General features: G+C 54.9%; 43 protein-coding genes and 3 pseudogenes (2 of these 46 running past the window's edge). 15 read left to right on the top strand and 31 right to left on the bottom strand.

Annotation, left to right across the window (positions count from 1 at the left end; translation table 11 throughout):
- On the bottom strand, positions 1-700 hold the 5' end (the start) of the coding sequence (locus tag NAL19_RS10960) for a type III effector HrpK domain-containing protein (protein WP_263057341.1). It extends 1,061 nt beyond the left edge of the window; only the first 700 of its 1,761 coding nucleotides appear in the window; it begins with the start codon at positions 698-700; the stop codon falls past the left edge of the window.
- A 766-nt stretch (positions 701-1,466) separates the two neighbouring features.
- Here NAL19_RS10960 and NAL19_RS10965 point away from each other — a divergent pair.
- The 5 genes and pseudogenes from NAL19_RS10965 to NAL19_RS21690 form a co-directional block, all read left to right on the top strand.
- Positions 1,467-2,285, top strand: coding sequence for an oligogalacturonate-specific porin KdgM family protein (locus tag NAL19_RS10965; protein ID WP_181844915.1), 819 nt, complete (start codon positions 1,467-1,469; stop codon positions 2,283-2,285).
- A 131-nt stretch (positions 2,286-2,416) separates the two neighbouring features.
- Positions 2,417-3,169 carry an oligogalacturonate-specific porin KdgM family protein gene (locus NAL19_RS10970; RefSeq protein WP_225084757.1) on the top strand — a complete coding sequence of 251 codons (753 nt, stop codon included), beginning with the start codon at positions 2,417-2,419 and terminating at the stop codon, positions 3,167-3,169.
- A 105-nt stretch (positions 3,170-3,274) separates the two neighbouring features.
- Complete coding sequence (locus NAL19_RS10975) at positions 3,275-4,981, top strand: pectate lyase (protein WP_263057342.1); 1,707 nt, start codon at positions 3,275-3,277, stop codon at positions 4,979-4,981.
- Between the two features lie 305 nt (positions 4,982-5,286).
- Positions 5,287-5,415, top strand: a complete 129-nt coding sequence (locus NAL19_RS10980) for a type I toxin-antitoxin system SymE family toxin (RefSeq protein ID WP_263057343.1) — start codon at positions 5,287-5,289, stop codon at positions 5,413-5,415.
- Between the two features lie 285 nt (positions 5,416-5,700).
- Positions 5,701-5,757, top strand: a pseudogene (locus tag NAL19_RS21690) (hypothetical protein); the annotation flags it as partial.
- A 41-nt stretch (positions 5,758-5,798) separates the two neighbouring features.
- Here the strand turns inward: NAL19_RS21690 and NAL19_RS10985 are convergent.
- From NAL19_RS10985 to NAL19_RS11000, 4 genes are all read right to left on the bottom strand, one after another.
- Entirely contained in the window at positions 5,799-6,095 is a 297-nt protein-coding gene (locus NAL19_RS10985; protein WP_263057344.1) for a contact-dependent growth inhibition system immunity protein, read from the bottom strand.
- 80 nt (positions 6,096-6,175) lie between these two features.
- Complete coding sequence (locus tag NAL19_RS10990; protein ID WP_263057345.1) at positions 6,176-7,216, bottom strand: IS630 family transposase; 1,041 nt, start codon at positions 7,214-7,216, stop codon at positions 6,176-6,178.
- A 101-nt stretch (positions 7,217-7,317) separates the two neighbouring features.
- Positions 7,318-7,800: an RNase A-like domain-containing protein gene (locus tag NAL19_RS10995; RefSeq protein WP_263057346.1), complete on the bottom strand. Its 483-nt coding sequence runs from the start codon at positions 7,798-7,800 to the stop codon at positions 7,318-7,320.
- A 49-nt stretch (positions 7,801-7,849) separates the two neighbouring features.
- Entirely contained in the window at positions 7,850-9,547 is a 1,698-nt protein-coding gene (locus NAL19_RS11000; protein ID WP_317630275.1) for a hemagglutinin repeat-containing protein, read from the bottom strand.
- Between NAL19_RS11000 and NAL19_RS11005 the strand changes: the two genes are divergently transcribed.
- Positions 9,530-9,778, top strand: a complete 249-nt coding sequence (locus NAL19_RS11005; protein WP_263057347.1) for a type I toxin-antitoxin system SymE family toxin — start codon at positions 9,530-9,532, stop codon at positions 9,776-9,778. The genes NAL19_RS11000 and NAL19_RS11005 overlap by 18 nt on opposite strands.
- A gap of 45 nt (positions 9,779-9,823) precedes the next feature.
- On the opposite strand, the gene NAL19_RS11010 is transcribed toward NAL19_RS11005, so the two are convergent.
- Complete coding sequence (locus NAL19_RS11010) at positions 9,824-10,213, bottom strand: contact-dependent growth inhibition system immunity protein (RefSeq protein WP_263057348.1); 390 nt, start codon at positions 10,211-10,213, stop codon at positions 9,824-9,826.
- Positions 10,210-12,150: a VENN motif pre-toxin domain-containing protein gene (locus NAL19_RS21695; RefSeq protein WP_317630276.1), complete on the bottom strand. Its 1,941-nt coding sequence runs from the start codon at positions 12,148-12,150 to the stop codon at positions 10,210-10,212. The genes NAL19_RS11010 and NAL19_RS21695 overlap by 4 nt, the downstream gene beginning before the upstream one ends.
- Between NAL19_RS21695 and NAL19_RS11025 the strand changes: the two genes are divergently transcribed.
- Entirely contained in the window at positions 12,123-12,341 is a 219-nt protein-coding gene (locus NAL19_RS11025; protein ID WP_263057349.1) for a type I toxin-antitoxin system SymE family toxin, read from the top strand. The genes NAL19_RS21695 and NAL19_RS11025 overlap by 28 nt on opposite strands.
- Positions 12,342-12,389: 48 nt before the next feature.
- Here the strand turns inward: NAL19_RS11025 and NAL19_RS11030 are convergent, their stop codons facing one another.
- A complete protein-coding gene (locus NAL19_RS11030; protein WP_211023517.1) occupies positions 12,390-12,641 on the bottom strand; it encodes a hypothetical protein in 252 nt (83 codons plus the stop codon).
- A gap of 763 nt (positions 12,642-13,404) precedes the next feature.
- Positions 13,405-14,658, bottom strand: a pseudogene (locus NAL19_RS21835) (VENN motif pre-toxin domain-containing protein); the annotation flags it as partial.
- A gap of 77 nt (positions 14,659-14,735) precedes the next feature.
- Here NAL19_RS21835 and NAL19_RS21705 point away from each other — a divergent pair.
- A complete protein-coding gene (locus NAL19_RS21705; protein ID WP_317630278.1) occupies positions 14,736-14,873 on the top strand; it encodes a SymE family type I addiction module toxin in 138 nt (45 codons plus the stop codon).
- Positions 14,874-14,921: 48 nt separating this feature from the next.
- On the opposite strand, the gene NAL19_RS11045 is transcribed toward NAL19_RS21705, so the two are convergent.
- Complete coding sequence (locus NAL19_RS11045; RefSeq protein ID WP_224558275.1) at positions 14,922-15,323, bottom strand: DUF6911 family protein; 402 nt, start codon at positions 15,321-15,323, stop codon at positions 14,922-14,924.
- Entirely contained in the window at positions 15,323-17,050 is a 1,728-nt protein-coding gene (locus tag NAL19_RS11050) for a VENN motif pre-toxin domain-containing protein (RefSeq protein WP_263057351.1), read from the bottom strand. Before NAL19_RS11050 ends, NAL19_RS11045 begins: the two co-directional genes overlap by 1 nt.
- A gap of 44 nt (positions 17,051-17,094) precedes the next feature.
- Here NAL19_RS11050 and NAL19_RS11055 point away from each other — a divergent pair, with 44 nt between their 5' ends.
- The gene (locus NAL19_RS11055; RefSeq protein WP_263057352.1) at positions 17,095-17,226 is read left to right on the top strand and encodes a type I toxin-antitoxin system SymE family toxin; all 132 of its coding nucleotides are present in this window, start codon (positions 17,095-17,097) and stop codon (positions 17,224-17,226) included.
- A 45-nt stretch (positions 17,227-17,271) separates the two neighbouring features.
- On the opposite strand, the gene NAL19_RS11060 is transcribed toward NAL19_RS11055, so the two are convergent.
- From NAL19_RS11060 to xerC (NAL19_RS11090), 7 genes are all read right to left on the bottom strand, one after another.
- On the bottom strand, positions 17,272-17,826 hold the full coding sequence (locus NAL19_RS11060) for a hypothetical protein (RefSeq protein WP_263057353.1): 555 nt from the start codon (positions 17,824-17,826) through the stop codon (positions 17,272-17,274).
- Positions 17,813-19,423, bottom strand: coding sequence for a VENN motif pre-toxin domain-containing protein (locus tag NAL19_RS11065; RefSeq protein ID WP_263057354.1), 1,611 nt, complete (start codon positions 19,421-19,423; stop codon positions 17,813-17,815). Before NAL19_RS11065 ends, NAL19_RS11060 begins: the two co-directional genes overlap by 14 nt.
- Before the next feature lie 137 nt (positions 19,424-19,560).
- Positions 19,561-20,022, bottom strand: coding sequence for a hypothetical protein (locus NAL19_RS11070; protein ID WP_263057355.1), 462 nt, complete (start codon positions 20,020-20,022; stop codon positions 19,561-19,563).
- Positions 20,009-20,563, bottom strand: a complete 555-nt coding sequence (locus NAL19_RS11075; protein WP_263057356.1) for a polymorphic toxin type 25 domain-containing protein — start codon at positions 20,561-20,563, stop codon at positions 20,009-20,011. Before NAL19_RS11075 ends, NAL19_RS11070 begins: the two co-directional genes overlap by 14 nt.
- A 924-nt stretch (positions 20,564-21,487) precedes the next feature.
- On the bottom strand, positions 21,488-21,799 hold the full coding sequence (locus tag NAL19_RS11080) for a type II toxin-antitoxin system RelE/ParE family toxin (RefSeq protein ID WP_225084763.1): 312 nt from the start codon (positions 21,797-21,799) through the stop codon (positions 21,488-21,490).
- Positions 21,796-22,059 (bottom strand): type II toxin-antitoxin system ParD family antitoxin, encoded by a 264-nt coding sequence (locus NAL19_RS11085; protein ID WP_225084764.1) that lies wholly within the window; start codon positions 22,057-22,059, stop codon positions 21,796-21,798. Before NAL19_RS11085 ends, NAL19_RS11080 begins: the two co-directional genes overlap by 4 nt.
- A 34-nt stretch (positions 22,060-22,093) precedes the next feature.
- Positions 22,094-25,144, bottom strand: coding sequence for a site-specific tyrosine recombinase XerC (gene xerC / locus NAL19_RS11090; RefSeq protein ID WP_263057357.1), 3,051 nt, complete (start codon positions 25,142-25,144; stop codon positions 22,094-22,096).
- Between the two features lie 135 nt (positions 25,145-25,279).
- Here xerC (NAL19_RS11090) and NAL19_RS11095 point away from each other — a divergent pair, with 135 nt between their 5' ends.
- Positions 25,280-25,624, top strand: a complete 345-nt coding sequence (locus tag NAL19_RS11095; protein WP_225084767.1) for a helix-turn-helix domain-containing protein — start codon at positions 25,280-25,282, stop codon at positions 25,622-25,624.
- 79 nt (positions 25,625-25,703) lie between these two features.
- The gene (locus NAL19_RS11100; protein ID WP_263057358.1) at positions 25,704-25,928 is read left to right on the top strand and encodes a type I toxin-antitoxin system SymE family toxin; all 225 of its coding nucleotides are present in this window, start codon (positions 25,704-25,706) and stop codon (positions 25,926-25,928) included.
- A 57-nt stretch (positions 25,929-25,985) separates the two neighbouring features.
- Here NAL19_RS11100 and NAL19_RS11105 read toward each other — a convergent pair whose 3' ends face one another.
- The 5 genes from NAL19_RS11105 to NAL19_RS21710 all read right to left on the bottom strand — a co-directional run bounded on the left by NAL19_RS11105 (position 25,986) and on the right by NAL19_RS21710 (position 30,632).
- Positions 25,986-26,360 carry a DUF6896 domain-containing protein gene (locus NAL19_RS11105; protein WP_263057359.1) on the bottom strand — a complete coding sequence of 125 codons (375 nt, stop codon included), beginning with the start codon at positions 26,358-26,360 and terminating at the stop codon, positions 25,986-25,988.
- A 1-nt stretch (position 26,361) separates the two neighbouring features.
- Complete coding sequence (locus NAL19_RS11110; RefSeq protein WP_263057360.1) at positions 26,362-26,955, bottom strand: ParB N-terminal domain-containing protein; 594 nt, start codon at positions 26,953-26,955, stop codon at positions 26,362-26,364.
- Positions 26,918-27,754, bottom strand: a complete 837-nt coding sequence (locus tag NAL19_RS11115; protein ID WP_263057361.1) for a VENN motif pre-toxin domain-containing protein — start codon at positions 27,752-27,754, stop codon at positions 26,918-26,920. Before NAL19_RS11115 ends, NAL19_RS11110 begins: the two co-directional genes overlap by 38 nt.
- A 282-nt stretch (positions 27,755-28,036) precedes the next feature.
- Complete coding sequence (locus NAL19_RS11120; protein ID WP_263057362.1) at positions 28,037-28,294, bottom strand: hypothetical protein; 258 nt, start codon at positions 28,292-28,294, stop codon at positions 28,037-28,039.
- Between the two features lies 1 nt (position 28,295).
- On the bottom strand, positions 28,296-30,632 hold the full coding sequence (locus tag NAL19_RS21710) for a VENN motif pre-toxin domain-containing protein (protein WP_317630279.1): 2,337 nt from the start codon (positions 30,630-30,632) through the stop codon (positions 28,296-28,298).
- Between NAL19_RS21710 and NAL19_RS11130 the strand changes: the two genes are divergently transcribed.
- Positions 30,615-30,851, top strand: coding sequence for a SymE family type I addiction module toxin (locus NAL19_RS11130; RefSeq protein WP_225087997.1), 237 nt, complete (start codon positions 30,615-30,617; stop codon positions 30,849-30,851). The two genes, NAL19_RS21710 and NAL19_RS11130, sit on opposite strands and share 18 nt — an antisense overlap.
- Before the next feature lie 42 nt (positions 30,852-30,893).
- On the opposite strand, the gene NAL19_RS11135 is transcribed toward NAL19_RS11130, so the two are convergent.
- Positions 30,894-31,184: a barstar family protein gene (locus NAL19_RS11135; protein WP_225087996.1), complete on the bottom strand. Its 291-nt coding sequence runs from the start codon at positions 31,182-31,184 to the stop codon at positions 30,894-30,896.
- Between the two features lie 2 nt (positions 31,185-31,186).
- A complete protein-coding gene (locus NAL19_RS11140; protein WP_263057363.1) occupies positions 31,187-32,791 on the bottom strand; it encodes a VENN motif pre-toxin domain-containing protein in 1,605 nt (534 codons plus the stop codon).
- Positions 32,792-32,798: 7 nt separating this feature from the next.
- On the opposite strand from NAL19_RS11140, the pseudogene NAL19_RS11145 reads away from it, so the two are divergent.
- Positions 32,799-32,858: pseudogene (locus tag NAL19_RS11145) on the top strand (hypothetical protein); the annotation flags it as partial.
- A 96-nt stretch (positions 32,859-32,954) separates the two neighbouring features.
- On the opposite strand, the gene NAL19_RS11150 reads toward NAL19_RS11145, so the two are convergent.
- The 4 genes from NAL19_RS11150 to NAL19_RS11165 form a co-directional block, all read right to left on the bottom strand.
- Positions 32,955-33,302 carry a hypothetical protein gene (locus NAL19_RS11150; RefSeq protein WP_225087994.1) on the bottom strand — a complete coding sequence of 116 codons (348 nt, stop codon included), beginning with the start codon at positions 33,300-33,302 and terminating at the stop codon, positions 32,955-32,957.
- Between the two features lie 3 nt (positions 33,303-33,305).
- Positions 33,306-34,157, bottom strand: coding sequence for a hypothetical protein (locus tag NAL19_RS11155; protein WP_263057364.1), 852 nt, complete (start codon positions 34,155-34,157; stop codon positions 33,306-33,308).
- Between the two features lie 920 nt (positions 34,158-35,077).
- Positions 35,078-36,187 (bottom strand): site-specific tyrosine recombinase XerC, encoded by a 1,110-nt coding sequence (gene xerC, locus NAL19_RS11160; RefSeq protein ID WP_263057365.1) that lies wholly within the window; start codon positions 36,185-36,187, stop codon positions 35,078-35,080.
- Entirely contained in the window at positions 36,174-39,425 is a 3,252-nt protein-coding gene (locus NAL19_RS11165; RefSeq protein ID WP_263057366.1) for a CHC2 zinc finger domain-containing protein, read from the bottom strand. The genes xerC (NAL19_RS11160) and NAL19_RS11165 overlap by 14 nt, the downstream gene beginning before the upstream one ends.
- Before the next feature lie 136 nt (positions 39,426-39,561).
- Here NAL19_RS11165 and NAL19_RS11170 point away from each other — a divergent pair, with 136 nt between their 5' ends.
- On the top strand, positions 39,562-39,918 hold the full coding sequence (locus tag NAL19_RS11170) for a helix-turn-helix domain-containing protein (RefSeq protein WP_306797792.1): 357 nt from the start codon (positions 39,562-39,564) through the stop codon (positions 39,916-39,918).
- A gap of 82 nt (positions 39,919-40,000) precedes the next feature.
- Positions 40,001-40,237: a type I toxin-antitoxin system SymE family toxin gene (locus NAL19_RS11175; protein ID WP_263057367.1), complete on the top strand. Its 237-nt coding sequence runs from the start codon at positions 40,001-40,003 to the stop codon at positions 40,235-40,237.
- Positions 40,238-40,285: 48 nt separating this feature from the next.
- Here the strand turns inward: NAL19_RS11175 and NAL19_RS11180 are convergent, their stop codons facing one another.
- Together NAL19_RS11180 and NAL19_RS21715 are read right to left on the bottom strand one after the other, a co-directional pair.
- Complete coding sequence (locus tag NAL19_RS11180; protein ID WP_263057368.1) at positions 40,286-40,597, bottom strand: hypothetical protein; 312 nt, start codon at positions 40,595-40,597, stop codon at positions 40,286-40,288.
- Positions 40,594-57,671, bottom strand: partial view of a hemagglutinin repeat-containing protein gene (locus NAL19_RS21715; protein WP_317630280.1) — the 3' portion only. It continues 184 nt past the right edge of the window; only the last 17,078 of its 17,262 coding nucleotides appear in the window; the start codon falls outside the window, past its right edge; its stop codon occupies positions 40,594-40,596. Before NAL19_RS21715 ends, NAL19_RS11180 begins: the two co-directional genes overlap by 4 nt.

A 57,671-nucleotide genomic window follows, 5' to 3' on the forward strand; every position in this document is an offset into this window, starting at 1 on the left:
TTTTGGCATCGGCGGCGTTCAGCAGCGGTTCGTTGGCCAGCAAAAGCGCGGAAGATTGTACTAACCGCAGCGACTGCGCATCGGCCGTTGGATTTTTATCCCTATATTCCTTCATCGCACGACTCGCCTCGCTGGCGCGTTGCTCCATGTTTTTAATAAAGGATTTCGTATCCCGATTCGAGATATGTCCGTCGGCTCTGCCGCCGTCTTTTGCCGTATCCATCGCCGTGTAGATGGCGGGATTTTCACGCAGATAAACGAGCGCCTTTTCTGCGTTTCCCCCCCCCTCCTGTAACATTTTCGCCGCCGCTAGCGGGCGATTCAGTTCCTTTGCGGCCTTTTCACGTTCATTCTCCGGCAGATCGCCCAACAGCGCCGACCATTTCTCCAATGCCTTGGCATTACTGTGCACCGAGCTATCTATCGCCTGAAGATCGACGGGCGGTTTGGGCTCTGCAATCAGTGAACTGTCAGCAATGCGCATGGTTGGTAATGCGCGCGCTGGTGCCATTGATCTCAAGTCAGAAGAGACTGGCGACATGCTCGGCGACGCCTCGCCAAAATCGATTGAACGCGAACCCGGCCGCGCAGTGGGCAATGCGGCCGATTGTCCCCCTTGCCGACTCGCCTCGGTATTGTGCTGCGCGGGCAAAGGCGAGGCATTTCCCCAATGGCTTCCATTCTCAATACGATTGATCATTGATGTCTCCATTCTGCTGCCGTCAGGCTTAACAAACGAATGTCCCGCGTCATTCGAATACAGAAAGGCCTGCACGCTTGCCGATCGCAGTATGACGGAGATAGTTAGAATATGAGTGGAATGAAAACGGGATGGGTTCCCTGAAAATATTCAAGATAGTTAATTATTATTGACCATTTATTCATTTTTACGGAAATCGCTTTCAGCCGAATATTGTCCAATCGATGGCGGAAATACGGCAGATAACAGGTTAACTGTTGCTCAATTACATATTACTATCATCATTAACGATCAAGAGATACATCCCTCAATCTGACAACAACGATCGTCGTTACTCCCCTTCCTTATCCTTACAATAACCAGACCAAATGATTACAAAAAATTTCAAACAGCAACCAAATGTGTGATCCACATAAATGAAACAGTGTTTCCTTTTCACCATAATGCCACACAGCCTAATTATCAAGTCTGCTGATAATTAGGCCAACCAGTAAGCGGTATAAATTATCGACATTCACACATCAGCCTAAGCCATTTCGCTGATTAAAATACTCGTAAGCAACACCGTATATAAGGAAGCGTAAATGAATTGATAGAAACCTGATTGACCAGGGTATTCGCCCTGTCTGACATTATTAATGGCGTCATCATCATTTATGGTGATTCTATTTTTACGCCCAAAAAATGGTATCCACTGTCTGGTTTTAAAGATAGAGACTGCACGCGCCAGTAATATTATTTATTCATTAAGAAAGAGAAAGACAGAATGAAAATATACACACGTAACCTACTCATCGTTTGTGCCGGATTCGCTCCTTTCCTTACCCAAGCGGAAACCGACGGCAAAACTACCTTCCAGTACGAACATAACTGGAAAACAGAAGACCGCCGCCACGCAGACTCCATCAAGCTCATTCACAAGAAAACCAACGGTTGGTCGTACGAAGTCAAATTCAGTACGTCAGCAGGCGGGAACAGCAACTACGACGTTGCCTATGATGATATGCAGGGCGGCTCTGGCGGCATGGTGATCGGTAAGGACTTCAAACTAAGCAAGGCCGCGACCTTAACCCCCAGTTTTGAGTTCTCCATCGGTAATGCCAGCATGATGTATCAGCCTGGGTTGAAATATAACTACCGTATCAACAGCGACTGGTCTACTTATGGCCGCTACCGTTATGAATATAAGAAACCGACACGTAGTTCGCGTTATTCGACCATTTCAACGTCAGATAAATATGGTCACGCTGGGGAATCTTATTTGTCAAAATCCGACACCGGACGCCACCGCTTGGATGCAGGGGTAACCTATTCTGGTTTTGATAATATTAATCTGACTTACGTCTTTAACTACTATATCGGCGATAACACCACAAAATCGTACAAATATAGCAAGGGCGAATTCACAGAAAGAGAATACGCCGTCTATGACAATGGTAAAACGGACTATGAGCATCAGTTCAAAGTTCAATATAAGTTAAACAAACAGCTAACTCCTTACATTGAGTATGATGATATTAGCCAATCCAGCACATCATCAAGCCGCCAGGGGAAAATCAAAGTTGGTTTCAACTACGTTTTCTAAGAAATACCGAATTTTATAAAGGAAACACACCGTATTTCGTGTCGCGTTGATGAAAAAATAAATTCATGAATGAATTTTGTCTATCAGCGCACAGTTTTCACAATTAACGACCAATATTAATGGTGCCCATAATGAAAAAACGCTACCTTGTGGCCGGTATTCTCTTTGCCCAAATTTATGCTATTTCCGCTTCTGCCTCTGATACCAAACTCAGCTATGAACATAGCTGGGGAACCATGAATCGCTACCACGGCGATGAAATCGGCATGCGGCATTTTATGGATAATGGCCTGTACGTTGGCGTTGAGCTGAATTTTTATAATAAGAATAAAGATCTGACCATCGATGATGTCGTCTCGAATTCTTATGCTTTTTATACCGGCTATGCCTACAGTTTGACGCCTGAATTAACCCTGACGCCGAATCTGGAAGCACGCTTCTACTCCGGCGGCACCAGCGGTGAAGGCATCGTAGGCGATATCGGCGCTAGCCAGAGTTCCGGCGCACGCTATACGCCGGGTTTGAAACTGACCTGGGCTGTCACTGACAAGACGGATCTTCATGCGCAATATCGCTATGACCTCAGAAAAATCACCCGCAGCAAACGCACCAGCACGGATGATGACACCCACCGTCACCGCTATGAAGCAGGCGTGGCCTACAAAGGTTTCGATAACTTCACGCTGGCGTACACCGCTTACTACTATCACGCCGATTACGTGCTGCAAAACAACAAAAAGCATGACTATCAGCAGGATTTTGATGTGTCTTACACCATCAACGACAACTGGACAGCACACATTGGCGTTGAAGATGTCGCCAGCGGGCGCGACGTGAAATCGCGTGAAGGAAAAGGGAAAGTCGGCTTCACCTATACGTTCTAACCACGACTTAGCGTTCTAACAATAACTGACTGCTATGCCATGTTTCTCGGGGATCCTGTTCATCAAGCAGGATCCCTTTATTACAAGCTATACAGGTAGATAAAAATGAAAAGATTTGCGCTGTCGCTCCTTGCTGGTTTGGTTGCTTTACAGGCCAGCGCCGCCACACCAGACCGCCTCACTATCGTCAATCAGTATGTTGACAACGTACTGACCAAAGCCGGTGACCATTACCACGGTCAATCGCCCACGCCGCTGCTCGCCGATGGTATCGATCCGCGTACTGGCAAGCAGATGGAGTGGATCTTCCCTGATGGCCGCCACGCCGTGCTATCCAACTTCTCCGCGCAGCAAAACCTGATGCGCGTGCTGGTTGGGTTGAGTAACCTGAGCGGCAACCCCAGCTATAAGCAGCGTGCCGAAGCGATTGTGAAATATCACTTCCAGCACTATCAGGATGAGAGTGGCCTGCTGATTTGGGGCGGCCACCGTTTCGTTGATTTAAAAACGCTGCAACCAGAAGGCCCCAGCGAAAAAGAGATGGTGCATGAGCTGAAAAATGCCTATCCCTACTACGATTTAATGTTCAGCGTCGATAAAGAGGCCACCGCGCGCTTTATTCGCGGCTTCTGGAATGCGCACGTTTATGACTGGAAGATCATGGAAACCAGTCGCCACGGTAAATACGGACAAAAAATGGGCGCACTCTGGCAAAGCCCGTTCGAGCAACAGCCGCCCTTCTTCGCCACCAAAGGCCTCAGCTTCCTGAATGCGGGTAACGACCTGATCTATTCCGCCTCATTACTGTACAAATACAATAAAGAAGACGGTGCGTTGGTTTGGGCGAAACGTCTGGCACAGCAGTACGTTTTACCGCGCGATAAAGCAACCGGGCTCGGCGTGTATCAGTTTACGCAGGCGCTGAAGCGTGATGAAACCACCGACGATGCCGATACGCATTCTAAATACGGCGATCGCGCCCAGCGTCAGTTTGGCCCGGAATTCGGCCCTACCGCGTTGGAAGGCAATATGATGCTGAAAGGACGCACCAGTACGATCTATTCCGAAAATGCACTCATGCAGCTCCAACTGGGTAAAGATTTAGGGGCGGAAGGCAAAGAACTGCTAACGTGGACAACCGACGGCCTGAAAGCCTTTGCCAAATATGCCTATAACGAGTCGGACAACACGTTCCGTCCGATGCTCGCTAACGGCAAAGATCTCTCCAACTATGTTCTGCCACGTGACGGTTACTACGGCAAAAAAGGCACTGTGATCAAGCCTTATCCTGCGGATAATTCATTCCTGCTCTCGTATGCTCGCGCCTATACCGTATTACCGGACGCCGAGCTGTGGCGTGTCGCACGCGGCATCGCCCGTGCACAAGGGCTGGGTGAGTTAGGTTCAGCACCGGGTAAAGACGTCAAAGTGGATCTCGCCACCAGGAATAGTGACCCTTATGCGCTGTTCGCGCTGCTGGATCTGTATCAGGCGAGCAAAGTGAAAGACTATCTGTCGCTGGCGGAAAAAGTGGGCGACAACATTATCAGCACACGTTATAAGAACGGCTTCTTCATGGCCGAGCCCAACAGACAATACGCTGATGTCGATACCATCGAGCCTTATGCCCTGTTAGCGCTGGAAGCTGCGGTGCGCAATCAGCCACAGTCCGTTGCCCCGTTCCTGAATGGCGCTGGCTTCACCGAGGGTGGCTACCGTATGGAAGATGGTTCAACGCGCATATCGACTCGCGATAACGAGATCTTCCTGCTGAACGTTGGCGAAACCTTGAAACCCAACAACAAGAAATAAACGTTAAGCCTCAACACGCCAATGGTGGCTCGCTGCCATTGGCAATCCTCTCTTGCTTATTCTGCTCAACCCCTCACCGAACAAGCCCCCCATTATCGGGTGTGATACTTAATCGTATGGCGCTTAATCATGTGGAACTTAGCAGGATGTCATGCCGGCCACGACGATCGTGACCGGCATAAGCACGCCTTCCTTTTTTCAGCGAGGGAAATCCTGCACCGTTTGCAACTACTGATCCTACCCACGCAATGTGGACACAGCCCTAAGCGAGCTTCTGGTTTTCAAACTATTCTGAGCTGAGCGCATTGTTCGCGTGCTCAACATCACGGCTCAGTGGTAAGTGGCAGGAAGAACTCGGCTTTAACACCGGACAGCCGGTGATTGTCACTGCTGAACACGGGCGACTGGTCATTGAGACTGAGCTAAGGTTCTGACCGGTAAAAATATCCTCCGGCATTACCAACCTAGCTGGGGGTTTTCTGGGCACAAAACAAAAATCCCGGCGCAAGGGCCGGGATCTTCTAACTTTATTCAGCTCGCCTTCCGTGCGCACGATATCCATCATCTGCGCACCGATTTCACCAATCAGCTGCGCCTGTTTCAGGCGTTTCTGCTCTTTCTCTTTGTTAAAGATCGGGCTGAGCGCGTTGTTCGCATGCTCAACGTCACGGCTCAGCGGTAAATGACTCGAAGAACTCGGTTTTAACACCGGACAGCCCGTTATCGTCACCATTGAGCGCGGTAAACTGGTCATTGAGACTGAGCTACGGTTCTGACCGGTAAAAAAATCCCGGCCTTTTTAGGGGCCGGGATCGTTTCAGTCTATTTTTTTACATATATGCTCGAACCAATCTTTAGCCGTTCGCCACTCATTAGGATAGTAATAAGAACAATCAATTTTATTTAATATAATATCTTCTAACTCACTATCATCTAAAGAAAGAGCTAACAAATTGTTAATTTCTTCCCTTAAACAAAGATGCTCATCTTCATTTTCTGTAGATATATATGCATCCAATGCCCCATCAGCACTACCGAATAGCACTTCAAAGTCTTGATTAAGATAACATCTCAAAAAATATGAGAGAGATGGATATTTATCTATTATATTCATGGTGTTGGATATCCCGTTACTATTCTATAGCCTGTAGGCATTGATGGATCTCTTGCTATTATAATCCTAAATGACTTCGCCTAATACCGCTCCACTTTAGCCAGACCATGCTGATTGCCGGGGAACGGTGAAGCGGCATTCATAAATAATTTTACCTGTTCCAGTAACTGCCACATATACCGGCACTGATGGTTACGCGTTATCGTTTCGTGTAACGACAACCACAGCAACTCGATTGGATTTAGCCACGGCGAATACGTGGGCAGGAACAACAACCGGAACTTCGTATTTTTTCCCAGCCACTTTTTCACCTTGTGGCTTTTATGAATGATGTAATTATCAACGACCAGCGTAATGGTTTTCGCTCGCCGATATGTCCGCCGTAATGTCTCTAACAGCTTGATAAATAAATCAGAACACTTTTTACTGCCGCCAACGTAATGGACTCGTCCCGTATCCGAATGCAGTGCCCCTGCCAGATAATACTTTTGGTTCTGTCCCGGCGTAGTAATACGTTTCTGTTGCCCTTTGAGCATCCAGTCCGCGCCGATTTTCGGGTTCAGGTCGATATCCACTTCATCCTGATAAAATACCGGATGGTTCGTCTGCTTCTGGGAGACGGCCTGTTCGATGGCGAGTCGCTTTTCCTCATAATGCGGGTCTTTGATTTTCAGTGTTGGCGCGGCTCTGCGCCAGACAATACCCGCTCGTCTCAGATAGCGATGTAACGTGGAAGGATGAAGCGTCACGTTAAAAAGCTGGTTAATGATAAGTGCCAACAACTCGGTACTCCAGCGGGAGCGCAGCCAGCCAAAATCCTGAGGAGAGCGTTTAATAAGAAGCGGTAGCATATGCAGGATATCAGCGACTGGCCAGCGCGGTGCTCGTCCGGCTTTGAGGCTCTTTAGACCTTCAACACCATGTAAAGTAAACCAATTTATCCATCTTCCAACCGATGAGCGGGCCGCACAAAGCAGTCTGGCAACGTCGGTGACAGTCATTCCCCGATGCAGCATCAGTATGGCGATGAGTCGTCTGGAGTAATTTTTATCATGTGTCTGTTGGGCTTCTTTACGCATTAGTCGTCGTTCTTCATCAGGGATTGCTGCTATGATCGGCATCGCTCAGTCCGGTTGGTGATTTGTTTTGATTTGATTTGGCGATTGATCAGATCGCATAACTCGGACTGAGTTCCCTTCAAGTGATCTACTATTTGGCAAAGTTATTTAGCATTTGTTACTTGAGTTGCTGATGGCACTCCTCGTGAAACACTAATTCCTACAGGTGACAATGACTGGTAATCAATTTCTAAATACCCTTTTTGACTACCAGACAGATAATCTTTAATTTTAGATTGGTTACTATCAATAGCTCTACTTGTGACAGCTTCGGCTGTAGCCCTGTCACTAAATGAAGATGCCGTTTTTACATTCCCGGTAGACACTCGATTTAATAACTCCGCTTCAGTTTTCCCAACATGCCTATCGATTAGATGACCACCTGCTGCTTCATGAGCAGCTAAGCCTCCACCCGGTACAATAGGGCTATTTTGCCCAGTAGTAACTGACTCTTTAGATGTTGCTTTGGAAATCCCTCCAGCAATCCCAGCCGCACTTGTCGCTCCTGCTTGAGCAATCGTATTAATTGCAAGTTGTGACGCCTCATCCGAACCGCCCACTGCCTGCGCGTTATGTATCGCTTGCAAACGTCCGGCTTCCAGAGCCGGTGTCACAACGTGCAGATAAGCCCATTCTTCAATGGTCTTCTCCGCTCAGGCTGCCATTAGCCCGAAGTTTCTCCCCCAACTCCTCAATTCGCTGACCATAGCCTGCCTGCAACTCCGCCATTTCTTTAGCTTTAGCAACACACACATCAACGCTGGAACAGTTTTCGACACTCTTGATTTGTTCGTCGGAGATTTTCTTGAACTTCTCCGTCACCCCATCTTTACAGGCACTGTCACTGCCACAGGATGACATTTCACTTAGCCGTTGACGGTTCTCCTCTGTACTGAGGAAGTTATTCTCCACCGCATTGCGCCCGGACTGTGCGCCGCTGGCGGCGGAGGCCGTGCTGTTGCCTGCCAGCCCGGCGGCCAGCGTGGAAAGCGCGCTGACCGACTGCTTTTCCGCTTCCGTCAGGTCGCTCGCCGTCTTGCCCGGGTATTGCTCCGCCATGATGGCACGGGCAGCCAGTTCACCGCTGTAGGCACCGATGGCCCCCGCGGCTGCATCCTGACCCGACAACTGGGCGACCACCGCCCCCACCACCGCGTGCGCCATCGCGTTCGCCGCGATATCCGACGCCGTGATTTTGCTTTCATCCTTCGGTAGCGTGACGTCCTTCACCAACTGCGCCAGATACGGTGACGCCCCGCTGGCAATCGCTTTCTGGATGTCCCCACCCGCCAGTGCCTGAATCGCCGCCGTGGCTGCCTGTGCCGCACGCTGGAAGTCACTGCCCGTGCCGTATTTCTGCATCTCGGCCTTGTAGGTCGGCGATTCCGTCAGCGCCTTTTTATAGACTTCCCATTCCTGCGCCGAATCACCGTCCTGCGGGCGTTTGACGGTGGCATCGCCTTTAGCCTCCGCGGCTTTCTGCGCTTTCAGCTCGCCTTCCGTGCGCACGATATCCATCACCTGCGCGCCGATTTCACCTATCAGCTGCGCCTGTTTCAGGCGTTTCTGCTCTTTCTCTTTGTTAAAGATCGGGCTGAGCGCATTGTTCGCGTGCTCAACGTCACGGCTCAGCGTGCTGATATCCTGCACCTGTTTCGCCGTATCCCGCAACAACAACGTGCCGTCGCTCACCGCCGCATAGGTGGTGCTGGCGGCATTGCCGCTGTTACCCAGCGACATCAGCGCCGACGGCACGTTCATCGCCAGCGTCGACAGCATACTGCCGTTCAGGGACGGGCTGGCACTGAACCCGGCGCCGCTGTGCTCCACCTTGAATTCGGCTTTGTTATCTAACCCGCTCCAGCCCAGCGTCCCCGTGTCCAGCCGGTTTTTCTCGGCGCTGGCAGTAGAGCCAATGACCGCAGCGTCAAGCTGGGTATGTTCACCGGTCTTTATACCAAAGCCGTCTTTACCCGCAAAGAGCCCGGTCTGCTGCTGCACGCTGTCATAATTGCTGTGCATCCTGTCTTTGCTGAGGCTGATATAGCCGCTGCCGCCTCCGCCGCCCCAGGTAAAGCTGCCGCCCGCCGACCCGCTAACCTGTTTAGAATCATAACGCTCGCTGTCCTGCTGACTTTGCAGCAGCAGGTTACGTCCGGCATCAACATCAATGCGCTCGCCGTTTACCTGCGCGCCAGTCAGCCGCGTATCGCGCTCGCTTTTCAGCGTGACGTGGTTACCCGCATCCACCGTGGTTTCTGACCAGCTATTGCCCGAACCGGTTTCCCGCCCTTTCGCCGCATTGAGGTAGTTACTATGGCTAAGCAGCATCATAAGTCAGAACCCGCCACACCCCAAGCATTACGACACCTGAAGGTCGGCTATGTCAGCCGTCGTCACGCCGACCGCAACGATATGACGCGCTATTACAGCCGCAGCCCCAGCCCCAGCCCCAGCCTGCACCTTACCGGCAACTGGCTGGAAGCCGCAGGATTTGGCACGGATACGGCGGTAACAGTGAGTGTTGAGCAGGGTCAGTTGCTGATACGCATTGTGACTGAATGACAGACAAAAAATCCGGCCTGTTTGTGAGGCCGGGATTAGCGTTATTTAAGATCTGGATAGTTTTTCTATTTTTTCTATGTCCATAACTATCTGACCATCAAGATTATTTTTATCCAATTGATTTAAGAAGGAACTAATTCTTTGAAAACAAGGTAATGCAACTTTTATCTCATCACTATTTAAAGAGGATATAGACGATATTAATTGTCCATCATAATCATCTCCAGCCAGAGGGTCTTGCTTTAAAATAATTTCAGCTTTTGGCAAAACATCGGCTAAAAACAGATCTTGCCTTATTGCTCGGGCCACATCGCCAACACCTAATTCATCAAGAGAAACATCTATAACGCTACTAAACCATTCATCTAAAGATGAATTTTCATTCGGCTCATAATCGCTATTACTAATCAGTAATAACTCTCTAAATGTTGTCATATTCCGTGTCCCTTTATCGCTGATTCAAGTTTGTTAATAGCATCAGTTGCTCTTCCGTAAGCTGCCTGCGCCTCAGGATTATTGACATTTTTTAGTGTATTCGCATGATTTCGAAGACCATTAAGAGTGTCGTTCATTTCCTTCATATGATTCCAATACTTACCACTACCATCAGGCTTGATTACTGGATTACTATCCATATCTTTCAATGTACCGGTGATATCATGGTCTTTAATCGAGTTATTAATCAGGTTATCGATCTTCTTAACAGCACTTTCCTGCTTCTGATTGAGTTTTTGAGCAGGTTTGCCATCCTGTTGTTTAGGATCATTTTCTGGCGGAGGCGGAGTACCCGATCCCGTACCGCCAAGTTCAGCTTTCTGCTCGTTAGTCAGATCCTTACCGAGATTCGGATTGGAAGCATTGTCAGAACCGTACTTATCCTGAAGCGAGTTCAGATACTTCACGGTAATCTCATCATTACCCATCATGTTCAGTCTGATGAGATGATCCAGCTCTTCCGACGAGAGATTGTCCGCGATTTCCTTCGCTACAACACCGGTAATACCTGCTTTCACGCCGAGCTCAAGTAACTTTTCAGCAACCTTGGTTCGGCATGGTGCCGCTATCGCACATCCTTCAACCAGTGCTTTGCCGAAGAAGTTATTCTCCACCGCATTACGCCCAGACTGTGCGCCGCTGGCGGCAGACGCCGTGCTGTTGCTCGCCAGACCGGATATCAGCCCGGAGGCCAGCGTGGAAAGCGCGCTGACCGACTGCTTTTCTTCTTCCGTCAGGTCGTTTGCCGTCTTGCCCGGGTATTGCTCCGCCATAATCGCACGGGCAGCCAGTTCACCGCTGGAGGCACCGATGGCCCCCGCGGCTGCATCCTGACCCGACAACTGGGCAACTACAGCCCCCACCACTGCGTGCGCCATCGCGTTGGCCGCGATATCCGACGCCGTGATTTTGCTTTCATCCTTCGGTAGCGTGACGTCCTTCACCAGCTGTGCCAGATACGGTGACGCCCCGCTGGCAATCGCTTTCTGGATGTCCCCGCCCGCCAGTGCCTGAATCGCCGCCGTGGCCGCCTGTGCCGCGCGCTGGAAATCACTGCCCGTGCCGTATTTCTGCATCTCGGCTTTGTAGGTCGGTGACTCCGTCAGCGCCTTTTTGTAGACTTCCCATTCCTGCGCCGAATCACCGTCCTGCGGACGTTTGACGGTGGCGTCGCCCTTGGCTTCCGCGGCTTTCTGCGCTTTCAGCTCGCCTTCCGTGCGCACGATATCCATCATCTGCGCGCCGATTTCACCAATCAGTTGCGCCTGTTTCAGGCGTTTCTGCTCTTTCTCTTTGTTAAAGATCGGGCTGAGCGCGTTGTTCGCGTGCTCAACGTCACGGCTCAGCGTGCTGATATCCTGCACCTGCTTCGCCGTGTCCCGCAACAACAATGTGCCGTCGCTCACTGCCGCATAGGTGGTGCTGGACGCATTGCCGCGGCTCCCCAGCGACATCAGCGCCGACGGCACGTTCATCGCCAGCGTCGAGAGCATACTGCCGTTCAGGGACGGGCTGGCGCTGAACCCGGCGCCGCTGTGCTCCACCTTGAATTCGGCTTTGTTATCTAACCCGCTCCAGCCCAGCGTCCCCGTGTCCAGCCGATTTTTCTCGGCGCTGGCAGTAGAGCCAATGACCGCAGCGTCAAGCTGGGTATGTTCACCGGTCTGTATACCAAAGCCGTCTTTACCCGCAAAGAGCCCGGTCTGCTGCTGCACGCTGTCATAATTGCTGTGCATCCTGTCTTTGCTGAGGCTGATATAGCCGCTGCCACCTCCGCCGCCCCAGGTAAAGCTGCCGCCCGCCGACCCGCTAACCTGTCTGGAATCATAACGCTCGCTGTCCTGCTGACTTGATCTTACCCGCCACACCCCAAGCATTACGACACCTGAAGGTCGGCTATGTCAGCCGTCGCCACGCAGACCGCAATGACATGACGCGCTATTACAGCCGCAGCCCCAGCCTGCATCTTACCGGCCACTGGCTGGAAGCCGCGGGATTTGGGACCGATACACCTGTAGTCATCACCGTTGAGTACGGACAACTGCTAATCCGCATTGTGGCTGAATGACAGATAACAAAAGTCCCGGCCTTTTTAGGGGCCGGGACTTTCTATTTATTAAAGTTTTTTATATCTTTCAGGGAGATAATCTTTATGCTCAATTGACTTAAGTAAATCAACTAAACTATCTTTGAACCAAGATAATTCTTCCTTACTCTCGCACTCAGTATTTTGTGAAATATCGTTATCAGAACAGACTCTTATAATAAGTTCCAAACAATCCGCATATAATGTAACCTCTCCTTCAGAAAGGCGCACATCAAATAACGTCACAGCATTTCCAACATATTCTTTCTTTAATAATTCCATATTATTACCACCTTACGTAATCTGAAAATCTATCTTTAAATTCTTGAAGTTTATCATTATTTAACTTCTCCCAGCGTCCATCTCGCAAGCGATTATTAGTGTTCTGTTTTGGGTTTTGCATAGAAGTAACGACTTCCCCATTTGGTTCAATAATATGAACTCGCCCTTTGGGCCCTAAAACGACCCAACGTCCGTCATCCTGAACTAAAATATCGGATGGTCGCGAGTTCTGGACATCATTTATCACTGACCCCACAGGCCGCCCCTCTTTATTTCTGATAGTAGCGTGTTCACCTTGTGTAATTTTATTGCCACTTTCATAATGATTCGGTAAATCGGGAGCCCCCTCAGTATTGCCCGTATTATTTGGCACCTGCTCTACAGACTGATCCCCGCCCGTATGGTTTGATCCGGCATCAACCTGACCGTTATTATTTCCGGTATGATTTGGCCCGGTATTAACCTGACCATCATAGTTCCCAGTATGATTCAGCCCTAAATCTATCTCGCCGTCATTATTTCCTGTATGCGACGGCGCATACTTATCCTGAAGCGAGTTCAGATACTTCACGGTGATCTCATCATTACCCATCATGTTCAGTCTGATGAGATGATCCAGCTCTTCCGACGAGAGATTGTCCGCGATTTCCTTCGCTACAACACCGGTAATGCCCGCTTTCACGCCGAGTTCAAGTAACTTTTCAGCAACCTTGGTTCGGCATGGTGCCGCTATCGCACACCCTTCAACCAGCGCTTTGCCGAAGAAGTTATTCTCCACCGCATTACGCCCGGACTGTGCGCCACTGGCGGCGGAGGCCGTGCTGTTGCTTGCCAGACCAGACAAGAGCCCGGAGGCCAGCGTGGAAAGCGCGCTGACGGATTGCTTTTCTTCTTCCGTCAGGTCATTTGCCGTCTTGCCCGGGTATTGCTCCGCCATGATGGCACGGGCAGCCAGTTCACCGCTGGAGGCACCGATGGCCCCCGCGGCTGCATCCTGACCCGACAGCTGGGCGACCACCGCCCCCACCACCGCATGCGCCATCGCATTGGCTGCGATATCCGATGCCGTGATTTTGCTTTCATCCTTCGGTAGCGTGACGTCTTTCACCAGTTGCGCCAGATACGGTGATGCCCCGCTGGCTATCGCTTTCTGGATGTCCCCGCCCGCCAGTGCCTGAATCGCCGCCGTGGCCGCCTGTGCCGCACGCTGGAAGTCGCTGCCCGTGCCGTATTTCTGCATCTCGGCCTTGTAGGTCGGCGATTCCGTCAGCGCCTTTTTATAGACTTCCCATTCCTGCGCCGAATCACCGTCCTGCGGACGTTTGACGGTGGCATCGCCTTTAGCCTCCGCGGCTTTCTGTGCTTTCAGCTCGCCTTCCGTGCGCACGATATCCATCACCTGCGCGCCGATTTCACCAATCAGCTGCGCCTGTTTCAGGCGTTTCTGCTCTTTCTCTTTGTTAAAGATCGGGCTGAGCGCGTTGTTCGCATGTTCAACGTCACGGCTCAGCGTGGTGATATCCTGCACCTGTTTCGCCGTGTCCCGCAATAACAACGTGCCGTCGCTCACCGCCGCATAGGTGGTGCTGGACGCATTGCCGCTGTGACCCAGCGACATCAGCGCTGACGGCACATTCATCGCCAGCGTCGAGAGCAGGCTGCCGCTCATCGAGGGACTGGCACTGAGGCCAATGCCGCTGTGCTCCACCTTGAATTCGGCTTTGTTGCTGAGCCCGCTCCAGCCCAGCGTCCCCGTGTCCAGCCGATTTTTCTCGGCGCTGGCGGTGGAGCCAATGACCGCGGCGTCAAGCTGGGTGTGCTCACCGGTTTTTATACCAAATCCGTCTTTACCCGCAAAGAGCCCGGTTTGCTGCTGCACGCTGTCATAATTGCTGTGCATCTTGTCTTTGCTGAGGCTGATATAGCCGCTACCGCCCCCGCCGCCCCAGGTAAAGCTGCCGCCCGCCGAGCCGCTCACCTGTCTGGAATCATAACGCTCGCTGTCCTGCTGACTTGATCTTACCCGCCACCCCCCAAGCATTACGACACCTGAAGGTCGGCTATGTCAGCCGTAGCCATGCAGATCGCAACGATATGACGCGCTATTACAGCCGCAGCCCCAGCCTGCACCTTACCGGCAACTGGCTCGAAGCTGCGGGATTTGGGACCGATACCCCGGTGATTGTCACCGTTGAACAGGGGCAACTGCTGATACGTATTGTGACTGAATGACAGGCAACAAAAATCCCGGCCTTTTTGAGAGGCCGGGATTTTAAAAAGTTAACCTAATAATTCCCTACTAACATCACCAGTTTCATAAAACTCTTTAAACGCTTCTATAACCTGAGAAAATTCTTTAACTGTTGATACTTCTGAATATGATTCGCCAAGTATTGATATAAAACCCCTAGACTCAGATTGATTATAAAACGTTCTGACATCTACATCATCATCCATACTTGTTTCAAGTAATATCATGTAAATTCCACTATCAGAATATAATGTCATTTTATAAGGGCTATGGTTATCCTCTTGATCATTATCAAGAACCAATATTCCGTTGTGGTTTTTCAACACACCTAGATAATTCATTATTTGAACTACTGATGGCTGTACTATTAAAGGTAGTTGCACACGCCTACCATAGTCTAAATAATATCCGCCCAGCTCAAAATTTATCATTACCTATTGATTTCCTTTATTGATTTCATGCCAGATTCCCATACATAAGTTTTAGGTAACCCTGTTTTATCATCAACGGCATTTATCGTGACCGATTTTGCCCCAGAAGCTTGAGCTGCGGCGGCTATATCGCCTCTGCAATAACTACAAACGTCTTTGCCCGCTACATTAATAGTCAGATTAGCATTTTGAGTTTTACCTGCATTATAAGCTTGTTGTATAACACCTATTTCAGCATGAGCATTAGCCATACTACTGTTTGGTAGAGGTAAGTTGTTTGTTTTTCCCTTATCTATCAAGCTTTGTTCTTTCGAAGCTATTCTGTCTGCTATCAGTGTAGGTTCATTTTTATTTGCCTGCTCTGCCGGTCTTGCCGTTTGATTTGTATCTTTAAATTTTTGACCATTTGCTTCCAGTTCTGCTGTCACTGTAGGCTTTATTCCTACATTTTCTTTCACTGTGGAATTTTTGTCAGTTAAAGAACCTTCAACCGCTTTTCCGGAACCAATACCGGCAATACCACCAATGATATACATCGTGCCAAGCTGATAACCCACAGCCGATTTCGCGGCTTCTTCGGTCATACCAGTGCGCATATACGCAGCCACCATACCGTTAAAAAGCTCCTGCGTCTGTATCGCTTCTGCACTGGTGCCACTCAGCAACTGCTGTATCTGCTGATAACCTTTTTGTGCTTCCTTCGGATTCTGGTAACTCAGATTCTGATAGGTATCCTGTTTCTCCAACGCATCCTGACGCGCTGCGGTACAGGCATCTGCGCTACCCCCCATACAGGCATCAATCAGTGCTTTACTGGTTTCCGCATCCTTACGGTTCAGCGCATCACGCTCTTTCTGTTCCTCCGGTGTGAGACTCTGTTTGTGGTTCAGCTCTGTCTGGCGGCTCTTCTCCGTGCTGCTCAGATAGTTATTCTCAACCGCATTACGCCCGGACTGTGCGCCGCTGGCGGCGGTGGCCGTGCTGTTGCTCGCCAGACCGGATATCAGCCCGGAGGCCAGCGTGGAAAGCGCGCTGACCGACTGCTTTTCCTCTTCCGTCAGGTCATTTGCCGTCTTGCCCGGGTATTGCTCCGCCATAATCGCACGGGCAGCCAGTTCACCGCTGGAGGCACCGATGGCCCCCGCCGCCGCATCCTGACCCGACAGTTGGGCGACCACCGCCCCCACCACCGCGTGCGCCATTGCGTTCGCCGCGATATCCGACGCCGTGATTTTGCTTTCATCCTTCAGTAGCGTGACATCCTTCACCAGCTGTGCCAGATACGGTGATGCACCGCTGGCAATCGCTTTCTGGATATCCCCGCCCGCCAGGGCCTGAATCGCCGCCGTGGCCGCCTGTGCCGCACGCTGGAAGTCGCTGCCCGTGCCGTATTTCTGCATCTCGGCTTTGTAGGTCGGCGATTCCGTCAGCGCCTTTTTATAGACTTCCCATTCCTGCGCCGAATCACCGTCCTGCGGACGTTTGACGGTGGCATCACCTTTAGCTTCCGCGGCTTTCTGCGCCTTCAGCTCGCCTTCCGTGCGCACGATATCCATCACCTGCGCGCCAATTTCACCAATCAGCTGCGCCTGTTTCAGGCGTTTTTGCTCTTTCTCTTTGTTAAAGATCGGGCTGAGCGCGTTGTTCGCATGTTCAACGTCACGGCTCAGCGTGGTGATATCCTGCACCTGTTTCGCCGTGTCCCGCAACAACAACGTGCCGCCCATCAAAGGTCTGCTACGTCAGCCGTCGCCATGCAGACCGCCATGATATGACACGCTATTACAGCCGCAGCCTGCACCTTACTGGCCACTGGCTGGAAGCGGCGGGATTTGGCACGGATACGCCAGTGATTGTAACCGTTGAACACGGCCAGTTGCTGATCCGTATTGTGACTGAATGACAGATAACAAAAATCCCGGCCTGTTTGAGAGGTCGGGATTTTTATCTATAAATCATTCTCAGAGAGGACATCAATTGCACCACAAGCTTTAAATAACCATTTTAAAGCACCGGACATAAAATCCGAATCTAATGTAGTTACTTCAATTAAAAAATGACTATTATTTATAGGCTCATCGAATAAAATAGCATCCCACCAAAACCACTCACGCTCTTCAGGTGCAAGCCAAGATAACCATGATGATAGTGTCCATTTATCATCATGAGATGCTTCAGCAAGTTTTTCTTCATAAGATAAAGCATCCCATCTTTGAGTTAGTTTTTCCCTTTCTGCCTCAGTTAATTCTGGTAAACATTCATCAACAAATTGAGAGGGAAGCATATTTGACCATTCATTAAGAGAAGGCCAACGTTGCGTCGAATGATTATTTACGATAGTCAGTACTTCTTTTGCCAAATTCAATACCGAAGAAGCATCATTGCATGACACAATAAATCTGGCGATTCCTGCGCCAGAGGCTTTCCCGATTGGCTGGGGAGGTTCGTTTAACCTCTCACGTTCCAGCAAAATTTGCTGCAATACTTCATCACTTATTTGCATTTTTTCCTGTCCCCTGAATGATTTTATCTTGTAACTCTTTCAGCTTTTCAGGTCTTATTCCATATTGATCCTTTGCCTTCGTTGGATCAGCAATAACGGGTTTACCTTTATTTTCTGGCAATCGAGCAACACTTTCTTTTACGGCTGTTTTTCTTAAATCATCCAGAACAGAGTTTGGTACTTCGAACGTTTTGATCGATGTATTATCCATATTCTGAATACTACGCTTTTCGAAAAACTCCAGCGCTCTAGCCTTATCACCGAAGTTTAAATATAACGTAGTACTGCCAGTGATAGTAACCTGCCCGTTTTCTCCTATTAAAAGACGGGTATTGGGAGTACCTTCAACTCGATAAACAGTTACAGTACTCGGACCTTTCATCCCATAAAACGCACCACCAATCGCCGCAGCAGTATGTATTCCCGCCATACTGGTGTATAAAATATCGGCTGTTTCCTTACTCACTCCCCAGTTTTCAGCGATACGGCTGACGTTTGCCTCGCGCTCCGCTTTTGCATCCGCACTAGCGTACTGCCACATCAGGCCATCAACCTGACCTTTTCCTTCCTTATAGATGCTGGCCATCGTGCCGATGTACTGCCCATCAAGCTGTTCATCGTAGCTTTTCGCCATCGCAGCCAGTTCCTGCCGCATCCCCTGACACGCCGCTGATGAAAGGTTCTTACATGCAGCATCAATAGCTGCATCAAACGCACCATCTTTAGCATCCAAGTTAGCGACCAGTTGCTCAGCTTGGGCTTTCTTTTCCCCTTCCAGATAAGGCAGAGACCATTTCGTATCCTGCCGCTGTTTCTCATCTTTTGAGGAGAGCGCGTTATTCTCCACCGCATTACGCCCGGACTGTGCGCCGCTGGCGGCGGTGGCCGTGCTGTTGCTCGCCAGACCGGATATCAGCCCGGAGGCCAGCGTGGAAAGCGCGCTGACCGACTGCTTTTCCTCTTCCGTCAGGTCGTTTGCCGTCTTGCCCGGGTATTGCTCCGCCATGATGGCGCGGGCGGCCAGTTCACCGCTGGAGGCACCGATGGCCCCCGCCGCCGCATCCTGACCCGACAGTTGCGCGACCACCGCCCCCACCACCGCGTGCGCCATCGCGTTCGCCGCGATATCCGACGCCGTGATTTTGCTTTCATCCTTCGGTAGCGTGACGTCCTTCACCAACTGCGCCAGATACGGTGACGCCCCGCTGGCAATCGCTTTCTGGATGTCCCCACCCGCCAGTGCCTGAATCGCCGCCGTGGCTGCCTGTGCCGCACGCTGGAAGTCACTGCCCGTGCCGTATTTCTGCATCTCGGCCTTGTAGGTCGGCGATTCCGTCAGCGCCTTTTTATAGACTTCCCATTCCTGCGCCGAATCACCGTCCTGCGGGCGTTTGACGGTGGCATCGCCTTTAGCCTCCGCGGCTTTCTGCGCCTTCAGCTCGCCTTCCGTGCGCACGATATCCATCACCTGCGCGCCAATTTCACCAATCAGCTGCGCCTGTTTCAGGCGTTTCTGCTCTTTCTCTTTGTTAAAGATCGGGCTAAGCGCGTTGTTCGCGTGCTCAACGTCACGGCTCAGCGTGCTGATATCCTGCACCAAGGGCCACCGGATTTGGGACGGATACCCCAGTCATCATCACAGTTGAACAAGGGCAACTGCTGATACGCATTGTGGCTGAATAACAGACAAAAAACCGGCCTTTTTAGGGGGCGGGATTTTCTAAGTCACGAAGTTTAATTACTAATGAATACAATCAACCATGTTATATATGCGAACCTTGATAGCCAAAGAAAAATCGCCCCAAAGGATAGATCTAATTTTGTTAAAAAAATTTTAATAAAAAAAAACGATTTTTCATCATCAATTAATCCTTGGTAAAAATACTTCCCATATAGTGCAAAGAAAAAGAATGACCCCCCTCCGGCCAAGTTAGACATTAACAGTAAACTATTAAACTCTCTTCGATATTCAGCTATTGCTGCTGCTATATAACCAAGGACAAGAAAAATTAATGCACAGTTTGATAAAGCGTTGTGTTTGAAAAACATAAAATTAAAATAAAGTAAAGAATCCTTACCTACCTTAGGCCCACCAAGGTTTCTATACACAAAAATAAAAAAACACACTCCCCATAATGATAAAAAAAACAACATCATAAATGATGACGAATTAAGAATAATATCATTTGAAATCATGGTGGTATATTTCCTTAGTAGAATCACCGTTCAGATCTATTTTTTCAATATGAGATCCAGTTGAAGATCCTGTAAAACCAATACTTGGCCCAATAGAGAAAGAAAAACCAATACCATCTTTCCCAGCAGACAATCCTACGGAACCAGGACCAAAACCGAGACTCGTTGAATAATCACGGCTTAAGTCACCAAGCATTCCTGGCGCGTATGGACCAAAATCAATACCCACCGAAGCCCAGGCCTTAACACCAAACCCATTCGTATATCCTGTAGAAACAGATAAATAATCATTATTAATCTCAGCCTCACCTTTCAAAGCAGGTCCCAAGCCACCTGAAACCTCAACCTTTACATTAGGTTTAACCTTATTTTCAGTACCCCATGATGACCCTTCACCAATAGCAATACGATTCAATCCTTCTTGAATCTGCTCCGGTGTCAGATTGTTATCAACGGCGTACTGTGTCCAGGACGTCACTGATTGTCCGTAATCCTGCAACCCTTTCGGCATACTGTCTGGACTGAATAAGTTATTCTCCACAACAACTTTATCCGGCGTACACTCCGGCGACGAACTCCACTTTTCCCTGTGCAGTCAGCCAGTTACAGCCGGTTTTTCCTGAAGCGTTTCGATACCCGAACGCCGAAGCCCCGATACGCACTTTTTCATCCCGGCACGCTACCGCCCCGCCGTGACCTTACCACCTGCAACCGCCACATCATAGCAGCGGCGCAAGCCGCTGCCATTACCCGTTTTGTTGTTGAACCGGGGTTATCGCGGCGCGAGACGTTCCGCAGCTTGCCTGTGGGACGGCGAAGCGTCTGCCGGGTGCGGGCGGGCCTAGCCCGCAAGTCAACGCCTTAGCGGGGAGGCCCCCGGCGGGGGCCGCACGGGGCGGAGATGGCGAGCACGGGAACGAGCAAGGAGCCGGCGACTGCGAGCCGGGCGCAGCCAGTGCAGCGGGGTTGGGGCGGGGGCGAGGTGAAGCCGTTAAGCGGAGGCCGTCAGGCCGACAACCCCTGTTCTGTTGATGTTGACGTTGACGTTTGCTGAAGGTGGGCACCGATGCCAGCGCCGCCAGGGATGGCGGCCACACCGTAGAAGCCAGGGAAGGAACGCGATGCTGACAGCAGAGGGCGCAGCCCTGTGCGCCACACCGCGCCCAGGAGCCGAACCCCGGCGGCCAGCCGCACGCCGATGTGGAAGCAGACTGCAGCGCGCCCATTACCCGACCGGCGCCGACATAATGTTCGTTACGCGTTGGCCGCGTTCAGCGGCTTTCGCGTAATGCCACATTATGTTGAATGACGACTGGCCAGCAACGTTAATGACAGAGAGTGATAAAGATAAGCGCTGGCCGGACGGCATTTACCGCCGGAGCGCCTTATCTGAACAAGGCAAGCGGTGCGCCACGGATGGCGCGGCGTTTGCCCTGCACCATCCTCCGGCCTTGAAGAGAACGTGCTAACTTTTGTGACTGTTTGGTACATCGGAGAACAGATTGTCGATATCACGCGCACCGTGCAAGACACGCTCTATCCTGACCTCCGTATCCGTCGTTCCATACAGGATAAGATAACGACCATAGACACAACTTCGGATGGATTGCCCCAGCTCTGGACGCTCACGGTAGAGCCAGGGATTGTCGCCGATTACACAACACTGCCGGTACAAGTCTTCGGTAAAGCTCAGCGCCCGTACCGGGTTATCTTGCGCGATATAGTCACCTATCGCTTCGATATCCTGCTCTGCCAGCGGCGATACCGTCAGTTTCATTCCGCTTCCTCACCTTCAGCCATGTTCCGGTATTTCTGCGACAGACGCCCGAACACCGCTTCAGCATCCTTGCCCTTTCCGCTGTTTACGCCCAACTCGACCGCCGTCCGTAGCGCATCAAGCTTTACCTGCTGCTCTCGCTCCTCCAGTGCCCGCAACCCTGCACGGATGACCTCGCTGACATTGTTGTAACGACCACTTTCGATTTGTTCACGGATAAATTGCTCGAAGTAAGGACTTAACGCGATACTGGTTGCCATTATTGCCTCCGACTACACAGGATAGTATCTATTATTATCTGTTAGTATTTTCTTCCTCTCCCGTTCCGTCAACCCCTTCTTTCTGATGCTCCTCCTCTTCTGCCGTCAGGTCGGCCAGCAGCCCGGTTTCTTCCTCAGCTTCACGCTCCGCCGGGTGCGTACTCGCATGGACTGCGGATAACGCCTTGATGGAGACTTGCGTATAGAGTTGCGTGCTCTCCACACTCGCGTGACCCGGCATCGCCTGTATCCACCGGATATCCGCCCCGTTCTCCAGCATCTGCGTTGCCATCGCATGGCGGAACAGGTGACAGCTTCCCCACGGCGCTATCCCGGATGTCCTGACGTAGTGGCCGACCGTGTGGGTAATGCCGTTCGCCGTCAGTCCCGCGATTCCATCCAGCGCCACGAACAGCGCCGTGATGTCCTGACTGACCAGCAGTTGCGGCCTCACCTGTTGCTGGTAATAACGTAGCCAGCGCAGTGCCCGTCCGCCGATGGGAACGATGCGGTCTTTCCTTCCCTTGCCCTGTCTCACCGTCACCGTTTTACGGCTCCCGTCCACGCTGTAGACATCCAGCTTTGCCACCTCACCCCGCCTCAGCCCCGTTGACCACAGCAGCTCCATCAGCGCCCGGTCACGGATGCCCTGAAGCGTCGTCAGGTCGGGTAAGGCCAGTACCTGCTCCACGTCCTCCACGCTCAGTATCGTGCGCGGCAGTCGCTTCTCCAGCTTCGGCAGCGCCAGGTCGGCCGCCGGATTCGCCAGTATCAGATGCTGTTTCGTCAGCCAACTGAACCACACCTGCAACGGCTGTAACGCCGTGCGTTGTGTTCGGGTGCTCAGTGGCTCCCCATTATTTTTGCGGTACTGGTACAGATGGCGCTGGTAGCGTTCAAGGATGGGGCGGGTTACGTCACGGGCGTAATGCACACCCCGCTCTGCCGCCCACAGGATGAACCGGTACTGGTGATGCGTCTGCACCTTCATGGCCGTGGTGGTCAGCATCAGCATCACCGGTCCCTGTACCTTGTATTCCCGTGTGACCAGTTCCCCGCTCAGCTCGTTCTTGCCGGTACTGGCGATTTTCAGCTCCCCGTCCGACTGCAACAGCTTCAGCGCATACGCCGCCTGCCGCACCCCTTCTTCTTCCGCTATCGCCAGTATCTTGTGCTGTAGCGAGGTCTCGCCAAGGTAGTACAGGCTCTGCCCGGTCATCGCCGAGTACTGGATGCGCTCTTCTTCCGGCATCAGCCCCAGCACCGCGTCCATCAGCGACGATTTCCCCGCCGCCGAACTGCTCTGTATCAGCACGGCCAGCGGTTTATCCAGCTTGCGCGACGTCGCCGCCAGATACCCGGTCAGCAGATTGGTTGATTCCCCCACCACGCCACAGGCCGCCAGGTCATTGACGATACGCTCGGTGAGATGGGGAGATTTGAGTAACGCAAGCGCTGCCGCTTCGTCTTCCGCGCTGACCGTCACCGCCGCTGTAACATCCGACTGCGCCGTAGATTGTCGCGCTTCATCCTGCTTTTGCTCCAGCATCAGCAGCACCCGACCGCATTCGCGCTTGATGACCGAGGCCTCACAGCCCAACTCCGCCGCCGCCGCGCTGATATAGCCCTGACGATGACGTGAACTGTACATGTCCAGACTGTCCACATGGAACGCACCGGTTGCGTCATCCCGCACTTGTACGTTGACTTTCATCACCTCGGCAACGCTGTTCTTCTGCCAGCCGCGCACCCGCCACACCCGTGGTCCGGCGCGTAACAGCAGCTCACCGGTATCCGTTTGTTCGCACGGGATAAGTGCCTGAACCGGTGGTGTTGTTGGTTCATTCGGCTGGGCGGCTAAAGAAGGAGGGGTTTCACTCACGTCAGATACCGGCGTTTCATGGGAGAACACCGCGCCGGGGACACCCCCTTTACCCATCCATTGTGCCTGCTCCAGCGCCAGCCCTAACGCCGCTTCAGGATTACCACTTTTCAGCGCATAGGCATTCGCATCCAGCCCCGACGGGAACCGCACCCGCCACGCCCCGATACCGCTTTCCAGCAGGTCAGCGGCCACGGCTTCCGCACCCCGGTCGCCTGCCTCGTCCCGGTCATAGGCTATCAGCACCCGCTTTACCCCGTGGTACTGCAACGCCGCCAGATGCTCAGCAGTAAAGCCGTTCGCCCCGTAAGCCGTGGTCACGTGGCGGAACCCCGCGCACCAGAAGGTCATCGCATCGATTAACGCTTCACACAGGATGATGTCCGGTGAGGCTTTCAGCGCTTCCTCGTTCCATACCCCGGCCAGCGGTGACGGCAGATACAGGTGCTTCGCCGCCCCTTTCTTCACCGCATAGTCCGCCGTGGTCCGGCGACCATACAACTGCAACACCCGCCCGCGCTGCGCCACGTTCGCCGACTCGCTCCAGCCCACGACCGGCATCACCACGCAGCCCCGGAAGTGGTCCTGTTTTGTGGCAGACCGCAGCACCCCCAGCCCGGCCAGCCGCTCACGCAGCCGTTTTCCTTCACCGCTTGAGGTGGATGGCAACAGCCCCGCGCTGCCGCCGATGCCGTGATGCCCCGCGAACCCTAAGCGGAAGTGGCTTACCAGTTCAGGATGGTTCAGCCCGCGACTGACCAGCCACTGCTGCGCCTCCGGACTGTTCAACAAGTTATGGTGATAGAAGTCGATAACCTGATGCAGCAGCGCCTGACCGTCATCATCCAGGTCAGACAGCGGCGTCCGCGCCACTGGCGGCGAAGCCAGTACAGGGACGGCGGCTAAAGAAGACGGGGTTCCGGCCAGCTCCCGCAGCCGCACCAGAGTCTGCGGGTAGGTCAGCCGCTCGGTGTGTTGCAGCCAGTCCAGCACCGACCCCGACGCGCCGCAGCCGAAGCAGTGATACAGGTTCTTTGATGGCGTGATAACGCAGGATGGCGTTTTCTCCCGGTGGAACGGACACAGACACACATAGCTGTCGTCACCCTGCTTTTTCAGCACATGTCCCTGACTTTGCGCCACGCTCAGCAATGACACCTCATGCTTGAGTCGCGCCAGTTCTGCCGGTGTCATTCGTCCCATTCCTGCCGCTCCTGTCAAAAACCTGTCAATATGCCTTTATGGTTTATTTATAAATGCATATATGGTATATCACAAGCACCACTTACGATACAGGGGGTTAAGATGCTGGCATTGTTTCCTTGGCGAGTAATATCTATGGACTTTGGTAAACGTCTTGCTGCCCTGCGTAAAGACCGTAAGCTGACACAAGCGGCTCTGGCTGAGAAGGTGGGCTGTCACGTGACGATGATACGCCGCTATGAGTCTGACGAAGTTCAGCCCACGCTGGAGATTATCCGTAAGCTGTCCTGTGCGCTGTCTGTCAGTGCAGATACGCTTGTTTTTGATAAGGCAGAACGCAACCCCGACGATGAGCTGCGCTTGCAGTTTGAGGCGGTGAGTCAGTTCTCACCTGAAGAGAAGGAAGTGGCCAGAGTGCTGCTGGAGTCATTGATCCTCAAGCACGATGCCAACCGTTTTACACGTAAGACACCGAGTTAACCGTAATTTTAGCGCGACCCGCCAGTGCGGGAACACTGTCAGGTCGCTCACCATAACCCACTAAGTGAGGTAGTTAATCATGGCTGAACGCGATTCTAAGCCAGAACCCCGCGCAACTGAAGTAAAAGAGCCACAACGGCATTACACCGTCGGTTACGCCCCCAACGGCGGTAAAAAACCACCCAGCCCGCAGCTTAAGCTCAGCGGCAAGTGGCTCGAAGACCTCGGCTTTAACACCGGACAGCCCGTTATCGTCACCGTTGAGCGCGGTAAACTGGTCATTGAGACCGAGCTAAGGTTCTGACCGGTAAAGGTAAAAATCCCGGCCTGTTTGAGAAGCCGGGATGCTTTGACTACTTAATCATATTAACTCATATTGCTTCTCTGATATTTTTTGTAAGATCCCAGACTCAACCATTCCATCTAATAACCCCTTTATTTCATGATCATCATGTGATGGAAAATATTGAGATAAGCGCCATACATCTATCAACTTGGGGTTTTTGATATTATTAATATCGACTACTGTCTCTTTTTGGATGTTTCTTATTAAAAACTTAATACCTTTACCATGTTTAATAAAATTCCATTCACTGTCATTAACAAAAACAGTCCCTTTCTTAGGGAAGTCCAGCAAGAAGTCAAAGTCCTTTAAGCTCGGATAAGCAATAAAGAAGGCCTTCATTAACATCTCTTGAAGACTGATAAAACTGATAATTTCCCGTTCATTCATCATATCAATACCTTACCCTTGCCTCAGCGGCTTCCCGCAAAAGCTGATCACCTTGTTCTTTTGTAACCTCATGTATTCTAATTGGTATATCTTTAATTCCGGCTTTTGCTGCTGCTTCAGCTCTATGATGACCATCAATAATAATTGCTTTACCATTTACGATAGCAACATCGACAGGTTCATTGGCATCAAAGCCATTTGCTTTCATATCTTTCACAAGCCGTTTTACTTGTGAACCCGACATTTCATTTTTATTTTGCCTGCTAATTAGAATACTTGGATCTACGTTCTTAGTAGTTACTTGAGAAGTACCATTTCCATTATTATTTCCAGCCTTACCTGCTCCGCCAATGATACCAGCCGCACTTGTCGCCCCCGCTTGAGCAATGGTGTTAATTGCAAGCTGTGACGCCTCATCCGAACCGCCCACTGCCTGCGCGTTATGTATCGCCTGTAAACGTCCAGCTTCCAGAGCAGGCGTCACAACGTGCAGATAAGCCCATTCCTCAAGGTCTGCACCGCTCAAGCTACCATCAGCCCGAAGTTTCTCCCCCAACTCCTCAATTCGCTGACCATAGCCTGCCTGCAACTCCGCCATTTCTTTGGCTTTTGCAACACACATCAACACTGGAACAGTTTTCGACACTCTTGATTTGTTCGTCGGAGATTTTCTTGAACTTCTCCGTCACCTCATCTTTACAGGCACTGTCACTGCCACAGGATGACATTTCACTTAGCCGTTGACGGTTCTCCTCTGTACTGAGGAAGTTATTCTCCACCGCATTACGCCCGGACTGTGCGCCGCTGGCGGCGGTGGCCGTGCTGTTGCTCGCCAGACCGGATATCAGCCCGGAGGCCAGCGTGGAAAGCGCGCTGACCGACTGCTTTTCCTCTTCCGTCAGGTCGTTTGCCGTCTTGCCCGGGTATTGCTCCGCCATGATGGCGCGGGCGGCCAGTTCACCGCTGGAGGCACCGATGGCCCCCGCCGCCGCATCCTGACCCGACAGTTGCGCGACCACCGCCCCCACCACCGCGTGCGCCATCGCATTCGCCGCGATATCCGACGCCGTGATTTTGCTTTCATCCTTCGGTAGCGTGACGTCTTTCACCAACTGTGCCAGATACGGCGCGGCTCCGCTGGCTATCGCTTTCTGGATGTCCCCGCCCGCCAGCGCCTGAATTGCCGCCGTGGCCGCCTGTGCCGCGCGCTGGAAGTCGCTGCCCGTGCCGTATTTCTGCATCTCGGCCTTGTAGGTCGGCGATTCCGTCAGCGCCTTTTTATAGACTTCCCATTCCTGCGCCGAATCACCGTCCTGCGGGCGTTTGACGGTGGCATCGCCTTTAGCCTCCGCGGCTTTCTGCGCCTTCAGCTCGCCTTCCGTGCGCACGATATCCATCACCTGCGCGCCAATTTCACCAATCAGCTGCGCCTGTTTCAGGCGTTTCTGCTCTTTCTCTTTGTTAAAGATCGGGCTAAGCGCGTTGTTCGCGTGCTCAACGTCACACAGACCGAAATGACGCGCGATTACAGCCGAAGTCCAGCCTACACCTCAAAGGTGCCTAGCCAGAAGCTACGGAATTTGAGGCCGATACCACAGTCATCATCACCGCTGAACATGGATAACTACTGATCCATATAGTACTTGAATGACAGACACAAAATGATTTACAGCATCCCATTAGCCAATTTTATATTTCAAACAAATATCATTTGCTGTTAAATGACCATTAATTAGCTCATTGTATTCACTTTCTGTAATTTCTACTTTTTGTTCTTCAGTTCCCTGAGTTCCTGACAAACAGAAAAAAACATACTGGCAATTATTTAATTTCCTTACTCTCCACCAATCCTCGGTTGAGAATTCGTCATCTACCAATGGGGCCTTTTCAGGATATGAAAATGATTTCATTGTGTAGTATTTATCCATATCATTCATCTCACTTACCACCATTATATTTATTCAAATCAATCAACTGGGCGTTTGGCTTGTGTGAAAAATCCATTACAGCCTCAGAAATACCACCAGATGTCTTTCCTCCTGGCAACCAAAACTTATTTGCGCCAAGTTCATTCCCTGATGGGATTTTCAAATTCTTAATATCTTGCTTCTTGATATAAAAAACACCCGTGTTTGAATTACCTAAGTAGCCCGACTCTAGTCCCTGTTTTTTCTCCACAATCCTGAGATTACCACTTGATTCTTTTATCAATTTATCGAATTCAGATTTGGGCATCACAAACCCATTATCTGGGCCAAGGGTTCCATACTTTTTCACATCCCCCATTGAGGTAAATCTCACCGCCCCATCGTCAAACTTAGCCAAATGCGCATCTATTTCAGCTTTTGACATGTATGTTGATGGCTCAGGCCGTTCCCCTTTTGGAGTGTTAACAATCTCATTTATTTTAGATTGGCTTAATTTTGAATCTCTAGCTGAAACACCTGCTTTACCGGGTAAAAGCACACCAATGCCTGTCCCTGCAAGCAAAGCAGCCCCCTCAGAGACAACTGCTAAACCTTTACCAAACTCACTGGCATATCGGTCTATGACCGCATTATCGTTCCCCGTCTCTTGCTGTACAAACCTGGCAACATCTGGGTCAATTCCCTGTAAGAATCCATTTTCAACATATGCATTATAAGCATCATTTGCGACCTCACGGCCAAATGCACACATATCAGGGTTCTCTTGGCACGATGCTATCTGTTTTTCCCTGTCTTTTTCTGCCTGCTTACGTGCCTCTTCAAGAATAGGAGTAATATCCTCTCCTTTTTCTTTGGCTGCTTTCACTTTTCTGTCCAGCGCATACATATCGCTGCTCAGATAGTTATTCTCAACCGCATTGCGCCCGGACTGTGCGCCGCTGGCGGCGGAGGCCGTGCTGTTGCTCGCCAGACCGGATATCAGCCCGGCGGCCAGCGTGGAAAGCGCACTGACGGATTGCTTTTCTTCTTCCGTCAGGTCGCTCGCAGTCTTGCCGGGGTATTGCTCCGCCATGATGGCACGGGCAGCCAGTTCACCGCTGGAGGCACCGATGGCCCCCGCCGCCGCATCCTGACCCGACAGTTGCGCGACCACCGCCCCCACCACCGCGTGCGCCATCGCGTTCGCCGCGATATCCGACGCCGTGATTTTGCTTTCATCCTTCGGTAGCGTGACATCTTTCACCAGCTGTGCCAGATACGGTGACGCCCCGCTGGCAATCGCTTTCTGAATATCCCCGCCCGCCAGTGCCTGAATCGCCGCCGTCGCCGCCTGTGCCGCACGCTGGAAGTCGCTGCCCGTGCCGTATTTCTGCATCTCGGCCTTGTAGGTCGGCGATTCCGTCAGCGCCTTTTTATAGACTTCCCATTCCTGCGCCGAATCACCGTCCTGCGGACGTTTGACTTTGGCATCACCTTTAGCTTCCGCCGCTTTCTGCGCCTTCAGCTCGCCTTCCGTGCGCACGATATCCATCATCTGCGCGCCAATCTCACCAATCAGCTGCGCCTGTTTCAGGCGTTTCTGCTCTTTCTCTTTGTTAAAGATCGGGCTGAGCGCGTTGTTCGCGTGCTCAACGTCACGGCTCAGCGTAGTGATATCCTGCACCTGCTTCGCCGTGTCCCGCAACAACAACGTGCCGTCGCTCACCGCCGCATAGGTGGTGCTGGACGCATTGCCGCGGCTACCCAGCGACATCAGCGCTGACGGCACATTCATCGCCAGCGTCGACAGCATACTGCCGTTCAGGGACGGGCTGGCACTGAACCCGGCGCCGCTGTGCTCCACCTTGAACTCGGCTTTGTTGTTGAGCCCGCTCCAGCCCAGCGTCCCCGTGTCCAGCCGATTTTTCTCGGCGCTGGCAGTGGAGCCAATGACCGCAGCGTCAAGCTGGGTGTGTTCACCGGTCTTTATACCAAAGCCGTCTTTACCCGCAAAGAGCCCGGTCTGCTGCTGCACGCTGTCATAATTGCTGTGCATCTTGTCTTTACTGAGGCTGATATAGCCGCTGCCACCTCCGCCGCCCCAGGTAAAGCTGCCGCCCGCCGAGCCGCTCACCTGTCTGGAATCATAACGCTCGCTGTCCTGCTGACTTTGCAGCAGCAGGTTACGTCCGGCATCAACATCAATGCGCTCGCCGTTCACCTGCGCGCCAGTCAGCCGCGTGTCGCGCTCGCTTTTCAGCGTGACGTGGTTACCCGCATCCACCGTGGTTTCTGACCAGCTGTTGCCCGTGCCGGTTTCCCGCCCTTTCGCCGCATTGAGGTAGTTACTATGGCTAAGCAGCATCATAAGTCAGAACCCGACACACCCCAAGCATTACGACACCTGAAGGTCGGCTATGTCAGCCGTCGTCACGCCGACCGCAACGATATGACGCGCTATTACAGTCGCAGCCCCAGCCTGCACCTTACCGGCAACTGGCTGGAAGCCGCAGGATTTGGCACGGATACGGCGGTAACAGTGAGTGTTGAGCACGGTCAGTTGCTGATACGCATTGTGGCTGAATGACAGGCAAAAAAATCCCGGCCTTTTTAAGGGCCGGAATTTTTTTTACTTTAGGATATAGTCAAATTTCTCATCCCAATTAAACCGAATGTCTTGTTGCTTTGTCTGTTCGAAGATTTGGACAATTTTATTAAAGCAATCACCAAGACAACTTTTTGAATAACCAGAGTTTATCCAAATTATTTTTACTGGACGTTCTACATCATTGCTTAAACGATCCCTAAGGGCATCTAAATTTCGCCCATAATAAGGGCCAAAATCTAATAAATCAGACATAGCCTTATGGAAGTCAGGCTCGGTTTCGATACTTGCACCATCTAAAATTATTTCATTCATATTTACTTCCATTTACCTATTGAGGTCGCCGTCTCGTAGTGATCTGTTGTGATATAGAGCAACCCATCATTTGAATATAATAATCTTGTCCCCGGCTGGTTACTTCTCGACATAGTATTTTTTAATCCTATATCTGCTTCCTGCCACACCCTACCCGGTACAGAAGGTAATAAATTATTTGAGTTTTCAAAGATGTCTCCCCCTAACTGACTATCAGGATTCGTATTATTTAAGGCTTTTCCAGGCTTCCACCCGTTAGCCCTGGCTTGTGCTTTATTTACGTAATTTTGAGGCAATTGCCCTGTACTACGTAAACTTTCCACAACCTCATTGGCTGCTTCAGTTGTTTTTAAGTCCATTTTCAAGCCAGCATAACTAGCAGCATTGTTAGCATTTCTTGCTGCATTAGCTGCCACAGCTTCAGCCTTAGCCACCGTTGCTTCTGCAACAGTTTTACCAACCCCGATAGCTCCAGCAGCCCCGACACCTCCCGGTGTAACAGCTTCCGCTACCTGCAATCCGGCATTGTTCAGACAAATCGTCGGCGCTGCCTTACATCCTTCCAGTGCCGCTTTTGCCAACGCTGCAATTTCTGGGGTTGCGCCCACAATCATTGCACCACCGGCAACGCCAGCTACACCGGCTGATACTACGAGATTGCCTTCAGCGATCCCTTTCGCAATCTCTGCCTTACAGGCAGTACCGCATTCGTCGTTTTTGCCGAACCAGAACCCAAATGCTGTTCCGGCATCTGCCCCCAAAGCGTTATTCTCCACCGCATTGCGCCCGGACTGCGCGCCGCTGGCGGCGGAGGCCGTGCTGTTGCTCGCCAGACCGGATATCAGCCCGGAGGCCAGCGTGGAAAGCGCGCTGACCGACTGCTTTTCCTCTTCCGTCAGGTCGTTTGCCGTCTTGCCCGGGTATTGCTCCGCCATGATGGCGCGGGCGGCCAGTTCACCGCTGGAGGCACCGATGGCCCCCGCCGCCGCATCCTGACCCGACAGTTGCGCGACCACCGCCCCCACCACCGCGTGCACCATCGCGTTGGCCGCGATATCCGACGCCGTGATTTTGCTTTCGTCCTTCGGTAGCGTGACGTCTTTCACCAGTTGCGCCAGATACGGTGATGCCCCGCTGGCAATCGCTTTCTGGATATCCCCGCCCGCCAGCGCCTGAATCGCCGCCGTCGCCGCCTGTGCCGCGCGCTGGAAGTCGCTGCCCGTGCCGTATTTCTGCATCTCGGCCTTGTAGGTCGGTGACTCCGTCAGCGCCTTTTTATAGACTTCCCATTCCTGCGCCGAATCACCGTCCTGCGGACGTTTGACGGTGGCATCACCTTTAGCTTCCGCGGCTTTCTGCGCCTTCAGCTCGCCTTCCGTGCGCACGATATCCATCACCTGCGCACCGATTTCACCAATCAGCTGCGCCTGTTTCAGGCGTTTCTGCTCTTTCTCTTTGTTAAAGATCGGGCTGAGCGCGTTGTTCGCGTGCTCAACGTCACGGCTCAGCGTGGCGATGTCCTGCACCTGCTTCGCCGTATCCCACAACAATAGGCTGCCGTCGTTTACCGCTGCATAGAAGTGGCTCGAAGACCTCGGTTTTAACACCGGACAGCCTGTTATCGTCACCGTTGAGCGCGGTAAACTGGTGATTGAGACGGAACCGCGGTTCTGACAGGCACATGTAAAAATCCCAGCACCAAGGCCGGTTTTTTTAATTCAACATAGTCAATCAAGAAACCTGCATACAGAACTATTTATAACATCCGAATTACTTATCCAACATGTTAGGATCGTACAAAGATGAGGCCTGCATTTTGGGCTTGATTTCTTCATGCCAAGCCTTAAAAATCCAATCTTGTGGACGATTATTTATCACAGGATTGGCCTTAAGATCGATTTCTATTGCTTTTTCTATCTGTTCATAGCAACACATATATTCTCTTGAGGATAACTTTGTAAAGTCAAGCAACTGAAAATAATCGAATACTTCATAAACCTTCTCCATTACCTCCATACTGACATCACTAATATATGGCCGTAGATAATCCGCAATAATATCTATCGCAGATGAGCCCAAAGACACCGTTTCGCCTTTAAAACACAATCCTCCTGCCATGAATTACCTCATAATAACAATCTGATTTTTTTGACTTTCTGGCAAAGCATTCAAATATTCTAAGATTCTCTGCTGATTTGCTGGAGTAAGATTTCTAAAGTCTAAGGGAACTATATCTGCTTTTTCCAGATGCTGATGTAATGTTTTTACATTATTATCCCAATTGTTATTAAAAAACTTATTCATCCCTTCAATTTCTTTCTCTGAGCCTTTTGCTGTTGTAAACATAAAGTCAACAGTTTTCCCTTTGTTTGGTCCGCTGGAAAATACAAAATCGGCACCACTGGCATCAGGATCAACACGTTCCAATTTCCCGCCCATAGTATTTTGCAATTCGGTGGCGGCTGAACCTTCTGCAAGCTTGTTCTTGCCAGCGTGAGGATCAAATTTCAATCGGTTTACTTCGTCAAGGTTAACAGCGGCTCCTGTATGAGCTACTGAGCCAGCAATTTCATCACTAGCCTTATTGAGCAGCTTAGACGCTTCAGCAACATCCCCTTTCTTCAGCGCCACTTCTGCTGCTTTAATCGCTTTACCCGCAGCATCACCTGCAATCGGAATTAATCCAACCATTGCTGCCAGATAATCAATAGCATTCTGCGCTTCCGCAAAGCCTTTGATATCGCCCACAACCGGTACAAAGTCTAATCCAAAACCAGCAGCACCTTTCAGCAATTCATTGCGATGTTCACTTATCTTGGTCGAACATGCTTCCGCACTTAATCCTGCACAATTCTGAGCTTTGAATTCTTCAACCATAGCAACAAGTTGCTTCTGCGCGCTCTGATATTTCTCCTCCTGCGATATACCGGAGACTTTATTCTCAATAATGTCACTTAGCGCATTATTCTCCACAACAACGTTTTCCGGTGCGGACTCAGCCAGCGAACACCATTTTTCCCTGTACAGTCAGCCAGTTACAGCCGGTTTTTCCTGAAGCGTTTCGATAACAGCACACCCAAGCCCCGATACGCACTTTTTCATCCCGGCACGCTACCGCCCCGCCGTGACCTTACCGCCTGCAACCGCCACATCATAGCAGCAGCCCAAGTCGCTGCCAGTAGTCGTTTTGTTGTTGAACCGGGTTTATCGCGGCGCGAGCCGTTCCGCAGCTTGCCTGTGGGACGGTGAAGCGTCTGCCGGGTGCGGGCTGGCGAAGCCCGCAAGAGAACGGGTTAGCGGGGAGGCCCCCGGCGGGGGCCGCACGGGGCGGAGATGGCGAGCACGGGAACGAGCAAGGAGCCGGCGACTGCGAGCCGGGCGCAGCCAGTGCAGCGGGGTCGGGGCGGGGGCGAGGTAAACCCCTTCAGCGCCGTGACGCAGGAACGGCTTCTGCTTTGATATTGACGTTGATGTTTGCTGAGGATTGACGCCGAAGCCTGCGCCGCCAGGGATGGCGGCCACTCCGTCAGAGCCAGGGAAGCACGCTGAGGTTTGCAGCAGAGGGCGAAGCCCTGTGCGCCACACCGCGCCACAGAGCCCAACCCCGGCGGCCAGCCGCACGCCTTTGCCGAGGAAGACCGCAGCGCGCCCATTAGCCGACCGGCGCCGACATAATGTTCGTTGCGCGTTGGCCGCGTTCAGCGGCTTTCGCGTAATGCCACATTATGTTGAATGACGAACGGCCAGCAACGTTAATGACAGAGAACGGCTTGGGTTAACGCTGGCCGGGCGACATTTACCGCCGGAGCGCTTAGCTGAACAAGGCAATAGGTGCGCCACGGATGGCGCAGCTTTTGCCCGACGCCGTACCCTGCGGCCTTGAAGAGAACGAGCTAACTTTTGTGACTGTCCGGCAACACAGGTATGTCGTGCGGCTCCGCTGTGTCCGCCTCCTCGTCCGCTATCAGGTCAGCCAGCAGCCCGGTTTCTTCTTCAGCCTCACGCTCTGCCGGGTGCGTACTCGCATGGACTGCGGATAACGCCCTGATGGAGACTTGCGTATAGAGTTGCGTGCTCTCCACGCTCGCATGACCTAACATCGCCTGTATCCACCGGATATCCGCGCCGTTCTCCAGCATCTGCGTCGCCATCGCATGCCGGAACAGGTGACAGCTTCCCCACGGCGCGAGTCCCGATGCCCGGATGTAGTGGCCGACCATGTGGGTGATGCCGTTCGCCGTCAGTCCCGCGATTCCATCCAGCGCCACGAACAGCGCGGTAATGTCCTGACTGACCAGCAGTTGCGGCCTCACCTGTTGCTGGTAGTGACTCAGCCAGCGCAGCGCCCGGTTTCCTATCGGGATAACCCGGTCTTTTCTTCCCTTGCCCTGCCTCACCGTCACCGTTTTACGGCTCCCGTCCACGCTGTAGACGTCCAGCTTTGCCACCTCACCCCGCCTCAGCCCCGTTGACCACAGCAGCTCCATCAGTGCACGGTCACGGATGCCCTGAAGCGTCGTCAGGTCGGGTAAGGCCAGTACCTGCTCCACGTCCTCCACGCTCAGTATCGTGCGCGGCAGTCGCTTTTCAAGTTTCGGCAGCTCCAGGTCGGCCGCCGGGTTCGCCAGTATCAGATGCTGTTTCGTCAGCCAGCTGAACCACACCTGCAACGGCTGTAACGCCGTGCGCTGGGTCCGGGTGGAGAGGGGTTCACCGTTGCTTTTGCGGTACTGGTACAGATGCCGCTGGTAGCGTTCAAGGATGGGGCGGGTTACGTCACGGACATAATGCACTCCCCGCTCTGCTGCCCACAGGATGAACCGGTACTGGTGATGCGTCTGCACCTTCAGCGTCGCCTCCGACCCGTTGCGCTCCCGACGCCACACCACGAACCGCAGCAGCAGCGCATACAGGCTCTTCGGGTCGCTGGCCGGACCGATGGGTTTACGGTAGACCTCATCCACCGTCAGCAGCGCACCCGACCGTGGTTTACGGTTGGCCATGCGTCACCACCTTGTTAGCATCGGAGGCGATGGCAGCAGCACGTTTTCTTTTTCCTCTTATTACCGTGTTTTCAGCAACCCCGACTGCTTCGGCGTCCAGCCCTTGTACTGTCTGGCCTGACGCCACTTTTTCACTGTCCGACCGACTACCGACCACACCCCGACTGGTGGCCGACTGAGCCGCTTCCAGACCCGACCGGTTATCGCTGCCCTCAACCACGCTATTTATCGGTGAACCCGCACTCACGGGCAGCACGATTTTACCCGCTTTCTTTTTTCCCTTTATTACTGCGTTTTCAGCAACCCCGGCCGCTTCGGCACCCAGCCCTTGTACTGTCTGGTCTGACGCTACTTTTTCACTCTCCGACCGACTACCGACCACACCCCGACCCGTGGTCGACCGATATTCATCTGACCCCGACCGGTTATCGTTGCTCTCGCTGGCCGGAACGGTTTCTTCCACGTCCAGTAACCCGCATAAGTGTGGCTGACCGCTGTCTTCGCCGTCCCACAGCAGGCCGTACTCATACGTCAGCCCGCGCCGGTAAAGCACAAGGTATTCCATTTCCAGCAGCCTTGAGAGATGCACTTTTAGCTGCGTATCACCCCAGCGCAGGGTTGCCCGGACATCCCGCCGTGAGAACCGAACCTCTTCCGCTTTCAGCGCCTGACGCACTGCGACATCCCGCACCATTTCACGCAACAACACCAGTAACTTCCGCGTCTGTGGCGGCATCTCGTCCAGCGTTCGCCCCAGTACCTCATGCGCCAGTTGATTGGCTAACGCGATATCACTCTGTGCCACCTCGATATACTCGATAACCGCGCCCCGATGCTCGACCCGTTTCACCGCTCGCTGGTACTGGTGCAGCAGCGCGATGCTTTGTATCAGCGTCAGGTATTTCATATGGTCGCGTCGGGTACGGGTTTTATCACTCAGGAACGTCAGCCGGTCAGCATACGGGTTCACCACCTTCAGTGGCCGCAGCAGCCGCTGCGCGTTCTGGTGCAACTTAGTCAGATACCCTTTCTCACTCGCGGCCAGCAGCCCTTCCAGCGTCTGCCCGTGTCGCTGCATCGCGTGTATCGCCTGCGTCTGTTCACGGCTCTCGTTGACCGTCAGCACCAGACAGCGGTTCAGCAGCTCTTCATCCACGTCGATAGCCGTGGTGGTCAGCATCAGCATTACCGGCCCTTGTACCTTGTACTCCCGTGTGACCAGTTCGCCGCTCTGCTCGTTCTTGCCGGTACTGGCGATTTTCAGCTCCCCGTCCGACTGCAACAGCTTCAGCGCATACGCCGCCTGCCGCACCCCTTCCTCTTCCGCGATAGCCAGTATCTTGTGTTGCAGCGAGGTTTCACCAAGGTAGTACAGGCTCTGCCCGGTCATCGCCGAGTACTGGATACGCTCTTCTTCCGGCATCAGCCCCAGCACCGCGTCCATCAGCGAGGATTTACCTGCAGCTGATGATGACTGGATAAGCACGGCCAGCGGTTTATCCAGCTTGCGCGACGTCGCCGCCAGATACCCCGTCAGCAGATTGGTTGATTCCCCCACCACGCCACAGGCTGCCAGGTCATTGACGATACGCTCGGTGAGATGGGGAGATTTGAGCAGCGCCAGCGCTGCCGCTTCGTCTTCCGCGCTGACCGTCACCGCCGCTGTAACATCCGACTGCACCGTAGATTGTCGCGCTTCATCCTGCTTCTGCTCCAGCATCAGCAGCACCCGACCGCATTCACGTTTGATGACCGAGGACTCACAGCCCAGTTCAACCGCCGCCGCACTGATATAGCCCTGACGATGACGTGAACTGTACATATCCAGTGAGTCCACATGGAACGTACCGGCACTCTCATCCCGCACCTGCACGTTCACCTTCATCACTTCCGCCACTCTGTTCTTCTGCCAGCCGCGCACCCGCCACACCCGTGGTCCGGCGCGTAACAGCAGCTCACCGGTATCCGTTTGTTCGCACGGCACCACATCAACCGCAGGTGCAGAGGCGGCTAAAGAAGAAGGATTTTCACCCACGTCAGACACCGGCGTTTCATGACTGAACACCACGCCGGGGACAACCCCTTTACCCATCCATTGTGCCTGCTCCAGCGCCAGCCCTAACGCCGCTTCAGGATTACCACTTTTCAGCGCATAGGCATTCGCATCCAGCCCCTGCGGGAACGGCACTCGCCACGCCTCGATACCGCTTTCCAGCAGGTCAGCGGCCACGGCTTCCGCACCCCGGTCGCCTGCCTCATCCCGGTCATAGGCGATTAACACCCGCTTGACCCCGTGGTACTGCAACGCCGCCAGATGCTCAGCGGTAAAACCGTTCGACCCGTAAGCCGTGGTCACATGGCGGAACCCCGCACACCAGAAGGTCATGGCGTCGATAAGCGCTTCGCACAGGATAATTTCAGACGAGGCTTTCAGCGCTTCCTCGTTCCATACCCCGGCCAGCGGTGACGGTAAGTAGAGGTGTTTGGGTGAGCCTTTCTTCACCGCGTAGTCCGCCGTGGTCCGGCGACCATACAACTGCAACACCCGCCCGCGCTGCGCCACGTTCGCCGATTCCGACCAGCCGATAACCGGCATCACCACACAGCCCCGGAAGTGGTCTTGTCGCGTACTCGCCCGCAATACCCCCAGCCCGGCCAGCCGCTCGCGCAGCCGTTTTCCCTCAAGGCTTGACGTCGACGGCAACAGCCCCGCGCTGCCGCCGATACCGTGATGCCCCGCGAACCCTAAGCGGAAGTGGCTTACCAGTTCAGGATGGTTCAGCCCGCGACTGACCAGCCACTGCTGCGCCTCCGGACTGTTCAACAAGTTATGGTGATAGAAGTCGATAACCTGATGCAGCAGCGCCTGACCGTCATCATCCAGGTCAGACAGCGGCGTCCGTGCCACTGGCGGCGAAGCCAGTACAGGGACGGCGGCTAAAGAAGACGGGGTTCCGGCCAGCTCCCGCAGCCGCACCAGCGTCTGCGGATAGGTCAGTTTCTCGGTGTGTTGCAGCCAGTCCAGCACCGACCCCGATGCCCCGCAGCCAAAGCAGTGATACAGGTTCTTTGACGGCGTAATGACACAGGACGGCGTTTTCTCCCGATGGAACGGACACAGACACACATAGCTGTCGTCACCCTGCTTTTTCAGTGCATGACCCTGACGTTGCGCCACGGTCAGCAATGACACCTCATGCTTGAGCTGCGCCAGTTCTGCCGGTGTCATTCGTCCCATTCCGTCGCTCCTGTAAAAAACACGTCAAGACCACACATATGTTTTAATATGGTACATCATGATGTATATTTAGCAAGTGCTGTTTTTTCGAGGGGGTAATATCATGCGCACGACATCTCACTGGTATCTGCTCACTATGTCATTACCTGTTCGGTTAAACGCATTACGTAAAAAGCTCGGCCTGTCCCAGCAGGCAATGGCTGATGCTGTCGGCCTGCATGTTAACAGCTGGAAGAAGTACGAGAGCGGACAGGCCATGCCGTCGCTGGATGCACTCAAGAAGATTGCAACCACGCTGCATGTCAGTACCGATTATTTGCTATTTGAAGAACATGAACGTGGCCCGAGTGACACGCTGACGCTTCAGTTTGAGGCCGTCAGTCAGTTACCCGAGAACGAGCAGGCGATTGTCAGGGAAGTGCTGGAGAGTCTGATTATCAAGTACCAGTCCCGCCGCTGGGACTCCGCCAGGAAGGCGGTTAAAGAAGAGTAGCATAGACAGGATTTAGCGCGTCACCGACGGGTTGCAGCCCATCAGCGACGCTCACCACAACAACTAGTTAGGAGTAGTTGATATGGCTAAGCAGCATCATAAGTCAGAACCCGCCACACCCCAAGCATTACGACACCTGAAGGTCGGCTATGTCAGCCGCCGTCACGCCGACCGCAATGACATGACGCGCTATTACAGCCGCAGCCCCAGCCTGCACCTTACCGGCAACTGGCTCGAAGCGGCGGGATTTGGCACCGATACCCCGGTGACTGTCACTGTTGAGCACGGTCAGTTGCTGATACGTATTGTGACTGAGTGACAGATAACAAAAATCCCGGCCTGTTTGTGAGGCCGGGATTTATAATGACTAATAGAAGTCGGGATCTATTCGTCCTTCCGCTTTCAGGATCTCAAGGAACCGTTTGTAGGCTGTTTCATCATACTCAAGAAGATCATCAAGGAGTTTTTCTTCTATCAAAGGTTTATAAAAAATACCTTGGTTAAAATAAATAAACTCACCTGATAAATCCGAGTCAACTATATCTATGCCATCTCCTAGCTTATAAGCAGACAAACCACCATTCCCCTTAGATAGACCATAGAAGTAAGTGTTGCCTCCAACCCAATAGACTGCATAAACATCAACGAGATATCCCCCTCGTTGAGTTATTATTTTCATTGTTTTTCCTTAAATGAAGCGCCTTGACGTTGTGGTGTGATAACTTTCATATCATAAGCCTTATTAGTCAATGAGTTATATTGATAATGAACTTCAATATTCCTACCATCTGGGAGTGTATGATTGACTGACATTTTCTGGAACCCTGCTGATGAAGGAAATTTAGGATCATTATTCAATCCCGTCAGTGGATATCCAGCCGATGGATTAGCCTTAACTCCATTCCATAATACTTGCTCATTCAGATCCCTCGGGAACGGATTCTGTATCCCCTTTGCTGTTGAGATAGATTCAGCCTTTCTGATTAATTCCTGTTGCTCTCTTGTCAGCGGCGATGCATTAGAACTTCCACCGATAGGTCTTTCAAGCGCTATACCAGATATAACTGCAGCCAATATCCCTTTGTTAATATTATCCTGATGTAATTGAGGGTTGTTAACCACTGGTTCGAGCTGAGAAATCGAGTAACTCACTAACTCCTGACATTGACCGACACAATCCGGTGAGGCAGCAAGCAACTTCAGTTTTTCCAGTTCCGCTTTTTGTTCCTTCAACGGGATACCGGTCGATAAGGCTTGATGCTGTTTATCTTTATCTAACTGGCTAAGTTCAGCTTTAAGTTGATCTCTTTCCTCATCCGTCTTCGCATTCGCATATTTTTCGGTGAACGTAGTGATATCCTTATCACTCAGATAGTTATTCTCCACCGCATTACGCCCGGACTGCGCGCCGCTGGCGGCGGAAGCCGTGCTGTTGCTCGCCAGACCGGATATCAGCCCGGCGGCCAGCGTGGAAAGCGCGCTGACCGACTGCTTTTCCTCTTCCGTCAGGTCGTTTGCCGTCTTGCCCGGGTATTGCTCCGCCATGATAGCGCGGGCAGCCAGTTCACCGCTGGAGGCACCGATGGCCCCCGCGGCCGCATCCTGACCCGACAGCTGGGCGACCACCGCCCCCACCACCGCGTGCGCCATCGCGTTCGCCGCGATATCCGACGCCGTGATTTTGCTTTCATCCTTCGGTAGCGTGACGTCTTTCACCAGTTGCGCCAGATACGGTGATGCCCCGCTGGCAATCGCTTTCTGGATGTCCCCGCCCGCCAGTGCCTGAATCGCCGCCGTCGCCGCCTGTGCCGCACGCTGGAAGTCACTGCCCGTGCCGTATTTCTGCATCTCGGCCTTGTAGGTCGGTGACTCCGTCAGCGCCTTTTTATAGACTTCCCATTCCTGCGCCGAATCACCGTCCTGCGGACGTTTGACGGTGGCATCGCCTTTAGCCTCCGCGGCTTTCTGCGCCTTCAGCTCGCCTTCCGTGCGCACGATATCCATCATCTGCGCGCCAATCTCACCAATCAGCTGCGCCTGTTTCAGGCGTTTCTGCTCTTTCTCTTTGTTAAAGATCGGGCTGAGCGCGTTGTTCGCATGTTCAACGTCACGGCTCAGCGTAGTGATATCCTGCACCTGTTTCGCCGTATCCCGCAACAACAATGTGCCGTCGCTCACTGCCGCATAGGTGGTGCTGGACGCATTGCCGCGGCTCCCCAGCGACATCAGCGCCGACGGCACGTTCATCGCCAGCGTCGAGAGCATACTGCCGTTCAGGGACGGGCTGGCACTGAACCCGGCGCCGCTGTGCTCCACCTTGAATTCGGCTTTATTATCTAACCCGCTCCAGCCCAGCGTCCCCGTGTCCAGCCGGTTTTTCTCGGCGCTGGCAGTAGAGCCAATGACCGCAGCGTCAAGCTGGGTATGTTCACCGGTCTGTATACCAAAGCCGTCTTTACCCGCAAAGAGCCCGGTCTGCTGCTGCACGCTGTCATAATTGCTGTGGATTTTGTCTTTGCTGAGGCTGATATAGCCGCTGCCGCCTCCGCCGCCCCAGGTAAAGCTGCCGCCTGCCGAGCCGCTCACCTGTCTGGAATCATAACGCTCGCTGTCCTGCTGACTTTGCAGCAGCAGGTTACGTCCGGCATCAACATCAATGCGCTCGCCGTTCACCTGTGCGCCAGTCAGCCGCGTGTCGCGCTCGCTTTTCAGCGTGACGTGGTTACCCGCATCCACCGTGGTTTCTGACCAGCTGTTGCCCGTCCCGGTTTCCCGCCCTTTCGCCGCATTGACGTTGGCAAAAATGCTGAGCCCCGCGCTGCCGTTGCTCAGTCCCACGCTGACGCCGATATTGCCGCCGCTGCTGCTGTTCTTGCCGCTGATGTCCTCGCTGTTGCGTGCCGAGAGCAGGTGAATATCCTGCGCCGCGTTCATCAGGACATCGCCGCCCGCCTTAAGCTGGCTGCCCGCAACCGTGATATCCCCGGTACGCGATTCGATGCCGATATCCCCCGCCGCATTGAGCGTCGAGCCAAAGCTCTGTTTCTGCTCGCTGGTCTGGCTGGAGCGTGAATTCTGCGCCCCGAGCGAAACGCTGACGCCGACAAAAGACGACTGCCCCTTATTGTTCAGTTCGGACTGGCTGCCCTGATAGGCCTGATACCCGGCCAGTCCGGCCTTCATGCCCTGAAGCAGCGCCAGCCGGCCATCACTTTCACTTTTTGCCGCCTGAATGCTCTGCACCGCGCTGTTGAGCGCCGAACCCACCACGCCGGACAGCGCCACGGTCAGACCCGCGCTTTTCTGCTCAAACTCCTGCTGCTGTTTGCGGGTGTCGTAGCCCGGGTCAATGGTGACGTTGTTGCCCTGCAGGAGGATGTCTTTCCCGGCCACCATATCGGTGCCGCTAATCGTGACATCGTTCCCGGCCTTCACCGTCACCGAGTCGGTCGTGCTGCCCAGGGTGCTGATACTCTGGCTTTGGGTCGCCGCCTGGTCACGCAGTTTCTGGCTGGTCGAGGTTGAACCAAGGGTAAAACCAATGCCGCCGCCGCTGAACAGGCCGCTCTTTTTCTTGCTGTGCTCTTCATAGTGCTGGTAGTTCTCGACGCTGGCCGCGGTGTTGACGTCGTTGTTCGCCAGCAGCGTCACCTGTTTGTCACCGACCACCGAGGAGCCCTGCAGGTTGATATCCTGACTGGCCGCCAGCGTGACACTGTCACCCGACAGCAGACTGCCTTTCTCATTGGTCTGCAACGTTTCCTGCAGGGTATGCATCACCGTCTTCGAAAACCGCTTCTTCTTAACCTGGGTTTCTTCAAAGAAGGTATGCTGCGTTTCCGTAGCCGACAGCAGGTTGATGTTGTTGCCCGCCTGCGCCGTCACCGCACCGCTCGCCACGCCCTGCGCCGCCTGCAGGTTGATATCTCTGCCCGCCTGCAGGCTCAGGCCGTTGCCTGTCGTGAGTTCGGTGCTCTGCCGGGTGATGTTTTGCTGCCAGTCGGCGTGGCGGTTCCACCAGTTGCCGCTGTAGGTTTCTTCGGTTTCAGACAGCAGATTCAGGTCGCGTCCGGCCGCCAGTGTCGCATTGCCTTTGGCGTTCAGGCTGGCCGCTTCCGACAGCACATCCCGTCCGGCCACCAGATTCAGGTCGCCCCCGCTCAGCAGCTGGCTGTTTGCCACCGCCTGCGTGCGGCGCTGTATGATGCCACTACCTGTATGGCTTAACGTATCTTTCAGCGTGTCCTGCGCGATAAGGCGGATGTCATTGCCCGCAGTCAGTGACATCGCAGAACCACCAGAAAGCCGGCTGGCATCAATCTGAATATCCTGACCAGCCACTACTTTCAGTACGCCATCAGCACTGATTAAACTATGTTGAGTAGACGAATTATTTATATTATCAGTACGACCCCATTCGATATCGAAATGGTTGTTTTTCAAAGTCAATGCTTCAAGCGCCACATTACCTTTGGCATTCAGCGCCATGTCCTGTCCGGCGTTGAGTGTAGCCGCCACGTTGCGGATATCCTTGCCTGCACTGAGCGTCAGGCTTTTGCCTGCAACAATCTCGGCAGTTTTGCCCAACTCGGTGAACACAAGTGAACCGATACCATCGCGTAAGGAGGCTGGCTGTGTCGTTTGCCAGTCACGGGATGCCGTGTGGTTGATGATATCGCCGTTAATGCTGGCGAGCTGCAGCGTGTTGCCCTCAATCCGGCTGCCGCTGTTGGTGATGTTATTCAGCGCCACCAGATTCAGGCCGCCGTCTGATTTGATCAGGCCGCTCTCGTGGTTATCAATCTTGTCGCCGCTGGCGATTGCCAGTACCTCAACGGCCTTCAGCGTGCCGCTGTTGGTGACGCTGCCGCCCGCGTTCAGCTCGACCCTGTTCGCGACAATCGCGCTGCCCTGCAGGTTGCTTTTATCCGCCTGCGCCAGATACAGCTTCGGTGCCAGCACGGTCTGCCCGTTGACCTCGATATTTTCCCACCAGACCAGACTCTGGCTGAGGTTGGCCACCTGCGCCGGCGTCAGGCTGACGCCCAGTTGCAGGCTCATGCCTTTCTGCGCCGCCGCGGCGTTATCCAGCAGCATTTGCATCTGTGCCAAATCGGAGCCGGTGCCGTTCAGGTGACGCTGCCCGCTCTGTTTCAGCACCGCCTGGCTGATGTAGCGGGTATCAAACTCCGCATCCCCGAGGAAGCGGTAGTCGTGGTCTGCATCCAGTCCCAGCTTGTCCAGCAGATAGGACGACCCCAGCACCCGGTCAGTCTGCGTCCACTGAGAGCGCGTTTCGACCGGCACCACCGTTGACGGCTGCTGCCCCAGCAACGTCTGCAGATCGCTGAACAGCGCATTATCCACCTGTCCCAGCTGTTCCAGTTTCGGGTTGGTGTGGATCAGATAGCGGCTGTCGGCATTTGGATCGACAACCAGCAGCCCGTTATTGCCCGTCGGCAGCGGGTACTCAGCAAGCGGATTGGTACTCAGATTTTGCAGCCCGTTGCCGATGGCGCTCAGCAGCGCGGCGGCAGAGAGAGGCTGTGGCGCAGCAGGTTTACTCCCGCCCGGCAGGGTATCTGTACTGGCCGCAGGCTTCGGTGCATCAACCGCCACCATGCCCGGTGTGGTCAACACAGCAGGCGTGCCCACCGTGCCCGCTATCGTGATGCCCGCGGCGGTGTTGTTCACGTTGACCGGCGTCAGGTTATTCCCGGCATCAGGCCGTTGAGTCGTCGACGTCAGTGCGACCGTATCGGGGTTATTGACGTGACCGGAAGCTGAAGGCGCTAACACCACGGCGTCGCCGGTGTTGAGCGTCAGCGGCCCGCTGGTAGTCGGCGCCGTAATGACCGCGCTGATGTTCTCCGCCTGTGCCCCTGCTTGCAGCGCAGTGCCTGCCTGCTGCGTCAATTCGACCGCATCAGGATTGCTGACGTGGCTGGAAGTAGAAGATTGTAACACCACTGCGTCGCCGGTGTTGAGCGTCAGCGGCCCGGCAGTATTCGGCGCCGCGATGGCCGTGGTGATGTTATCCGCCTGTGCGCCCGCTTGCAGCGCGGTGCCCGCCTGCTGCGCCAGCGTCACCGCTTTGCCCGTCGCATTCACGCCTGCTGCATTACCTGCCAGCGCCGCCTGTTCGTTCCCTGCTTTAGTAACGTCTACCGCACTGGCGTTAAACGACGAATCCTGACTGGCCAACTGGCGCGAGGTCTGCTTCTGCAAAGGTGACAGCGTGGTGATGGCATCCAGCACCGGTTTAGTGGACGCAGGCATAAACCCGCCGCTGCCCGGCTGCAGCGTGGTATTGCTGATATCCTGTTTAACATCGGCGGTAATGGTGCCACCCGCCTGAATTAACGCGTTATAACTTTCGCCAACTGTTTTTTCGTAGGTTGGGGTGCCTGATAATCTATAAGACATATATCGGTTCATCACACGATCATGTTTATCTATATATCTACTAGGCCGAGCAACCTCCCCATTTTCCTGAAAGGAAATATGATTATAAATCAAAGCCTTAATAAAACTTCCTGATGTGTATGAAAGATTATTTAACCTCTCACCTTGTAGATTGATGTTTTTAATCGCTTCTAATATAGATGATTGATTTACCAAATCATTAGAATATAAGAAAGCATCTTTCCCTGAACGGATAATACCAGACTGATTATCAGATTTTATTTCTATAGTTTTATGTTCAATTACAACCTTCTGTATATCAGCATTTTTAAATGGTAGATATGCGTAGCTTTTCCAGCGCCTAGGAGCACCGTGCCCACCTCCACCACTCTCCTCTTCTGATACATAAATCCCATAATCCTCAGGTTTAAACCACCCAATCGGAATATTCGCTATCGTTTTCCCCGCCCACTCAGGCACCGAGTCCCCCGCCAATTCCGTTTCCGTCACCACCAACCCTTCACGCTGATTCGTCAGCGTGCCGGTGTTAATGGTGATATCCCCGGATTGCGTTTCGATGGTGCCGGAGCTGTTGAGCAGCGAGGTGCTGGCGTTGCCCTGCGCGTCACGCTGAATGAGCAGGTTATTGCCCGCCAGTATGGTGCCGAACACGTTGGTCAGGGAATCCGACAGCAGGCGCATATTGCCGCCCGCATACAACATGCTGCTGTTGTGTAGCAAACCGCCGGCCTGCACCAGCAGGTCACCCGTGGTGCCAATCAGCCCCTTGTTATTTAGCGTGTTGTCGCTTATCAGCCTCAGATTACCGCCCGCCTGCACACTGCCCGCTTCCAGTTGCACGATGTCTTTTGCGCTGATCCGCGAGTCCCCGCCACCTGCCAGAATGCGCCCCTGATGGGTCAGCGTACCGGTGCTGGCCAGTTGGACGGATTGACCCTGCAAGGTGCCGCGCTGGTCAAGGTCGCCCGCCACGTTCAGCGTCAGCTGTTTCCCGGCGGCCATGGTTTGGGTAAAGGTCAGCGGTCCGGTGAGTTCGGCAGTCAGGTTACCCAGCGCCACCAGTTGCCCGTCCTGCTGCAGCTCATTCGTCTTGAGGCGCAAATCCTGCGCGCTGTAGAGCTTCGCGCCCTGACGGTTAATCAGCCGCTGCGTCTGCAGCGCCAGCTGTGTCAGCCCCAGCAGCGTGCCGTGGTTGTCGAGTTCGTCGGCGATAATCTCCAGTTCACCGGCCTGCACCAGCCCGTTATTCACCCACTGCGGAATTTTCAGCGTCAGCTTATCTTGCGCCATCAGGCTGCCCTGCTGGGTAAACTGCGCCGTGTTGACGGCCAGCCCGCGCCCCTGCAGCCAGCCGTGATTGTCTACCACCGCCGCGTTGAGCGTGGTGGTGCCGTCGGATAACAGCTGTCCGCCCTGCTGGTTGATAATCCGGTCGGTCGCGTCCAGTTGCAGCGCGGCGGTGCCCTGTACCGTGCCGCCATTGGCGATGATGCTCCCCATCAGCGTGGTGTTCGCGGCTTTGATGTCGCCCTGATTATTCAACGCGGCCGCCTGCACGCTCAGCGTGCCGTCGCTGCTTAAACGCGCCTGCGGCGCATTGGTGAACTGGCCGATGACGGTGGCGTTAAGCGCACGGTCACCGCGCAGGGTGCCGTGGTTAGTGAGTGACTCCGCGCCCAGCGTCAAGGTGCTGCCCTGTATCTGACCGCGGTTGATGAGGTTGTTGGCCGTCAGGCTCAGCTCACCGCCGCTGACCAGTTGGCTGCTCTGCGCGCCCTGATAGGCACCGGTCAGCTGCAGCGTCCCGCGTTGGACGCCCAGCAGATTGCCCTGCTGTTCGAGATCGCGAGCGATCAAACGCAGATCGTCCGATTGCCACAGTCCCTGATTGCGCAGCACGCCGGTGGTCAGTTCCCCTGTGCCGCCGCTGAGCAGCCGCCCCGCAGCCAGATTATCGACGCGCTCAGTGAGATCCAGCGTAAAGCCGCCGACGCCCGTCAGCGTGCCGCCGTTCTCCAGCGTCTGGCCAACCACGGTCACGCTGCCCTGCGAGAACAGCTCGCCCTGATTGTTCAGCACGTCGCCGTTGAGCGACAGGCTGTTCAGCCCCGCCACCGTGCCGCTATTGCTGAACGTGTCGCCGTTCAGCGTCAGCGTGCCCGCCTGCCATAACCCGGCGTTATCCGCCTGTTTAGCCTGGAGCGTAGCCGCGCCTTTGCTGAGCAGTTGGCTGCCCTTATTACCGACATAGCGCAGCACATCGAGCAGGCGCAGCGCGTCAGTACCCTGAATACGGCCCTGATTCTCCATCTCACGGGCGCGCAGTTGCAGGTCACCGGCCTGTAGCGTACCGGCATTGCTCAGCGTACCGCTGTCGAGTTTTCCTGTGCCGTTGGTCAGCAGCTCGGCCCCGGCGCGGTTAATCAGCTCATCCCGGTTGGTGACCGTCAGGCCGTGGCTGCCCAGCACGCGCCCGCCGTTATCCAGCGTGCCGGTGGTCAGGCTCAGCGTGCCCGCGGCTATCTCACCGCTCTGGCTCAGGCGGTCGGCCGTGATAACGGCGTCGCCGTCGCTCAGCAGACGAGACTGCGCATTCCCCTGATAGGTGCCCGGCAAATCAAGACGCAGTCCGTCCTGACCGAGCAGCACCCCGCCGTTGGTCAGGGCGTTCGCCGTCAGCGCCAGCGTGTTGCCCTGCCAGACCCCGTCGTTTGTGACCGTACCCGCCTGTGCGGACAACACCCCGTTGGTCAGCAACTGACCGGTAGCGCCGACCGTCAGGCCATCGCGCAGTGCCAGCGTGATACCGCGCTCACCGATAACCGTGCCGGTGTTGTCGAACGAACCACCGTTCAGCGTCAGCGCCCGGCTTTCCCAGCGCCCGCTGTTGCGCAGCTGATTGCCGCGCAGCGTCAGGGTGTCGGCAGAATGCAACAATCCCGCGCCCTGATAGTCGCCGTCAAGCGTCAGCGCCCCATCGGCAATTACGTTGCCCGCGTTGTTTACCGCACCGCTGTCGAGCGTCAGCTTACCCACGCCGGAGACCGTGCCCTGGTTGTCGAGCTGGCTGGCGCTCAGCCAGCTGTCACCGCCGGAGAGCAGCGTGCCCTGATTGGTGAGCAGGCTGGCCGGATTAGCGCGTTCCAGCGTAACGGCTAACCCGTTATCCCCCTGAATGCGTCCGCGGTTGATCAGCTGCTGCGCGTAAAACGTCAGGCGGTCTGCCTGCGCGTCGCCGTCGTTTGTCACCGTCGCCGCGCGTAAAACAGCAATACCCTGCGACAGGAGTTTCCCGCCCTGCTGGTTATTCAGCGTATTGAGGGTCATCAGTGACAGCGCATTAATACCAAAAATCTGTCCGCGGTTGGTCAGGTCAGCGGCCTGCAGCGTGATATCGCCCGCCTGCCACTGCCCGTCATTGTCAACCTCACCCGCCGTCAGCGTGCTGCTGCCCTGGCTCAGCCAGTGGCCCTGATTGCGTGCCGTTCCCGCAATTGCCAGCGTCAGGGCATCGACGCCCAGCATCTTGCCGCGGTTCTCCAGCGTACCGGCGTCCACCTTCAGCTTACGGGCTTCCAGCGTGCCCTGCTGGTCGATATGGTTTGCCACCACGCCCAGCGTGCTGCTGCCGCTGATAAGACTCTGATTATCCAGCGCATTACGCACATTCAGTTGCAGGTCATCGGCGCCCAGTATCTGCCCGTGGTTCAGCACGTCCGCCGCGGTGACGTTGATATTTTTACTGGTGAGGTCACCGGTGTTGGTCAGGGTGCCGTCCAGCGTCAGTTGCAGACTGCGCGTGCCGTTCAGCAGTCCGCCGTTGGTCACCACATTGGCACCAATAGTGAGCGACTGGCTGTTCAGCGCGCCCTGATTATCAAGATGATTACCAAGCTGCAGCGTCAGCCCGTTCACGCCCATCAGGGTACCGGCGTTGACGACGTCATTGGCCTTAATCGTCAGCGCATTGCTGCTGAGGTCACGCGTATTATTTAGCGTCCCGTTCAGATGTAGATTCAGGCTGTCGACACCGGTGATTGCGCCGCTGTTGGTCAGATCGCGGGCATTCAGCGTCACCGCCGCCCCGTACAACGTGCCGCGGTTGGTGAGGTTATTACCGGTTGTCAGTTCAAGACGGTCGAGGCCGTTGATTTTCCCGCGGTTGTCCAGCCTGTCGGCCTGTGCGGTCAGCTGAGTGCTGTTCAGTGTGCCCTGATTGGTTAAGGTGTCATCCAGCGTCAGTTGCAGCCCGGCCACGCCGGTGAGGGTGCCGTCGTTGGTCAGCGTACGGGCAGCAACAGTGGCGAGCGTGCTCCACAGCGTGCCCTGATTGGTGACGTCGCCGTTTGCCAGCGTCAGTTTGAGCGAGGTATCCCCCTGAATATGACCGGCATTGGTCAGCTGCTGCGCGTCCAGCGCCAGGCTGTCCGCCTGCCATTCGCCCTCGTTGCTCGCGTCGCCCGCGTTCAGCACCGCCGTGCCCTGGGTGAGCAGCTTGCCGGTTTGCGCATTGGTCAATTTATTGTTCGCCGTCAGCGTCAGCGCCGACAGCCCCAGTAGCCGTCCGGCATTCCCGACGTCATCCGCCGTCAGCGCCAGCGTATTGCCCTGCCAGAATCCGTCGTTCGTGACTGTGGCTGCCTGCGCCTGCAGTGCACCGTTGGTCAGCAACTGACCGGTGCTGCCAACCGTCAGGCCATCGCGCAGTGCCAGCGTGATACCGCGCTCACCGATAACCGTGCCGGTGTTGTCGAACGCGCCGCCGTTCAGCGTCAGCGCCCGGCTTTCCCAGCGCCCGCTGTTGTTCAGCTGGTTGCCGCGCAGCGTCAGGGTGTCGGCAGAATGCAACAACCCCGCCCCCTGATAGTCGCCATCAAGCGACAGCGCCCCGTCGGCAATCACGTTGCCCGTATTGCTCATCGCCGCACTGTCGAGCGTCACCTTACCCACGCCGGATACGGTGCCCTGATTGTCGAGCTGGCTGGCACTCAGCTGTGTGTCGCCGCCGGAGAGCAGCGTCCCCTGATTGGTGAGCAGGCTGGCCGGATTAGCGCGCTCCAGCGTAACGGCTAATCCGTTATCCCCCTGAATGCGCCCGCGGTTGGTCAGCTGCTGCGCGTCAAACGTCAGGCGGTCTGCCTGCGCGTCGCCATCGTTTGTCACGCTCGCCGCGCGTAAAACAGCAATCCCCTGCGACAGGAGTTTCCCGTTTTGCTGATTCGTCAGGCCGTTGGCGGCACTCAGCGACAACGCATTAATACCAAAAATCTGTCCACGGTTGGTCAGCTCGCTGGCCTGCAGCGTGATATCACCCGCCTGCCACTGGCCGTGATTATCGACCCGATCCGCCGTCAGCGTGCTGGTGCCCTGACTCAGCCAGTGGCCCTGATTGCGGGCCGTTCCCGCAATCGCCAGCGTCAGGGCATCCACGCCCAGCATCTTGCCGTGATTGTTCAGCGTACCGGCGTTCACCTTCAGCTTACGGGCTTCCAGCGTGCCCTGCTGGTCGATATGGTTCGCGGCGATACCCAGCGTGGTGCTGCCGCTGATAAGCCCGCGGTTATCCAGTTGATTACGCACATTCAGTTGCAGGTCATCGGCGCCCAGTATCTGCCCGCGGTTCAGCACATCCGTCGCGCTGACGTTGATATTTTTACCGGTGAGGTCACCGCTGTTGGTCAGGGTGTCATTGAGTGTTAACTGCAGGCTGCGCGTTCCGTTAAGCAGCCCGCCGTTGGTCACCTCATTGGCACCAATAGTGAGTGCCTGGCTGTTCAGCGCGCCCTGATTATCAAGATGATTACCAAGCTCCAGCGTCAGCCCGTTCACCCCCGTCAGGGTGCCGTGGTTGACGACGTCATTGGCCTTAATCGTCAGCGCATTGCTGCTGAGGTCACGCGTATTATTCAGCGTCCCGTTCAGATGTAGATTCAGGCTGTCGACGCCGGTGATTGCGCCGCTGTTGGTCAGGTCGTTCGCGTTCAGCGTCACCGCCGCCCCGTACAATGTGCCGCGGTTGGTGAGGTTATTGCCGGTTGTCAGTTCAAGACGGTCGAGGCCGTTAATTTTCCCGCGGTTGTCCAGGCTGTCGGCCTGTGCGGTCAGCTGAGTGCTGTTCAGCGTGCCCTGATTGATTAACGCCTCATCCAGCGTCAGTTGAAAGCCGTTCACGCCGGTGAGGGTGCCGTCGTTGGTCAGCGTCCGGGCAGCAACAGTGGCGAGCGTGCTCCACAGCGTGCCCTGATTGGTGACGTCGCCGTTTGCCAGCGTCATCGTCAGTGATTTGTCACCCTGAATATGACCGGCATTGGTCAGGTGCTGCGCGTCCAGCGTCAGGCTGTCTGCCTGCCATTCGCCGTCGTTAACGGCCTCGACGGCCTTCAGCACCGCCAGGCCTTCAGTGAGCAGCGTGCCGGTTTGCGCATTGGTCAGCGTCTTGTTCGCCGTCAGCGTCAGCGCCGACAGCCCCAGCAGCTGGCCGGCATTCTCAACCGCATCCGCCCTCAGGGTCAGCGTGTTGGCCTGCCATTGCCCGCGGTTTTCCAGTCGGCTGGCCGTCAGCGTGCTGTCGCCCTGACTCAGCCATTTTCCGCTGTTACGCGCCGTGGTGTTAATCGCCAGCGTCAGCGCATCCACGCCCAGCAGCGTGCCCTGATTGTCGAGTGCATCCGCCTGCACCTGCAACTGGCGGCTTTCCAGTGAACCCTGCTGGTCGACCTGTTCCGCCTCAAGCTGCACCCGCTGGCTGCCACTGATAAGACCGCTATTGCGAACCGCGTCCTGCAGCGTCAGGTGCAGCGCGTCACCGGAGAGCTCCCCCTGATTGAACAGGTCGGTCGCCGACAGCGTCAGCGTTTTACCGTACAGGTTACCCGCATTGGTCAGGCTATCGGCAACCGTCAGTTGCAGTGTGTCAGTCCCGGCGATGTCACCGCCGTTAAACAGGGTATTGGTCGTGATGTCGGTGCGCTGCCCCAGCAGCGTGCCCTGATTCTCCAGCGCGTGTCCCTGCAGTTGGATAGTGTTAGCCTGCCAGCGCCCGCGGTTGGTGAGCGTGGTGCCGGACCAGTCCAGCAACCCGTCAGTCTGCAGCGTCCCGCTGCCCTGATAATTGCCCGTCAGTGACAGCGAGGTGACGGCCAGCACGGTTCCGGCATTCTCCACCGTCCCGCCAATAAGGGTTGCCGCGCCGTTGCTGGCAAGCGAGCCCTGATTGGCTAGCTGCGTGGCGCGCAGTTGCGTGTTGCCGCCAGACACCAGCGTGCCGCGGTTGTCCAGTACACCGTCGCCCGCCTCACGTCCCTGAGGTGACGATGACGCGTTGAGTTGCTGAATGTCTGCTGCCAGCGACAGCGCCATCGGCAGGAATGAACGCTGACGTGCAGCGCTTGCAGGCGCGACCGTGATGCCGATATCGCCTTCGGCCTGCACCCGTCCCGTGTTGATGAAATGGGTGGACTGTAGCGTCAGGTTATCCGCCCGCCACTCGCCGTGGTTTTCCACCTGAGCCGCCTGCAACACCGCCGCGCCCTGCGTCAGCAGCTTCCCGGTCTGCTGGTTGGTCAGCCCGTGCTGTGCCGTTACCGACAGCGCCTGAATACCGAGAAGTTGCCCGGCATTGGTGACCTCATCCGCGTCAAGCAAGAGGGACGCGGCCTGCATCAGGCCGCTGTTATCCGTGCTCTGCGCGGTCACCGTTGCGTTGCCCTGCGTCAGTAGATTGCCACGGTTCGTGATATTCCCGGCAATCGCCAGCGTCAGCGCATCCACGCCCAGGATGTTACCCTGATTGACCAGCGAGGCCGCCTCCAGCGTGACGGTTTTTCCTTCCAGCGTGCCTTTCTCTCGCTGGTTAACGTCGCCAGCCGTGACCGTCAGCGTATTGCTGGCGCTGATAAGCCCGGCGTTATCCAGCCACCCGGTGGTGTTCAGTTGCAGATGATTGGTGCCCTGCAACTCGCCACGGTTGTTCACGTCCACCGCCGCAACCGACAGGCTGTCGCTGCGCAACGCACCGGTATTATTCAGGCTGTCGCCGAGCGACAGCGTCAGCGTCTCGACACCGGTAATGGTGCCGTGGTTAGTCAGACGCTCTGCGGCAAGCGCGACAGTATTGCCCAGCACCGTGCCCTGATTGGTCACCTGCTTCCCTTGCAGGGACAGCGCCCGGCTTTCCCAGTGCCCGTTATTCGCCAGCGTGTCGCCATCCAGCGTCAATGTCCCTGCCGTATTCAGCAGGCCACGGCCCTGATAGTCGCCGCGCAGCGACAGGCCTGTCGCCGCGATTACCCGACCGTCGTTCATCAGCGACGTTCCCGTCAGTACCGTGTTGCCCAGGCTCGACAGCGTGCCCTGATTCTCCATCAGGCGTGCGAACAGCGTGGCGTCCCCGCCTGTCGTCACCGTGCCGCGGTTAACGAATGTGCCTTTGCCATCCGTTGCGGGCAGCGTCACGGACAAGGCCTCATCCCCCTGAATCTGCCCGTCATTGGTGAGATTATTCGCCGTCAGCGTCAGCGCTTTCGCCTGCCACTCTCCGGTATTCGCCACCTCCGCCGCGGTGAGCGTCGCAAGCCCCTGAGACAGCAGTTTGCCCGCCTGCCGGTTGGTGAACCCGTGGGTCGCCGTCAGCGCCAGCGCGGACACCCCGAAGATGTTCCCCGCGTTATCCAGTTCATCGACCTGCAACGTGACGTTTTTCGCCTGCAACCTGCCCTGATTATCGAACCGTTTGGCCGTGATGGTGCTGTCATCCTCACTCAGCAACGCCCCCTGACTGGACAGGGTGCCGGCTATCGCCAGCGTCAGCGCGTCGGTGCCGTGAAGTGAACCCTGATTGGTGAGCTGTACGGTTTCCACGCTGAGCTGATTACCCTGCAAGGTGCCAGCGTTATCCAGGTTACCGCTCAGGAAGAGCGACAGGTGATTGATACCACTCATCGTGCCGCGGTTGTCGAGAGACGTCCCGTCTGCCGTCAGGGTGAGCGCCTGTAATGTGCCCCGGTTCTCGGTGTTCGCCGCCTGAAGACGCAGCGACTCTCCGCTGAGCCAGTCGCCGCGATTGGTAAAGGTATCGGCGACGGTCAGGTTCACCGCGCCCCGCGCCTGTGCCTGTCCGCTGCTGGTGAGGGTAGTGGCCTGAAGGGTCAGCGCATTGCCCTGCAACACCCCGGCCTGGCTGACGACATCGCCGTGAATTGTCCAGTTGCCGCTGGCCAGCAGGCTGCCGCGGTTGTCCAGTTGGGTGGCGGTAATCTGCCCGTCGCCGGTAATACCGGTTTTACCCGCATTGAGCCAGCGTTCGGCCTTCAGCAGGAACTGCTGTGCCTGAATGGCTCCCTCGGTCTCCGCCTGTCCGGCGTTCACCGTCAGGTCCGTGCCGGCCAGCAGCGTACCGGTTGCGGATTGCGTCAGGGCGCGCGTGGCGTCCAACTGCAGCGCGTTGTCTGCCTGAATTGTCCCCTGATTGGCCAGCGTACCGGTATGCAGCTGTAAATCAGGTGCCGTGAGCGTGCCGGCATTGCTGAGGCGGTCGGCGGTCACCTGCAGGGTGTTGCCGGCCTGCAGCCGGCCGCGGTTATCCAGCGACTCACCCAGCGTCAGCGCCAGTTTTTCCCCCGTGCTGAGCGTGCCGCGGTTCACCAGACTGCCGCCGTGCAGCGCCAGCATCTGCCGGGCGTTGATGGTGCCGTGGTTCTCGGTCGTCTGGCTGGTCAGGTCAAGGGCGTTTGCGGTGACCTCGCCCTGATTGGTGAGCCGGTTAGCCTGTGCGCTCAGCGTCGCGGCCTGCAGCGTGCCGCCATTGGTGAGGCTGCCGGCCAGCAAGAACAGCTGATTATCCGTCAGAATATGGCCCTGATTGTTCAGCACCGTTTGCAGCTCAAGTTTCACGTCATGACGGGCGCTGAGTAATCCGCTGTTGTCCAGACGCTGGGCGTTAGCCGTCAACCGCTCCGCCGCGGCCAGCGTGCCACTGTTCGTTATGTCGCCGCCGCTGAACGTCAGCGCCTGCAACGCCGCGATATCGCCCTGGTTATCCAGCACGTCCAGCGTCAGCGCGAGGGTTTTCCCCGCCAGCGTGCCGCGCTGCACCAGACGGCCGCCCTCCACGCTCAGCGTATTGCCCGCCGTCAGATGCCCTTGCCAGTCGCCCTGCTGCGTGACGCGTACCGTGGCGCTGTCTTTTGCCTGAAGCTGCGCGCTGCCTGCACTGGTAAGGGTCTTTGCTTCCAGTCGCACGTTTTCAGCGCCCGCGCTCCCCGCCAGCAACACCGCGTCGCCGCGCATATCGAGCAGCGATTCCGCCTTGATGCCGCTTTTCGCATCCTGCTGCAGCGATTGCCCCGCGTTGACCGTCACCTTGCCGGCGGCAAGCTGGGTATTCGCCAGCGTGACAGCGTCACCTTTTACGGATAATTGATGTGCTGACCTGACGGTGCCCTGCGCATCCACGCCCGCACTGACCAGGCTGTTCTGTGCGTTAAGCGTCCCGCCTGACCGCAGAGCGATATCCTGCCCGGCACGCAGCGTCGCGTCCTGCAAGGTGATGTCCTGTCTGGCGTTCAGCGTCAGCGCGTCACCCGCCTGCTGTTTGCCCCGCAGCGCCAGCGCGTCCGCGTCCGCCTGAATATTCCCCTGCGCCACCGTATCGCCCAGGCTGAGTTTGCCGTTGGCCGACAGCGTGATATCGCCGCTGCGCGCACTCAAATTGCCGACGTTGACGCCCACGCCCTTGTCGCTGGACACCAGCTTGATGCGGTTGGTGTACATGCCACCCAGCGCGCCCGTATCCAGCGCGACCTTAACGCCGCTATCCGCCGCCTGCGCCGTCACCTTGCCCGTCGCGTCAACCTGATTGGCTCCCAGCACAATCTGCGTATCGTTGGCATTCAGCCCGGCATTAATCTGCGCGGTGCGCGCAATCAGACTGAGGTAGTCACTTTTGCTCGCATCCAGCCCCTGCCCGGTCAGCGTGATATCGCCGCGCTGCACATCGATATGTTGCAGGCTTCCCTGTGCATCCAGCTGGGGTTTTCCGGTGGTCAGCGTCACCTGCGGGGTATTGATAAAGCCGCAGCCGTCGCAGGTAATGCCATTGGGGTTGGCCACGATGACGCTGGCCTGTTTGCCCCCCACTTCCAGGTAGCCCGCCAGCGTACTGCGGTTGCCGGACACCACTTCGTTGATAATGGCGTCGGCGCCTTTGCCTTTCAGGTTGGGGTTGTTCTGGATCAGCCCGCCAAGCTGGGTAGGGTTCAACTGGGCCGTGCCGTTATTCAGGATCAGGCCGGGCTTGCCGACGTTAAAGTCCTGATACTGGTTATGGG

This window comes from Pectobacterium sp. F1-1, assembly GCF_025643735.1.
Classification (GTDB): Bacteria; Pseudomonadota; Gammaproteobacteria; order Enterobacterales; family Enterobacteriaceae; genus Pectobacterium; species Pectobacterium colocasium.

Bases quoted from the DNA above. Each gene is read 5' to 3' on its own strand.
- NAL19_RS10965 (WP_181844915.1), top strand. From the start codon at position 1,467: ATGAAAATATACACACGTAACCTACTCATCGTTTGTGCCGGATTCGCT.
- NAL19_RS10970 (WP_225084757.1), top strand. From the start codon at position 2,417: ATGAAAAAACGCTACCTTGTGGCCGGTATTCTCTTTGCCCAAATTTAT.
- NAL19_RS10975 (WP_263057342.1), top strand. From the start codon at position 3,275: ATGAAAAGATTTGCGCTGTCGCTCCTTGCTGGTTTGGTTGCTTTACAG.
- NAL19_RS10985 (WP_263057344.1), bottom strand. From the start codon at position 6,095: ATGAATATAATAGATAAATATCCATCTCTCTCATATTTTTTGAGATGT.
- NAL19_RS10990 (WP_263057345.1), bottom strand. From the start codon at position 7,216: ATGCCGATCATAGCAGCAATCCCTGATGAAGAACGACGACTAATGCGT.
- NAL19_RS11005 (WP_263057347.1), top strand. From the start codon at position 9,530: ATGGCTAAGCAGCATCATAAGTCAGAACCCGCCACACCCCAAGCATTA.
- NAL19_RS11000 (WP_317630275.1), bottom strand. From the start codon at position 9,547: ATGATGCTGCTTAGCCATAGTAACTACCTCAATGCGGCGAAAGGGCGG.
- NAL19_RS11010 (WP_263057348.1), bottom strand. From the start codon at position 10,213: ATGACAACATTTAGAGAGTTATTACTGATTAGTAATAGCGATTATGAG.
- NAL19_RS21695 (WP_317630276.1), bottom strand. From the start codon at position 12,150: ATGCTTGGGGTGTGGCGGGTAAGATCAAGTCAGCAGGACAGCGAGCGT.
- NAL19_RS11030 (WP_211023517.1), bottom strand. From the start codon at position 12,641: ATGGAATTATTAAAGAAAGAATATGTTGGAAATGCTGTGACGTTATTT.
- NAL19_RS21705 (WP_317630278.1), top strand. From the start codon at position 14,736: ATGACGCGCTATTACAGCCGCAGCCCCAGCCTGCACCTTACCGGCAAC.
- NAL19_RS11045 (WP_224558275.1), bottom strand. From the start codon at position 15,323: ATGATAAATTTTGAGCTGGGCGGATATTATTTAGACTATGGTAGGCGT.
- NAL19_RS11050 (WP_263057351.1), bottom strand. From the start codon at position 17,050: ATGGGCGGCACGTTGTTGTTGCGGGACACGGCGAAACAGGTGCAGGAT.
- NAL19_RS11055 (WP_263057352.1), top strand. From the start codon at position 17,095: ATGACACGCTATTACAGCCGCAGCCTGCACCTTACTGGCCACTGGCTG.
- NAL19_RS11060 (WP_263057353.1), bottom strand. From the start codon at position 17,826: ATGCAAATAAGTGATGAAGTATTGCAGCAAATTTTGCTGGAACGTGAG.
- NAL19_RS11070 (WP_263057355.1), bottom strand. From the start codon at position 20,022: ATGATTTCAAATGATATTATTCTTAATTCGTCATCATTTATGATGTTG.
- NAL19_RS11080 (WP_225084763.1), bottom strand. From the start codon at position 21,799: ATGAAACTGACGGTATCGCCGCTGGCAGAGCAGGATATCGAAGCGATA.
- NAL19_RS11085 (WP_225084764.1), bottom strand. From the start codon at position 22,059: ATGGCAACCAGTATCGCGTTAAGTCCTTACTTCGAGCAATTTATCCGT.
- xerC (WP_263057357.1), bottom strand. From the start codon at position 25,144: ATGGGACGAATGACACCGGCAGAACTGGCGCGACTCAAGCATGAGGTG.
- NAL19_RS11095 (WP_225084767.1), top strand. From the start codon at position 25,280: ATGGACTTTGGTAAACGTCTTGCTGCCCTGCGTAAAGACCGTAAGCTG.
- NAL19_RS11100 (WP_263057358.1), top strand. From the start codon at position 25,704: ATGGCTGAACGCGATTCTAAGCCAGAACCCCGCGCAACTGAAGTAAAA.
- NAL19_RS11105 (WP_263057359.1), bottom strand. From the start codon at position 26,360: ATGATGAATGAACGGGAAATTATCAGTTTTATCAGTCTTCAAGAGATG.
- NAL19_RS11110 (WP_263057360.1), bottom strand. From the start codon at position 26,955: ATGGCGGAGTTGCAGGCAGGCTATGGTCAGCGAATTGAGGAGTTGGGG.
- NAL19_RS11115 (WP_263057361.1), bottom strand. From the start codon at position 27,754: ATGGATATCGTGCGCACGGAAGGCGAGCTGAAGGCGCAGAAAGCCGCG.
- NAL19_RS11120 (WP_263057362.1), bottom strand. From the start codon at position 28,294: ATGAATGATATGGATAAATACTACACAATGAAATCATTTTCATATCCT.
- NAL19_RS11130 (WP_225087997.1), top strand. From the start codon at position 30,615: ATGGCTAAGCAGCATCATAAGTCAGAACCCGACACACCCCAAGCATTA.
- NAL19_RS21710 (WP_317630279.1), bottom strand. From the start codon at position 30,632: ATGATGCTGCTTAGCCATAGTAACTACCTCAATGCGGCGAAAGGGCGG.
- NAL19_RS11135 (WP_225087996.1), bottom strand. From the start codon at position 31,184: ATGAATGAAATAATTTTAGATGGTGCAAGTATCGAAACCGAGCCTGAC.
- NAL19_RS11150 (WP_225087994.1), bottom strand. From the start codon at position 33,302: ATGGCAGGAGGATTGTGTTTTAAAGGCGAAACGGTGTCTTTGGGCTCA.
- xerC (WP_263057365.1), bottom strand. From the start codon at position 36,187: ATGGCCAACCGTAAACCACGGTCGGGTGCGCTGCTGACGGTGGATGAG.
- NAL19_RS11165 (WP_263057366.1), bottom strand. From the start codon at position 39,425: ATGGGACGAATGACACCGGCAGAACTGGCGCAGCTCAAGCATGAGGTG.
- NAL19_RS11170 (WP_306797792.1), top strand. From the start codon at position 39,562: ATGTCATTACCTGTTCGGTTAAACGCATTACGTAAAAAGCTCGGCCTG.
- NAL19_RS11175 (WP_263057367.1), top strand. From the start codon at position 40,001: ATGGCTAAGCAGCATCATAAGTCAGAACCCGCCACACCCCAAGCATTA.
- NAL19_RS11180 (WP_263057368.1), bottom strand. From the start codon at position 40,597: ATGAAAATAATAACTCAACGAGGGGGATATCTCGTTGATGTTTATGCA.